The following is a 51,045-nucleotide window of genomic DNA, read 5'->3' as shown; positions in this document are numbered from 1 at the left end:
GCCCTCCCCCTTGGGGTCACGCTCCGGTGTCGGCGTGCTGCTCGCCAGCTTTGGGCTGATACTCGCCAGATCGATCGGCGCGTCCCGGTAGATCGTCCCGTTGGTCTCGACCGTCGCGTGATACCCCTCTTCGTCGAGCCGTTCGAGGAGTTCGACGGACTCCTCGTGGATGAGTGGCTCGCCGCCCGTGAGTACGACGTGGCCAGCCTGTTCGTGGGACTGCACCTCCTCGACGATCGAATCAACGTCGCGCCAGGCCCCGGTCGGCTCCCACGACGTATGGTAGGAATCACAGAACCAACACCGCAGGTTACACCCAGAGGTCCGCACAAACACCGAGGGGACGCCTGCGAGCGTTCCCTCGCCCTGCAACGAGTAGAACACCTCGTTGATCGGAAGCCCCTCACCAGCCGCGTCAGCGTCTGTTGTGGGCTTCTCGACGTCGCTTGCGACCGGCATCAGTAACTCGCACAGAGTTCGCCGGTTTCACTCACCGACACGGAGACGTCCGAGACGGTGTCCGGGAACGCCTCGAGCATCCGTTGTTCGAGCAAGACGCTCATCACTTCTGCCGTTGGTGGGTGATCGAGGACGACAAGGGCGTCGCCGTCGCCGGCCTGCTCGAACGCGTCAACGAGCGGGTCGCCTTCCTCAACGAGGAACCGGTGGTCCCAGGTGTCGATGACGTCCGTGACGTCGCCTTTGTCGACGACCCACCCCTCCTCGGTGAGTTCGCCGGTCACTTCGACGGTGATCTCGTAGTTGTGGCCGTGTGGCCGCGAGCACTTCCCGTCGTGGTGGAGGATTCTGTGGCCCGAGCTAATTCGGATGGGGTTGTCGGCTCCGATTTGGAGTGTGCGTTGGCCTGCCTCACCGAGGCCATCTGCTTCGGATTCGTCTCTCGATAAACTTCGGGACATACTCGAAGAATATTCGGGGAATATATAAAGATTGAGTTTCGTTACTTCATCGATGGAAAAGCAGCCCGACTCACACTCATTCAACGTTCGCTTGCGCACTCGTTGCGCATCGGTATCTCCAAAGTTCGACCCACAACATCGTGTCACAGGTAACTGTACGGCCGTACACGGTGGTGACAGCTGATGAAGACCGAAGACACTCGTGCGATCTTCACCGCCGTGTTCGCCGGCTCGATCGTTCTCGCAAACGTCCTCGCCGCGAAACTGACGTGGATCGAGCTCCCCGGGCTCGGCGGGGTTGCTGTTCCCGCCGGGTTCGTCGCCTTCGGCGTGGCGTACCTCGCTTCAGACCTGCTCGTCGAGTACCACGGGAAAGAATACGCTGCGACCGTGGTCAACGGAACCGTCGTCACCCTCGTCATCGCGTATGCGCTCGTCTTCCTCGCCATTTGGATGCCATCCGCGCCGTTCTACGGTGGGCAAGCCGCGTTCGTCTCGACGCTTGGCGGCTCGGCATCGATCATCCTCGCCTCCGTCGTCGCGCTCGCGTTCGCCCAGCATCTCGACGTCCGACTTTTCGCTAACCTGAAGAATCGTACGGCTGGTCGGCATCGCTGGCTCCGGAACTGCGGCTCTACTGCAATTAGTCAGGGCGTGGACACGGTCGTGTTCATCACGCTCGGGTTCGCTATCTTTCCGGCACTCGGCCTCGGTGGGGACCCGACCTGGGGTTGGGCGCTTGTGTCGATTGTCGCTGGGCAGTACATCGTGAAGGTGCTTGTGGCGCTGATTGATACGCTCCCGTTCTACGCTGTTACGGAGTTCGTGGAACGGCCGGCTTAGCTCTGTATGTGCTGAATGGGGGCCAACCTTCGTTGCTGAATAAGGCGAAGATATGGAATTCAGTGCTTGGGAGACGTGTTCGACGTAGGAGGTAGTGAAAGATGGGTGAGTGAGCCCGGAACTACGGCAAATTAAATAGCATGTTGTATTATCGGGATAAATTCACATCTACTTTCGTAGACTGAGCACCGTCTTTGGATATTCTAGTCGGGAAAAGATATAAGTCACAGCTGAGCTTATCGCAGCTCGTTACATGTTATACAGACGACGAACACTATCAACGCCACACGGAAAATTAGAGACACCTGTTCTCTTCCCAGTCCGTAATATCGGGAAGCGATCAAGCGATAACACCCCAGAGTACGCGAATGAGATCCCTGACCTCTCGACTGCGATGGTTAACGCTCGGTCGATACGTCAGCGGGAACCACAATGGGATAGAATACAGGACGGTCAGACCCTGCGAAGTGAGATGGGGGTACCCAAATCAACCATTATTTTCGCCGATAGTGGTGGATTTGATTTCCGCTCTGAGGAACTAGACACCACCCCAAAGAAATCGCTCGAAACACAGCAGGCAATCGAAGCAGATATCCTTGGAACAGTCGACGTTCCACTCTCGCGCGAGAATAGAGAACGAGAGAACGACCGACGGGCAGAAGAGAACATTCAGCGGGCCCTTGCCGCGAGCAATTCGCATGACGGTGACGGCTTACTTTTTGCTAGTGTACACGGGTACGACCCTGAGACAATACGGAACGGTATTCGTTATCTTGAGGAGAACGGTGAATTCGACGGATACGCCCTCGGTAGTCTCGTTCCTATCAGGACCGACTATGAGAAGGTCACAAAACTGATATTAGCTGCACGGCGAGCAACTGACAAGCATCTCCATGCGTACGGATTGGGCGGCCTCGTGTACCAACCACTACTGCTCTACTGCGGAGTGGACAGTTTCGACTCAAGTGCGTTTATTCGAAGTGCTGGTAACCGGAACTACCTGATCCCCGGGTTCGGAGGAGAGGAACTACGACATATCGAGGATCTCGAATACCTTCCTTGTGCTTGTCCGGTCTGTAAAGATCGCACGCTTGACGACATCCGCGAGGACCGTGATGCTCTCGTGAAGCACAACTTATGGGCGCTCACACTCGAACTTCGTCGCTTCCGTTACATGGTAGAGGCTGGCGAGGACGTTGAATCATACCTCGATCTTCGCTTCCGTGGCAACGAAGTAACGGCCCGAGCCTACAAACTAGCGAAGCAGCAAGTTAGGAGGCTCGCATGAGCGACGAACGTCCCACCGTTCGACCAGTTAACCTCGGTCGGCTGGTTGAGATAACTCACTTGTGTCGGAATGGCGCGCAATCGACGGATGATGTCGTTGACGCACTCGGCGTGAGCAAACGGCGTGCACGAGAGACTATCCTCGAAGCCACGCGTATCAGTCTCACTGAAACAATATCTGACGAGGAAACCTACGCGACAACGACCATCGGTGAGCGCTTTATCGATGCCGTTGAAGCGAGTGATTGGGAGAGAGTCAACTCAGTTCTAAAGACACACAGTCCCCACTATGGAGAATTTCTGGGCCTATTTGAAGGTAGCAACACCATCGAACCGGATGCGGTACTGAAACTACTCGAAGACCAATCCGAGTTTACTCCGTACGAGTATAACGAGACATCGTTAGACGTCATCGGGGCCTGGGCGCAACGCCTCGGCGCGATCCAGAGAAATGCGTTCGACGGTACATTCTATACAGTCAAAGAAAGCGATGTGCCACCCAACTTCCCGTACGTGCTTCTGTCCGTTGCTGACAGCCTAGAGGAGAGTGCTGGCGTGAATCTGAAGAAACGGTATCTCTCGATCCCTGAACTTCGTGAGCATACCTGTGAGCGGCTCAGTTGTGACCGTGCTGCGTTCGATGAAGCCCTGCGGACGCTCGCACAACAGAATATCGGTCGGATAGAGCTCTCCGGAGCACCGATCGACACCGGTGCGAAGGAGGCACGGTATGGACTCAAAACGATCGAACTAGCCGATGTTGACGGCGAACTCGTCACTACCGATCAGTCTTCAGAGCAGGTGATGCGTGGTGTCGAACAGGCCGGTAAACAATACTACTACCTCGCGGTGTACGACCGCGACCTCCAATTCAACAATAATGACGACTGATAATTTTGAGATTACAGACGAACAGCGCGACTACTCATCCCTTGGTCTCGACGAGAACCCGTTCCCCTATAGCCCAGTCCCAGCAGACAACCCGGATGTTTACTGTGGACAGGATCACGTGGCGAATGCAGTAAGCGATACTGTGTCTACGGTTCTTAGCACCGGCAAATCGAAACACCTCGTGATCACTGGTAAATACGGGAATGGGAAATCTCACACCCTCAAATACGCACGCTCGCTCGTCCGTGACCGCGAAGACGTACTTGTGGGATACGTCGCTCAACCCGGCGAAGGATTCCTCGATGTCTATCACGAGTTCATGTATGATCTCGGCTTCGACCGCGTACAGGAACTTGCGTATGAATTTCTCGCTCATGTCGCCCGAGAGCACACCGGGGCGAATCCGATGGGAGCCCCCTCAATGAAATCGCTGCTCGACGATGGAGAAATTCTGCTCTCAGAACTCGTTCCGAAAGCTGTCCAACGACTGAGCGATGTGACGAAGTTCGCAGATTTCGCTCGGGCAATCGTACATATGGTGTACGAAGACACCAACCTCTACGCATGGCAGTGGCTCACCGCAGAGGGCATTCGGTACGAGCAGCGGAAGGAGATGGAGATTCACAGCGCACTTGACGACGACACGATGGGTGTCCGTGCATTTACTGCGCTCAAGAACATGCTCCTAGAACTCGGATACACCGGCGTGTTCGTCTTCGTGGATGAGTTTGAGAGCGTAGCGCGACTCTCTCCGAAGAACGAGCAGGCAACACTCAACAGTCTAAGACATTTGATGGATCAGAACAGTTCCGGACTCAGCATGATGTTCGGGTGTGCTCCGGAGGTCTGGCAGGACATCATGAGCGAGTATCACGCGTTCTCCGAACGAATCGGTCGAGAAGTCTCTCTCCGACCAATGACAGAGGACCACTTGGAGGAACTCGTTGATTCTTATCTCGACCTAGCCTCCGATAAGTCGGTTTCAGTGTCCGATGTCTTCGAGGAAGACAGCCTCCAACTCATTTTACAGAGTTCACAGGGAAACGTTCGACAGGCACTTTCCATCTGTAGCTACACGGTCGATGACGCAGCCAAACGAGGACGGGCAAACATAGACACAGAAATCATTCAGGAAATCGTCTCCTAGGATCCGCTGCTCTACTGGGGTTTACTTGATCCCAATCATTATTTCTGGTCGAGATCTCAGTTTATCAGATGATTGAACCGCTCGTGCTGGCAGCGGCGAAGGATTACCTCGTTACCGACAGTATCGAGCACGGGTACGCAATCGTTGATGCGCAGTTTCTCGTGAACCAGTGGGGAGAAACAAATGTCGCAGATGAAACTATTGAGAGGCTCTCACCGATCAACGCACTAAACCTCTCATCAGGGCGTCCAGATGCACTTGTGGCCGCACCGAATCCGAGTGCGTTTGAAACAAGTACAGAACAGGTTCTTGCTCCGCTACTGTCTGTCATCGAAGCGAAAGGCCACTCGGCTGGCTCCGTGAACGTCGCAGAGGCGATAACCCAGGCACACGCACATCTCGATGAGGTAAACCTTGGATTCGCAGCTGTTCCGAAGCGCAGCATAAAATCGATCCACCGTCGATTGGCCGGAGAACTCGACGTTGGAGTACTCCTAGTTGATGAAACCGGTGATGTTGAAGTCGCTGAAAAACCCCGAGCAGTTGGCGCATCGACGACTCCCTCTACCGAGACGGTTCGGTTCCATGCTCGAATCGGGGGGGATGTACCGTCCAAATTGAAGAAGAATCACCCGAAGAACGCGCTCGGGTACATACTTGCAGTAACTGCCGATGGAAACACCGAAACGCTGTGTGAAGAGTATGTTATCGAGACCGTGTCGCATGCGAGATTAGATGCAGAGGCATTGGGTTTGGTCGCAACTGGGAGTGGAAACCCGAGACTGACTCCCAAAGGAACTGAGTCAGTTCGGACTCTTTCATATTGTTATGATGGTGTAGTGGCTGCTTTGAACAAGATCCGCGAGTATCGCCGTTCCCGAGAGCGATTGATCGACGTTGAACCAGCGATGGCGATTGTAGCACGAGACGCGATTCTTCAATATCCCCCCACACAAGAGTTGCTACACGTTTTAGATGATATCACTGAAGAGGGATCCGGGAGATTTCGTGTCGATCAAGTCGCAAAACGTCTTGCGAAGCGTCGCCCGGAGTTCGCTATCGACTTGTTTCTCAGCACGGATCCGAAGATACGGCGAACTGCTCTACGAGATCAAGAAATACGGTTAGAAGTATTTGATCAAGAGGAACACTATCATACGAATACACTATACCAGTACAAGGCTGTGCTATTCCACACTGGTCTTCTCACGTCAAGAGGGTTAGATACTCTCGCAAAATTGGATTTCTCTGAGGAGAAGGAATCTCAGATGTGGATCCCTGAAGTTAGTCTCTAAATCGAACGAACAAAACGTATCATCCAAAATGGAGATGTTGAATGTCGTCCCCCGAAGTGGAGTTCTTGAATCGGTCAATCCCCTGCTCTCATCGGTTAGGTTTTCAAGCAAGAAATCATCTGAAGAATAGTATTTCAACAGAATCAAATAAATACACTCAGGTATGAAATTGAATTCTATATGTTAATAACTCCAACAAAAATTTAAAGCCGATCAAAAGTAGCTGCCTATCCCAGATTGAGAACCCGCTGAATGGTCAGTTTGACAGTACTCAGCCGCTTCTTCAGGGGTGACCGCGTCTTTTGATCCACAGAGAGCTGCTGAAAAATTCTTGAGGTAAGTCCCTTTCAGACCTACTACTGTTGAGCCAAACTCTTTGCCTTCCTCGGTCCGCGCAGGTACAGAAATAGCCTGTTCGTATTTCTCTTCCATTTCTTCCTGGTTAAACAGGACGACAGCTGTTTCTACCGGCGTAGAACTGAGAAGCCCGTTAAGATCGATCGTGTCGTAATACTTCGCTCCGAGAGCGAGGAAGACGATATCAAAGTCTCCGGTGTCGATCAGTTCTCTCAACCGCTGAGTAAGCTGAAATCGTTCCTCCCGTTCAGCAATCTCCGCTTGGGACATCGAATTAAACGTAGCTTCGTACGGAGGCAGACGCTGGTCTTCATTGACGAGTCCGAAGCCCGCGCTGACGAAGAACCGCTCCACGTTGTGACCTTTCGTCGTGAGCGCGTGGACTGCCTCCGTGATTCGACGTTGCTGCTTTCCGTCGTACAGGTCCTTCGCTCGAATCCCTTCGATGCCTAAACTCTGTAGGAGGGTCTCTATATCCTCGTTCTTTGTTCCTTCCTGATCTACGACAGGATAATCTGCTGGGTGAGATTTCGTCCCAGAGCACTGATCGATAATCAGGATCCGCATTCAGAACTCCTCCAATTGGATCTGTACGTCTCTGTTCGGGGTAAAGTCGGATTCGTATCCCAACCTCTTCAGGATCTGGTCCCAAATCCCTTGCGGCTTGTCCACAAACTCGACAGAATCAATATCAAACCGTGTCTCCCCTTCGGGGTCGTAATAAAGGACTGTGTCATAACGACCGGACTTTCGTTCAAGTTCTTCCGAGATTCCGATAGGATCGAGAGAGATGCTTGTGGGGCCAGGTTCCCACCACTCATGAACACCATTTGCGTCAAGAACACCAATTTCCGCGACTGGGACATCATGGATTACCTCCCAAAGATCTTCATACATATCTGAGAGATATTCTTCTACAGTATTTCGACCAAATAGAGAGCTATCGGCAGGCACGACAACCAGCATCTTCGGCAAATCGTGTTTGAACTGCTGATAGAACCGGTACGTGTTATGGAACCCACGGCGGCGATTTCGGTTGTTCCCCCGGAATATCGCAACTTCAATACCCAAATTCTCGCAGATCGGACAATCACATCGGTCCCATGGACGGGAACGAAGCGTCTTCCGGTATCCCTCAAGAAGATCCTCGTCCTCGATCAGTTCTGATGAAGCGTAATTCTCTAACACTGTCCAAATCTGTTTGAACGTCGCAACTTCGCCGGAACTCTCTTCGAGTGCTTCAACACGATCTACAGTCCGTGGGAACCCCTCAGCGACCTCACGAGCGGTGTCGATGATCCTAAGATAGTCATCAAAATCAGTGGGGTCGTCAGCATCATCCGCACGTAGTAGTTTCACGAGTTTCTTCCGAACATCATCACCAAAACTCGCCTGTAGTTCGTATCCGTGTTCGAAGTCGTCACGGAACTCAGTAGTAATCTCTCGGAGGAGTCTCGCATCATATCTCTCATCGTGTCGGTGTACCTCTAGGTAGTCAACAAGGGCATCAAGTACGAGGTTCGCTTCCGTGTACCAACTACGGATGTGGCTCGAAATGGAGGCTTCGTCGTCGAAAGCTCGTAACGCATGTAGCACCTCTTGACCCAGCATCGATTTTTTGACGGCAATCTCGAGGTCATCACCGGGCGCTGCGTACCGAACACGGATGGCATCGAACCGCTCGTCAGAATTCAAGTGATAGTTGTTTCCACCTGTCCACGCCGCCCGGAGCATGCTCGCGCTGTCTATCGAGGACATCTGTGCTCGACCGATCGTCTCAAAGCCATCCGTCTTTGCGAACCCAAATACGTGTGTATCGATTCTCGTCTCGTGTTCTGACTCAAACTGCGCTATTCGATGTCCTACGTCTGTGACGATCTTCTCGACCTGCTCGAGTTGACTCCCAGCAACGCCACCGACCCCGACGTACTGGTACCCCATCTGCAAGACATCGTCGAGTGCCTCTCCGTAGGTGGTCGGATCCCAGCCCTGAAACGCAGCCATAAGACGGAACGACCAATCTCCCTCGTCGTATAGTTCGCGTATCTCTACTGCGTTCTCAAGAGTAATTTCGTAGCGAATCTGCTTGTCATCTTCACGGTAGACCGCACGTGGATCTTCATCCATGCGACCAAGGATATCGTGTACCGTACCCTCAAAATCATCGTGAGTAAACGGTTCGACAGTGGACACATCGTAGACCGATTCCTCGTATCGTTTGACAAGGTCGGGCCACTCCACGGGCCACTCCTCAACCATGACGTCCACTTGCTCAGTGAGTTCGTTGGGCAGATCGCTCTCGGTAAAATCAGGATGTAGTGCTCGTTCGTCGAGATAGAGACGGCCTTTCTCTTTACCCGAACCCAACACGAGGTGGTCAATAGTGACTCCGACAGTCACGTCAAGGCTCTCATAGAACTGTAGCATTCCCTCGTTCCCGTACCGGGGGAATGGGAGCGATTTGTAACCCCATGCACCACAGTCACTGATGGTTGGAAGCCAGTCCGGAATATTTAGTTGTGGGTCATCGTAGACACCATGCTCAGTGACCCGGTCATACTTCCGCCGACTGTCTTCTACCTGCTCACGGGAAATTAGCACACCGTCAATTGGTGTTGTCTCATAGTCAAAAATATCCCAGATGAAGTGACGCTCCCGCTCCTGCTTGTTTAGATTAGAGAGTTCGTCGTGGACGAAGTCGTAGCGGGCGTCGACTGCGTCCTCCCATTCGGGGACATAGAACTTCACAGAGTTAGTTCACCAGGATAGGATTGCTTCTTAATGTATTTAGAAGCATCCAATTGATACGGTCTGCTTGTGAGTCCGCTCAAAAATAGGGCTTGGAATATTTGGCTCTGGTGAATCGCTGTAAGACGACGGGATAGGCCGTCAAATCAAAAGAAGTGAAGCGGGAAATCGGCGATGCCTATGTCGAAGATCTCCCGCTTCACGAGCAAGGCGGTCACGTTAGCTAAAAATGCTGTTGGTGGCCGAGGCGAAGCCGCCGCCCCCGAAGGGGGTGGGGGCTTCGCCGACTACGCCGTTGTTTCGCTCCACTGTCTCCGGATTTACCTAGAGAAATCCTACCGCGAGGCACTTGATATCCTGAGCGAGATGCCACAAATATTGGCCGAGATCGGCCTCGAAGAGGGCGATCTTCCTGATCACTCGACGTTGGTAAAGGCGTTTGATAGGTTCGAGATGGAAGTCTGGCGAGTGCTTCTGCGCCTCTCGGCGCAGCTGCACGACACCGCCGATCACGCCGCGATGGACGCGACGTTTTTCGACCGTGAAACCGCCAGCAAGCACTACTGCCGTCGGACGAACTATCGCGTTCAAACGCTGAAAACGACCGCGCTCGTCGATACAAAAACGCAAGCTGTGCTCGACGTTCACTGTACGACCGAGAAACGTCACGACACGCAGATCGGCTGGCAACTCGCCCTCCGCAACGCGGGCGAGATTGCCAGCCTCGCCGCCGACAAAGGCTACGATTGGCAGCAATTACGCGAGAAATTGCGCGAAGAAGACGTGAGACCGCTGATCAAGCACCGTGAGTTCCGACCCATCGATTGCGCGCATAACGCGCGCATCGATGGGTCTCTATACGGCCAAAGAGCACTGTCTGAGACCGTCTTCTCGACGATCAAGCGCACGCTCGGCCACGCGGTGCGTGCCCGAGCGTGGTACCGCGAATTTCGTGAGATCGTTCTGATGTGTGCGGTTTACAACATCAAGCGAGCCGAGAACCAGTGAAATCAAACGCCTTCTGGCGATTCACCAAAGCCGAATATTTATATTGGATATCGAAATATCTGAGACACATATTTCTAAATTGATCTAGACTACCACGGTCGATAGACATTTGGAAAAAACGAATACTGTGTCTCTCCGGTGTAAGCTTCCTCGGGGATTCGGTCCGGTGCTGCTATCTTCCAAATCATGTCAAAGTAACTTATACTAGTCTCCAAAACGTTGGGATTTCGTGTTTGTAATCCGGCCTCCGGATTATAGTAAAGACTGTTTTCCATTAGATTTGCACTCCCAACAAGCAAATTCCCGTTCTGTGGAGATCCTGCGATGAACAACTTGGCGTGAACACCGGTTTTCTTCAAATGTGATTGGTTATTTTTTTGCAACTCACGCAATTCTGTGTGGTCGTGATATTCTTTATAACGCGTGTAGCTCCGGAGTTCAAGATTACCCTCGGTATCACCGAGCCGGGACAAGAGGTTCCGTTTCAGTTGAGACCACTCATGTCCTTCGGGTAACCGGAACAACAGTCTGACCTCAATATCATTATCGAATAACCGCGATAGTTGTGAGACATAGTCCTGAATCGCAAAGTTTGTCCACGGACACATAATCCGAACTACGGGTTTGACATCACCATCAGCCTCTAGCGGGTGGTTGATAACTTCCGGAATCATCTCCGCGAACGATTCTGAATCGTGAGGGCGTTCTTGACGCCACCGCCGAATCGTTTTTATTTCCTGTTCAAGTTCTCTGCTGTCGCCGACATAGTTTTCGATACTGTAGGCATCCGCGTGAAACTCCGGATCGAAAATTGTGTAGATGAACCGAGTTGGGCTGATAGTGAACGACTGCATGAACGACATCGCAGTCGTGAGGATACGATTCTCTTGCTGTTTTTGAATCCCTGACACACCTGACTGCAGAATGTGGAGTGATACCAGGCGGTCTTGAAGATCCCCCAGTCGGGTCTGAACCCAATTAGTATACTCGTCGACGGAAGGTGGTTCGTCCACCGGAACAGGATATACCTTCTCGAAAAACAAGACACCATCATCATAGGTCGTCTCGATACCTGCGTCCTGTAGATCAGTATACACGCCTAATTCGTGCTGGTCAGTCTGTTCTGCCACCCATCCGGCTGCGAGTGGAACATCCCGCTGACTAGCAAGTGCACAAACCCCGGCGATAGACGGTGGAAATGGCCAGGTTATGGAATCTGTAGTGGTTTCAGATGATCTTTTCAGGGCAAGTGTTTTTTGTAGTTGCGCTTGCTTTCGCTCGGTTTGAGAGATCAAATCATCTACCACCGTTTCCAACTCTGTTCCAAATAGGGCCTCGACTAAGTCCTCTAATGCATTATTCCGAACGTACACCGATAGTGCGCCATTCATCCCGGTCGGCCGTGGGGTTGGCGGCTGAATATCAAACGTTTCGAGAATAGAAGGTACAATCGAATTGTGCTGTTCTATTTCAAGATGAGACAGTAATCGATCGAGGGTTGCATATGCTGCCTCCGACCGAGATTTAGAGAACCCTTCTGCAATTGGTGCGAAAACTTCACGATTCAATCGATAGCCATCTTTAACCGGTCTAATGATTCGCAGGGATTGAGCAAGTTCTCGTTCCGTAGCGGAGTCAATATAGCCGTGAACATCGCGTCTTGACATTGTCACAACATCCTCAGCATCTGTCGTCTCTATAGCCTCCTGCCCTTGAACGAGCAGATTGGTGATGCCACTTGGAGTGTCGAAGTAGGCTGCGCCGGCGACGAAAGCGGGTACAGAATCCGGAGGAACAGTACTTGCTGCGTGAGCTACTGCCGGTGGAAACCACGCGGCACACAACTGTTCGATACCTTGTTGGAATGAATTCCATCCTGGCTCATAGTTCGTCCGGAGCACCTCTAGATCGTAGTATCGTCGGAGTGCTTGGCTTTCTACGGCCCCAGTTCTTTGGTGAGAAATACTTCCTAATATTAGTGATTCTGGGGAGACACCCCAAACCCCGCTTTCAGATGATTTGATTAGCGGTTTCAAGAATGAATATTCCATAATATTTTTGCGAAATACTTAATCTAAGACGATTTTACCAGGATCCTGAGTCAGCACTTCAGCGAGCAGATCACGGAACCCCTCTTTCGAGAACGTACGATCCTTGTTGTTCTCACTACAGCCGTACTGATAGAGGCACTCAGGACAACCACTACCGCAATCACAACCATCGATGTTTGTGTACATGACCTCTAGGGCCTCGACAAGTTCTGTATAGACTCCATCATCGGTACCAAACAGCAAGTCCGTTACGCCGTTACCGCCGACAGTGCTTTCGAAGACGAATGCTTTCTCGTCACCCTCTTCGAACGATTCCTGAAGACTCCGGATATCGACCCCACCCGTTCGTTGGAGAGCAAGGCGCAATCCGTGGGCTAATGTATGTAACATCGTATCATTGTAGGAGCCACTCCGTATGCGAATACCCATAGTTTCAAACTTTCTGCCGACAGCAACCTCTGTCTGCTTAGCCGGGTCGTGGTTAGGATTACTGAGACACCGGCGGCTTCCGTCCTCACGCGGTACGACGATACTGCCACAATCCTGCTCCATACACAGATTTAGCCGTTGTGGTGTCGGGTCCTGTTCCCCGCTATCGTAGCTAGCTGTGTAACTGTCAACCGTCTCTATGATTCCGATCTCACCGTAATCTACTGTAAAGAGGGAATCGCCGTCAGCGGTCGTAATCTGTAGCGATCGCTGCGTATCAAATTTTGATATCTCAGCAGACATCTGGGCAAACGTGCTTCGGGGGTTGGTACTGTAGTCCGAGAGGGAATACACGTCCGTGATGTCCATGTCGTTCTCTGTAACGCTGTCCTGAGTAATTTCGACCTCATTTATTGTTAGTGGTTCAACTTTCGAGAGGTCTGCAGGGCCTGCCCCGCAGTCAGGACAGGCCTGTTGCCCACTCCAACTAGTGATGAAGTTACATCGATCACATCGTAGCTGTTCAGCGCCAACTTCCTCTTTTAGCTCACGAGTCCCTTCAGTGTCTTTTACGATTCGTGTGACAACGTAGCCCTGTTTGTTCCGGAGAACGTATGCGTATGGGTGTAGTTCACGCAACGCCATTGCGGAGTCCCGGTTCCAAGCATCTTTTGAGTCCATTGTCAACTGTCCGTGTTCGCTTAAGGACCGCCGTTTGACGTTCACGCTTTGACTGAACGACCGAATATTCGGGACATACGCAGCTACACCCGAGCGCTTGTGGATGTCAGAGAATTTCGAGCCTTCATACTCATTGATGAGCTCTCGGACGGTATCACGTTGAATTTTGAGCCGATCGATATCTGCTTGCAGTTCCTCGTCCGACTCATCGGATTGGTCATCTTCATCAAATCCACTCGAGAACCCTCCGAGCCCACTTGACGCGTCTTCCTTCTGACGAATTTCTTCTTTAAATTCGTTGAGTTCTGACTCAAGTCGCTGTCGGTAGTTGAATGCAGCCAAGACCAACCGTTCGCTAAACTTCTCGAGTGTTTCGTTAATGAGCTCCTTGTATTCTGTCGCCGCGTGTGTGACATCCACTTCTCCACACTCGGTACATTTACCCGTCACACCTACCGAAAAGATGTGATTACAGTTCCGACAGTAGTTGTAATCAAGTAATGACGTGAGCCACGGCCGTATAGCTTCGTCAGCTTCAACGATACGCTTTAGTATGGTGAATATCCGCCCGTGATCGATCTGATCGATAGGCCGATTATACAAATACGTAAACGTCTTGTAATCCGTCGGGGGCGCTGTTCGTGGCTCATCCTTTCGGTAACGATTCCACTCATCAGGGTCTGGTTTCGTGAACTCTTTTCCCTCCACTTTGTCTACCTGTTGCCACGGTATGTGGTACCGGGCAGCGATATAGTCCATGATTGCCCAAGTTAGTGAGACACTCAGAACGTACTCGTTATGCTGGTCAAGTGGAATGGGCTTTTCTCCTGAACTAATGAGCTGGCTTGGTTTCTTATGGTAGTAGAAGTCAATTGGATTCCGCTTGCTAACTGTTGTGACCAGTGATTTGCCAGCATCACGCCCTGCACGTCCGATCCGCTGAAGATATGCGTTAGTGTTTGGTGGCGTCCCAACAAGCAACAACGTGTTTAGGTCACCAATATCAATCCCGATCTCCATCGCCGGTCCCGTAGAGAGGAAGTTCGGAACTGAATCATGTTTGAACTCGTGTTCGATCCGACGTCGTTCGTCAGCTGGGACATCACCTTTGTAGACCTGGCTGGTGAGTAGTCGTGGGTTCGTTGTCGAAGCCCGGTATGCGGTCCGATTAAAAAACGGCGACTCCATAGTTGCTCGATCGTGATAGCTCGAATGGTAGTCGACGAGCCCACTCTCGGAGTTATTCCTGACCTGTATCTCAGCAGTGCTCACAAACGAGTCTCTATGGTAATCATAGTGGATACTATGGTCAGACCCAACAAAGTGCACATTCACCTCATCGAGAGAAAGTTCGACTCGATCAAATTGGCTATCCTCGGTAACTACTCCGCGTTCTTTCAGTCGGTTGAGTACACCGACCGGATTTTCGATCGTCTCATCTTTGCGGAGTGCTTTCAGCAGGTTCTGTCGCGGCTGGCGATTGTCTTCTAAAAGATGGCGACAAAGGGCTCGCTGTGCTGGTGTTTCGGGAACTATGTTGAACGAGATATCAATCATACCCTCGTTCACTAGGCGACCATACTTCCGCCCGATATTCCCGTTTACAAGCAAGTAGTTTCCGGGGATGAGTTCACCGAGTAGCGATCCTCTCCATCTCCCGTAGCCGATTACGTCATTGATGATATCGTCGCTGGCGTCCATCTCATCCCAATAGCTTCGGGCTTCATCTATCGTCCCTTCAAGGAGTTCCTCTAGCGAGACTGTTCCATGGTCTTCTACATGACCAAGGATTTGCTGCTGAATGAAGAGTTCCCGCTCCGGTTCTTCGAAGTCGTTAGCCATCCGCTCCATATCGCGGTAAGAATCTGCAAACGACATCATCTTTGACTGGTACTGAGAGTCGTTCGTATCAGCCAGTTCTCGGAGCATGAACTGACTCATGGTTACCCCTGCGTTGTTGGGAGACCGCATGAGTGAGTCATAATTTCGGCTCCGGCCGTGATAGCAGGGTAGTGCGTGTGAGGCCTTCCCCGTTGAATTAAGCCGAACATTCCCGTTCGAATCGCGGTAGGCAGACTTGAGCCCGAAGGATTTGTTTATCCGAACGACATCTGAATCAGAGTGCTCTTCGATATTACACCCGGTTCCTGCTAGATAATAGAGATCTGTCGAGCGATCCTCGTTACAAGCCTCACAGAAATCTGCCTCTTGAGTATCAATATAGGCAGGGAGTACGAAGGTGTTGCGTCCGCATTCACAGCCGTCTTGTAGATCACGAGGTCTGAGGCGCTTTGCGTGGTTCTCGTTCGTACAAACCCAGGATAGCGAATATTTGGGGATCAGGGGAGCGTCACAGCCACTACAGTTGAGGCCATCCTGATTCTCGTTGTGATGGTCACATTTTGGGTCACTACACTCTCGAGCGAGGTCGTCGCCCAAAGTTAGAGAGCCACCGCAATGTGAGCAACCGCTATCGGCCTTTGGTAGTTGAATATCACATGTCGGGTTCTTACATACGGTACCCTCTGATGTTCGGGTCAGTACGCCACCACACTTACAATTATTCAGGCCCTCTGTCGGGTGTTCTGTCTGCCCACAATCTTCACAAGTGTACTCCGGAGTCCAATAGATTCGAGTGAGATCTCCGTGATTGGGGTGGTTACACTCCGGTTTTGATGCGTAGAGATACTCACCCTCTGTCTCTTGAGTTACTGGCCGTACTGTGGCGCAGTCTGGGCAGTACCACGCCTCATAGACCTGCTCGCCGCAGTTCTGACAGAGTCGTATTTTTGTGACGAAAGACGTCTGTTTCTCATGCCCCTGACAGTCACATGCTTGCGGCTTCGAGTAGATTCGGTGGCAGTGAATACACTTGTAGTAGCCGTCGACAGGCCAGTTGAACAGATGAATCCGGACTTCATAATCCGCAAGTTCGAATAATGTCAGGACATTGCTGGCAGCCACTTCTGCTGCGTCTGAAGAGATATCATAGGTTCTCTCAATATACTCCGTAAAGTCTTCAGGAGTAGGAGCGGCAGGGATATCGTACGCTTCATTGTCTGAATCTTGAAGCACACGATGCAGATGCCCTAGGCAATACAACGATCCTTCTGTAATTTCTGCTTCGAGAGCCGTCTCAATGTCCGTATCAGAGTCCAATCCGAGTCGGGATCGAATCTGGTTGGTTTCCCCACTACGGTCATGTGTGGCATTTCCCGCAAATTCCGCAGCGGTGTAGGGCTGTTTCGTCAGCGGTTCGGGTAATCGACCCGGATCCGTGAGGACTTCGTCTGGTGTGACCTCCTCAATGAGTGTGTATGACTTATCACGTTCGTTAGTTGGAATCGAGAGTAGACGTTGGAAGAGTTCCTCTCTCTCGTCGATCGTCGCACTAGACGCGACCATCCGCAACGGATCGTCGATACCTCGCTCCTCACGGAGTCGACGGAGACGTTTGACGAGCATCGACACGTGAGCGCCGAACAACCCCTCGTACGTATGGACCTCGTCGAAGACTAAGAACTTCGGCTGGTCCACAAACATTCGATGGGCCTGCTCGTCATTGACATTGAAAAGCCGATAATTAATCGTATCTGGGTTTGTCAAAATGATGTCCGGCGGAGATTTATGCATCTTGTCCCTAGTCAGGTGTACAAAGTCTAGGGTGTGCCCGCCATACTCTTCGATAAGTTTGAGCCGATACTCGTTTTTCTCGCTCTCAACGTAGACGTTCGGTGGGACTTCTTCGAGTGTTTCCTTATCGAGGGCCGTTTTTTCAGCTATTGTACTCGGAAGTTCGAAGTGTTCGAAGGCGTCGATAAGGTACGTGAAAGTGTCCTTATTGCTTCCTGGTACATAATTACTGTAAGGAGTATCACCATCATAGACTCCTATAGTAATTTCTTGGTCTGCAGGCAAATCGGCTTTCTCGTTGACTAGCCAGAGATACTCGATGAAGCGCTTGAGTTGGTCCTGTGCCAGCGCCTTCGTTGGGTAGGTTAGGACAGCCTTGATTCCGTTGGCTGGGACGCCATCTAGCTTGTTTCGTTTGGCCCGTAGTGCGTACTGTAGAATCGGAATGAACCAAGACTCAGTTTTTCCTCGGCCTGTCCCAGCTGCGATGAGGGCGTGCTTATCGTCGGAAAGCCACTCGATAGCCTCTTCTTGATGACGCTGTAGATATTTGAAGTTCTCTTCCGTGAACGCGTCGATAATCGGCTTATCTAGCCCGTTGGGTGCAAATGCGCCTCTTACATTGCGAGCGAACTCCGTCCACGGGGTATCACTCCAAGCAGCGGCTGGTACTCCCTCTAAATACGGGCCCTTCGATCGGATGAGCTGTTGTTCTTTCGATCGCTCCTCATCGGCCACGAACTGATCAAGGAGCCCCTGATAGCCCCGCTGATTCCCCCCAATGAGGTATTTTGCGTAGCTATCCTGCGCATGCTCACCGAGTTTGATTGGGTCGAAAGTACTCATGGGTTGGTTGTGAATTGGATCGAAAGCCGTCTGCTGAATTCTTTGAATGTCTTAAGATCGTCCAACACAGCTTCGTCTATTTCTGCGAGGGTCACCGTCTCATCTTCCAATAGTGACCAGATGACATCCTTTGCGTCATCGGTCAGGTCATCGCCAAGATCAATACTCAGCTTATGAAACTTGTCATGATTCGACTCCCACTTCTCAGGTGTAATATCATCTCGTGGTTTGCCGTCAGCTAGTTTGTTCAGAAAATACTGGTAATTTCGGCACGTTTCGTAGGCTTCGTTATCCCCGATATCCGGTATCTGAAGGAGCGTCAAAGTTCGATCAACCGAATCTAACTCTTCGTCAACATCGTCCTGAACAGTTTCTCGAACCGTGGTGGTAAATTCACGAAATCTCTCACGGTAGTTCTCGAACTTCGTGATAACGTCTCGAACGGCAGTAGCATCGTCGAAACTATCCCACTCCTTGCTTGTTAGTGACTGTAACTCACGTTCGACATCAGATTCCAAGTTCAGGATATTGTCTTCCGGGATCTTAAGTCCCATCTTGCTTGCATACTCTGACCAAATGTCGAGTTTTTGGTGCTGTTCGCGTGTCTCCAAAATTTTGTTTTTAAGATCACGAAATGCATCGTTTTTATTTGATGCGCGCTCGCGTTTCTTCTCAATATTCTTTAGCTCTTTGTTCAGGTCTTTCGCTCGTTTACTTTTACCAACCAGCGTCTCTATCCGACTTTGGACTGGCTCGGGATCTTTGACGTGCTTCTGCCCCATTAGAGATCCCCACCAAGTTCGCTTGCTAGTTTCTGACTTTCCGTCCGTACACCCTCATACGGCGTCTCGTCCGGGTCAAAGGTCTCCTCTTCTAATTCTTTAATCGTATTCTGCAGATCCTGTTCGACTGTGTCTAACTCCTCAACGAAGTCACTCAGTCTTGAGTGGATCTCTGACCACTGGCTGTATTTCATTCTCCCAACATCCCGTTGGATCTCTAGAAAGTCCCAGACACTTTCACAGTCTCTGGCACGATTGACCACGGAAGAGAGATCTTCAAGATAGGCATCTAACTTTTCGTCGTCCAACGCGGCAATCTCATCTAACAGGTCTGGTTTTGTCCTCCCAAGGGGCTTATACGCGTCTTCGAGCCCAGATAAATCGAGAGAACTATTCATACCCTGTAGGGAGTCATGAAGTTTCGTAAGGTCGGATCTCGCAGCAAAGAGGTCATCGGAATATACTTCATCGTACTCATTGATATCTCGTGCCAGGCCTCGAATATTATAAGAATTCGATTTTAAGAAAGCATCAAAGTCTGTGCTTTCCTTCCGCGTTTCACCGATTTTGAACCCAGTGATTTTTCCTTCTATATTCCTGATTTTAACCATCAGCTGTTCCAGATCAACTGAGGCTATCGCATCTTCAAGACGATCGTGTTCCACCATGTTTCGGCGAAGGTGGAACCGTGCATGGAACAGACCATTATATAATTCTAGATTATCTTTGAGTGATTTGACGTTCCCACCGAAGTCTGTTAGTGTGTATACTTGTGAGATAGCCTCCTCTGATACGGGCTTTGCGAGCGTTTCTGCGTTAAATTCGGTTCCGTTCCCCGAGAAGACGTTGAGGAGGTATTTCCCAAAGAGAGCGACTTCGTCTAATGTCGCACCATATGTCTCTTTGATGTCCATTTCAAGATCTTTTCGTAGGTCAGTGACGGCATTATCGGCCCATTCTCGCAACTGTTCGAGGTTGATGTTGTCTTCGCGTTCGAGGCTTCTGAGGTCGGTCCCCTCCCAAACTCCGATACGAAGCAGATCTAAGAGAATGGACTGGTTCATATCTCTCGTGAGTTCGATCTGGGTGTAACTGGGCTGATCCGCATTACGAACGTGTATCGGAACCCGATCAGATCCTTTTGTCCAACGGAGATATGCCGCGTCGCTCGAACGGCATCCAGGAATGCGTAGGCTATTGGGCTTATCAAAGAAGTAAGTAATAATCCGTTGAGCTCCATCTTCAATATTTGATGTCTGATTGAAATCTGACTCACCTCGAACCCATGCTAATAACTCGTTTCGTTGCTCGGTGAAGGTACCGCTCAACGAAGGCCCATCTTCATGTTCATACCCGCATTCTGGGCAGGTCCACTTCTCTCCGGTTACGTTGATCCCAGCGCTACACTCGGGACAGATTTCCTCAAATCCACCAATAGTGGGTGCCCGACCATCACTATCAATATCGAACGAATGGGGTATTTCTGCGTTAACTGTGTACTGTTCACCCTCGTCGGTTCCGTACCATTTCAAAACCTGTTCGTCTGGGCCGTCATAATTAGGATCTAGCCTATTGTCGATGTTTCCGAGTCGCTGTTTGAGTTTCTCAGCATGTTCAAATGGTGGGTTTTGATTGTCTAGCAACTCGCTAATTACGAAATTGAGATATATCCTTGGTGTCTGCTTGGTGACGTTCTTCGATTGTAGATTGTGATAGATCCGGTCAAGGAATTCCCGGTTAAACGGATACAGCCAGTTGCCGAATGCTTTTTCAATGTCGTCTTCAGATTGTCCTCGCGGTAGAGACGGCTGATATTCAATATCTGAATCCTCCTTAATTGCTTTGAGATAATTTCTTGCGAGATCGATATGGACGTTCTCCTGTTGTAAAAAGAGTGTCCGAGAGCCAGAACCGTCTTCAGCGTCCTCAGTAAGTTCCAACCGGGCCTGTATTCGGTCATCGATCGTATCCTGCGAGGCGACATCCGCTCGACGCTGGTCAATCACGTTTTGATGGACGCCAGTGGTTACTCCAATGACCACATCAAAATGGGCAGTTCCTAGATCAGAAAAGAATGATAGCACTTGATGGTCGTAAACTGTGAAACCAGTTAGGTCCTCAATGATCAGTACCGGTCGGCGATTTTGAGATTTAAAAGCCTCGTCGATATCCCTAAGGATATCTCGGATGTCACCTGCGGAGAGCATGTCTGAAACAGCTTCAGTAGCCCCCGTCTTGATTTCGCGGTAGAGATACTCTGATGGTTCAACCTGATGATGTTCATGTTCTCTTGTTACATCTGGGAATTTTTCTAGCAGGGAACCGAGTTCATCCTGCTCAATCGGTTCGAAACTAACACTTGCGTCAGGATCGTCGAACGCATCGACATATGTCTCTAAGTTGGATCGAACTTTCGACTCAAACGCGTCGTCCTTCAGGAAATTAACGGTCGCTTCCTGACTTCCTTTGAACCGATTAATAATCTTTCCTGTTACCTCTCGATAAATACCCTCCATCGGGAGATCTCGTAAATATTTTGCGTCCTCGAAGTCCCATCCCTCAAGATCTTCGGTGAGAAGTTCGACGACCTCCCGTGGTTCACGGATGTGTCGTGGAATGAGTATCGGTTTGTGCGCGAACTCATCATCATCGGCTGTCGCAGTTTCATCTTGTATCTGATAATCTAGCCACTGGCAGAGTTCGGATTTTCCGCTCCCGCTTTCTCCGACGACAAAGAATAGTCTGTTTGTGTCCTTTTTTGTTGACTTTGTGACTGTCTCTAGAACAATATCTTCTGATACGAGACTCTCGCCTTCATTAGACCAAGTATCGAAGGCCTTGTTCTCCTCAACTCGGATTCGATTGATCGGGACGTGAGTTTTTTCAAACTCGTCTCGATTCTTTTGTTGAGCCTCCTGTGTGATATATTTGTCAACAACCTCTGCATCCCAGTTTTTCGGATATATAGTACTCATCAATTATCACTCACTCGGAGTGTCAGCTCATTATATTTCTGCCCGTTAATTTCGACAACTCCTCCAAAGTCACTTGCCTGATCGAGTTCAATAGAATTGTTCAACTCTGCCTGTTTCAGAGCCTGTTCGAAGTATTGGGCCATTGTATTTCTGTTCGTTGTGGAATATACCGGTAGATACGTCTCATCGATTTCCTTCATCATTGACTCTATCTTGATTGGCGTGTTTGGAGGGAAGCTATCTTTTAGCAGATTCAAAAGCAACGACTGGGAAATCGACAGTAGGTGGGTGTAATTCTCGTCAGAATCACTATTGACGGGTGAAACTACTCCCAACATGGACATAGTTCGTGCCCAGTAATTGATCTTGTTCTTGTTCCAGCTGATCGAACTCCATTTTGTGCTCAGTAGGTCCTCTAACTGATTTTTAGTATCGAAGTATCGTTCATCTTCTTCAGTGAGGGTATCAAGGACACCGAGATATACGGCGTCTTCTCCGGTTTTCGCACGTAGGCCTTTTAAAAGTGCTACTCGGGGAGAAACAGCTTCCAAGTGTTTGTCTTTAATAATATACCCATCTTGTTTCTGTACAAGCTGGTTTGACTCCTCGAGGAAGTCGATCGCATCTTCTAGCGGTTTCCGAGAATCACTCTGGTTAGGGTCATTAGCATCTCCCGGGTAATAGCGTTGGAGAAGTACTGATCTCTCGATGGGCCCACATCGAGCAATGTGCTTCCATAGGGCCAAGGTGTCGTCGCCGGTTACGTTACGTCCTAGTAGTGACATCTGTGAAATTTGCCCGACTATATCGGGTTGCTACTTCCTCTCAAAGAATCAGGGCCTATTTAATAAACTTGTTCGTTAAGTTGAAGGAATGCGAAATAAATACGCTCCTAGACACAGCGATACCATTAATTGGCTCTTGATAATTTTTCAAAATCGCCGCAAATATTGTATTTATGGCCATATTAGCGTGGGATTTTGGAGATATGTGTCGGATTAGTTAGCTTATGAGGTTCTATCCCAGAAATTAGCTCTTTTTAATGGTGTCATTCAGTATTTGCTTGACGGTAATCCCTTACCTGTTCTGCTTCGAAATCGAACTTTTGGAGTTCATTCAGAATGTGGTCACGGATTACGGAAATGTCTGCTTCGACCCAAGGCCGAATTGTTGCCTGAATATGTTCCATGTCGTCTCGAGTAACTTGTGACGCGAGAAATTCAAAGAAATCCCAGGTTCGAACACTAGGATGCACTTCGGAAAACTCGAACAGGTCTGCGATTCGTGTTGGCTCTCGATCCATACTAGTGGCGTATTCAACTGCTGCTTCATGAATCCAGATGTTCAGAGTTTCATCAAGGGAGAGGTAATGAGTGGGTAGTTCGTGCTGAATGTAGTAGATTGCTGCTCCCTCATATCCGAATTCTGCGACGTTTTCGATTGTTTCGGTTAACGGCTTTTTTCGATCAGCATCGTCAAGTCGAAAATCGGACCGATCCACTACGAGAAACAACTTGTCTAACTGGTCCTCATTATACGCGCGAATGAGTTTCTGGGTTGTGCTTGATTTTCCTTTGTTTTCAACCTCTTGATTGGTGTACTGACAAAGGTGTTGCTCAGAAATCTCCGACCAAGTGCTATCCGAACCGTAGAGGTGGTAGGTGAATTCAAGTCCGGGAGTTATAGAGTACTCAAAACAGTTATCTTCACCATTTAGAACTTCGTCAAAGGTAACCGACGATCCATATCCGAGCCAAGAATTTGGAAAAGTATAGTCTGTGACTCCCCACTTCGATAGAAGTGGAAGGCTTCGAAGCCAACCCATGTTTCCCCGATCACTTCCACCGGTTGCGGAATCAGTCATAACAATAATCGAATCAGTACTGATTCCTGCGATTGTGTCGGCCTCCATTATACACACAATTTCGGCGTTATAATTTACACGTTTCCCTAATTAGTTGTCAGATGTGTAATTATTGTGAGAGGCTTCAACAATACAATTCTGCAATATGCCGCTTAGAATGCTGATTGGCGATATCTACTTATCCTGGCTATTAACCCAGAGGAGAGCGTTTCCTACCTTTTGAGATGTAACCAAACCTTTCTCTTCCATTACTTGGAGGCGTTTATATGCAGTATCATGCGCACAACCCACCCGATCAGCAATTTCTCCCGTTCCGGCCATCCCCTCTTGTTCATTAATAGCATCAAGGAAATCCTGCGTAGGGTATTGGCCAGTATATTGACCAGTATCTTCATCACGGCCGGGCATTACTTGACGATTCTATTCGCTTCTGATTAGTCCTGACGGTATTTTCACCACCATTATGAGAACTCCGAAAGGTATTTACCACTATGAGTTCTCATAATGGATGTGGAGCCCAGCCCCGACGGGGCGTGACGATCAAACGAATGCCTGGGTGGTAGTGACACCCGGGCTGGGTTTCCCACGGACGTGAGAATCCCATGGTACAATCAAATCTGAGGTATAAAGAGGTTATCGGTGAACAGTTAATTGAATCTATAAACAAACTACAAAAAATTGCGCTCGGGGAAGGGCCGGCAGAATGTCAGATATGCGATCGGAACCTCCGGGAAGGCGACGACCTAACGGCCTATGCCTTCCGGGCGGCTGGCAACCCCATTTTTGAAATCGGATACGTGATGTGCGGGGACGACGAGCACGTGCACCCGACAGAGTTCATGCGCGGCGTCCACGAACTCGTCGTAACAGGCCGCATCGGCCTGTGTTCCGATGTGGCGACCCAGTCATCGTGGCTCGTACTCATCGCCCCAGAACCGATCGTGGCGAGCCGACCCACATCGAGCGACGCCCACGCGATCGGTGAAGAGACGACACGCGAGACTGACCCGCTCCACACACACCAGGCCACCGAGGCGGATCCGACATCACCGTTCGGAGGCATCCACGCGCGCGGGTCCACACAACTCGAAGGGGCCACCGAGCACACGGCTGATTACTCCCAGAGAGACGGAACACACCAAGCCGAACACAACGAGCGGAACCACCAACAGGCGACCAACCAGAGAGGGGCCGAGTAATGCCCCCGGCATTCGACACCGAACACCTCGATCACGAGATGTCGCTCCCGGACGACATCGAGAACCTCACACTCCCGGATCTGTACGTGGGACTCGAAATCCCGCTACTCGCGCCGGGCGATGGGATCGTGACGGATCGACACCACGCCTCGGCGGACCGGTACGAAGCGGACGACCCGCAGAACCAAATTGGCGGGATGGTGTCACCGTTCCCATTATCGGGCTGGCTCCGCCACGGCTGTGAACGCGTGATACAGGTGGCGGGCGGCACGGCGTGCCATCCGGGCGAAGCGAACGCGGACTACATGCTCGAGGACGTGTACGAGCGCGACCTCGACGCGGGCTATCACGAGAAGGGGTCGTGCGTCGACGCCGACGCCGGCTGCGTCCTCTACGACTTGTTCGGTGGGTTCAACGACCGGGCGGGGCGACTCGTCCGCCGACCCCTCCGGTTCTCGCCGATTCGCCGGCAAGTCGACGTCCTCCAAGGCGAAGCGGAAGCACACTACCGGCAACTGAACACCCAGGTGCGCTCACGGAACGCCGAGGACGACGGGCAACCGCTGCGGATGGCGTCCCGAGACGTCGTCGGAAATCTCGTTGGGACGTGGAAACTCTCGCTGCGAGAGCTGAAGCCGGAGTACGTTGGGCTGCTCGTCGAGGCGGTCGATTACCTCGATGCACATAGCGACGAGTTCGAACTCCAACTTGGCGGCGCGCGGAACTTCGGGGCGGGCATGGCCGAGGCGCGCGTCATCAACCCGCTGTACACGGATGCCGAGATCAAGCGAGTGTACAATCGCGCCCAGGACGCCACCTCGGGAATGGCGTGGAAGGATGACCTGTGGCGAGAGTGGGTGCGCCAGCAGTTCGTGAAGCCGCTGCAAGAGCGGGTTAACGGCGATGCGGGGGCGACATAATGCCTCCGGCGGCAACGGATGAGGCCGCGAACGTAGACATGGCGATCGCGTACCGCCACGATGTCCACAAATTGCGCGGTCGCCAGCACGGGTCAGGTCGTGACGAACTGTTCGACGTGCCGGTGAACGACTCAGTCCCGATGCAGGCGGATCGAGATGCGGCGCTGCTGAGCCGGCCTGAGGGGGAACCCGAACAGACGGTTGCGAATCACGCGTCGCCGGCGCGGCTGTCGCTGCTCACGGGCTCAGTACTCGAAACGGGGGCGGTTCCCGTACAAGAGACCGCGATTGAGCCGTTGATCGATGGCTCCCCAGACGAGCTCCACGCAGCGTGGCTGACGAGCGAGACTGCGGCACTGGTGAACGAGTCGGTGTATCTCCCGTACTCGTCGCTCAAGTACCACGTGTTGCTGGTGGCGGCGATGCTCGACGCATATCGGGCGGGCCACGCATTTGACGACCTGTATCTGGTTGCTGAGCCAGGGCCGGACGCGCCCCCACGAAATGCGGAGCGAGTAACGAGACGAGAAGCAGCACTCGACGCAGACTGCGTAATCCCACACCAAACGGTACTGTGGACAGAGGTAGTGACGATGCGGCTGACGGCGTCACCAGACGGACCCGCAGCGTGGCTTGGCCCAGAACCGGCTGAATCGTTTGCTGATACATGGAGTCGGGTGTCAGGGTCGCCCTTTGGACGGGAGGCACAGTGGTGGCGACACGTCGACGCACAACTTCGTCGCATCCGGTCGTGGTCGACAGCGCTAGAGTACATCGAAGACGCTGTCGCGGAGGATTCGCGCGGGACGACGGGGGTGAGCGAGTGACCCGCCGACACGATCGTGACTGGCGAACCGCTGACCCCACCCATGCGATATGGTCGGGCAGTGAGCCCGTGGGGCGGACTGACTGTCCGCCGGCGTCGCTAGTGGGTGGGCGTCGACGTCTGCTGGCCCGCCCAGGAGCGCACGCGACACTGCCGGCTCGACGAACGTCGCCGACAGCTGGGGGCGCACACCACCCCACTCTCGAGCAAATCCAAGCGAACCTGCGGCCCAGCGTCCCAGCGGAATGGTCGGGCCGTGAATCCGCGGGACGGGCTGCGAGCCAGCGTGCCGGACCGGTGCGTGCGTGCCGATGGCGGGCGGGTCGATCCACCGCAGCTACCGATCGTGTGGGACGTGAACATGGCACAATCTCTACTCGAAGCGACGGGGGTGTGGCGTGACGACGATCCAACAGCTGGTGTTCGAGCTGACGACCCCGTATGCGGGGCGGCCGTACCACGTGTCGGGCAACGCGCTGTTTCAGGCGATCGCGGCGGACGTCGACGACCGGACGCGACGCGAACTACAGGTGAGCCATGCGATGTTCGCGCCGTCAGAGTACGGCTCCTACCCGAGCGAACACTCACAAGACGGGTATGCTGGCAAACTCGGCGGGTCGCTCCCCCCGGTCGAGTCGTACGAGGACCTGTTCCTGTTTCGTGATGCGGCCCAGCGATGGCTGCTGCCCTCTCGGCCGCGCGATGCGCAGAATACGATGGATCGCCAATCCCACGGCGGGCGGCTCACAGTCGCACCGGAATCGTTCTTCGGCGTCCCCGAACACCAGCGGAATTCGAAACGCCGAGTGGAATGGTACGTCCACGCGTATCTCCACAGCGAGCGCGAGGGCGTGCTCCCGCTTGATGAGAGCGTGCTCAATAGGATTCAGCTGGGCGGTGCTCGGAACTACGGGCTCGGGGAAGTGTCGCTTGCGGACTCACAAGTCGTCGATCTCGACGCACTGTCGTTCGACGGGTTGCGGGGCCACGACGCGTACACCATCGAGCTGGTGACACCATACGTCTTACAGAGTGAGAAACCGGGCGCAGACAGCCAGTCGATGCCCTGGTGGTGGGATACGTCGGTTACGGGCATGGGAAGCGATGCGCCGGCGCGAGACCGGCGGTTACGACGCCGCGAAGAGCGGCTCGTTGGGGAGACCGCGTATGAACTGGCGACGGTCGATCACGGCCAACTCGTCGGCTACGCCGGAGACGACCCGGTACAGACGGCGAAGAATGGCGTACTCCGCCTTGGAACACATGCACGATTCGGATTCGGTGAACTACGAGTACGGCCAGCCAGCCACGATCGTGTGCCAGAGCGAGGTGAGGTGGCGTAATGCTCGACCAGGTGGCCTTTGATATCGAGACGACCGGCTTCGACGTCGACGATGAGGTAACCGTCGTCGGGTTTGCGATGCCGATGGGGGTTCGGGTGTTCGTCCAAACGGACGGACGGGCAGCCGGCGACGTCGAGGCCAACGTGAAAGCGCGGCTGTCGGAGACACTCGTGAACGTCTCGACACACCTCGATGAGGCCGCGCTGCTGGCGGCTGTGGCGGCGTTTGTTGGCGAGCGGATACAGGACGCGGAGACACTCCTCATCGCGTTCAACGGCGAGGTGTGGAGCGGTGGCTTCGATCTGCCGTTCCTGCGGAGTCGGTACGCGGCGCACGGGATGGCGTGGCCGTTCGATGTGGCGTACGCGGACGTGTTGCCGGTCATTTCGGATCGGTTCAACACGACGGTTGACGGCGAGGAACAGCGCGGGTTGGCGGCTGTGTACGAGCTGCTCGGCGACGGGACCTACAGCGGAATCGATCCGTTTGACGACAGTGCGGCGGCGGTGACCGCCTTCGAGGAGGGGCGATTCGACGAACTCGTCTGCCATAACCTGGCGGATATCCTGCGGACACAGGCGCTCGGCCGGGTTGCTGAGCGGTACTGCGGGAAGGCGGAGTTCAACGTGAAATCGCTCTCACCGACACGAGACGCGTGAGTCTGGCTCGGTGAGCGGTTGCGGCGCGTTCCCCAGCAGCGGGGCTGCTGATTGAAGCGATACACCACGGGAATGAGCGATGCTGGCGGTCACAGTGCGGTCGAAATCGACTACGGAACGATATATATGACAGACGAAGCAGACGATGCGACGGCTGACGGAACAGACAACGAACCAACAGCGGACGAGGAGCCGGCCGATGCCGAGACGCCATCGGACCAGTTAGAGACGGCGTCGATGAACTCGGACGCGGAGCGGAACGAGACGGTTGATCAGGCGACGCAGAAGAAGGTGTTAGAACGCGACCGGTATCGCTGCCGGATGTGTAATGTGAAAGCGCCGGCCGCTGGCGGCCTGGCAGATCTCGAGGTCCACCACGCAGATCGGGATCCGGATGGTGTCGGCGAACACGACCCAGCGAATCTCCTCACGGTGTGCCGGAGTTGCCACTCGTGGCATCACATGAGATCGACGCCCAGCGATATACCCATCCGGCTGACGGAAGCCGATGACAAGGAATTGAAGTCCCACGAGTACGAGATTTTGCGGATCCTCTATGACAACGGCCCACTCCGCACAAAGGAGATTGCGGAGGAATTAACAGTTGAGATGACCCGCACGGCTGTTCGAGAGCGGTTGTGGCATTTGGGCGGGCTCGATAATGAAGTGGCTGAGCGGGCAGAGCCGCTCGTGACGAAAGATATCGCTACCCAAGAGTGGGGACTCCTCGATGATATCGTGACGAGCGCCCGTGGCCACATCCCTGATGACCCGAAATTGCTCGTCCAACGAACAGAAGACGAGCTCATGCGACGAGCGCTCGATCGCGGCTGTGACCGCCAGACGGTGATGGAGGTGTTCGACATCTCGCGGCGCGGCACATTCTACAAGGAGACGCGCTCGAAGATGTACGACTTCCCGCTCGACGCGTTCAGCAGGGGCGGGCGGCCGCGGGTTTCGAAGGAAGCGTCAGATGAGGGGGACTCGTCGACGGCGGCGAGAGGACCGGACGAAGCAGAGGCGATACAGAATGCGGCTGCCCGGGCGAGCGAGGTGTCTGCCGATGAGGATGACGAGTCTGCCGCCGAGATCGTGTCGGATGCGAGTGAGTCAGTGGGTGAGGGGGGTCAGGAAGAGATAGGTGGAGGGGCTGCTGCGGATAGCGTTCAAATGCTGTTAGAGGAGGCGCTTGACGCACTGCGGGACAACGACGACATCGAGGAGTAGCCCGCTTTCAGGCGGATTTTTTGTGGTGTAGTCGTGGTGACGCGGGGGATCTTGTGTGGTGTGTTTTGGGTGACGAGACCGATGATTACGAAATTTGACTGATGAACGACCTGATCTGGTACCTGTGCGAGATATAGGGTGCGAACGTGGTACGAACTGAGCGCAATCTATGGGAGAGAGTGATCGCTCAGTACAGACCAAGCAGACATCGCTCAGTATAGGTCACTCACTGGCTGGTCAATACGAGAGAACAGTTATGAGAGTCTACGGTAATGTGATTGAAAGTGGATTCATATCCTAAATTTATCCTCACTGCTGCGACGGGATTACTGATTGGAATACCGCTGTGTCTAGCTATATTTGCTCCCGAAATACTCTCCGCCGAACTGTTCACTAGCCTTGGATTCTGGGTTCCGATAGTGATTCTCCTCCTCGTGATGGTATTTGGATTCTGGCTAGGTCAGAAGTCGAATCTCACGTAATCCGCTCCCGGTGGTAATCACTCAGGATGAATTCTTCAGCGATCGGCTGTTTCACCACACTATATGTCTGAAGAATAGGAGTTCAACAGAGCCACGGATGTGAATTAGCGACTATGCTGAGATATCAACCTTGAGGTCCCTTACCGGTCCTGAATGAAGCATTGATGTGGCTTGGACCTCATCACGAAGTCCTAACATTTCGATCTTCTCGTAAAAGTCGCGTACCGCATCGCCTTCTCCTTTGTCCGGGCCACCAATACCGATACATAATCCTGAACCGTAGATGACGACTGTTGCTCCATCTTCGTACTCATATAGAAGCCCAGAGAATTTCTTGGGTTCGTATTGGGCCCTGTCCAAGCCGAGGCCGATTGCAAGAGCATTGAGATTGTACGTTCCCTCTAGCATCACGGCCGCTACGTGTTCGTTCGGTGAAAGCCTACAGAGGATTTCGGGGAGTTCTAATCTCGTATCCCACACTTCCGGGTAGTCACGAATATCGTCTCCTCGCTCCGCGTCAATGCCATCGATTAGATACCACTCTCCGAACGGGACCTCCGGGGATTCTCCGCCTAACGCATCAGCGGTAGAAGTGAGGAAATCGACTGCCGGCTGTGGGTGCTTCATATCGAAGCCCACCGCTGGTTTCGCAATAAGACTGATGACTCTGTTGAAATCCTCAATAGGTTACGTGTTGCTCCGGTTGTGGTCAATACAGGGGATCCACATACCGGAGTTGTGACGGCCGATTTCTGTCGGGTGTTACCGTGTGCTGGGAAATATTAGGAAGAACGCGATTCCTAATCCGATGCCCGTTCCGATTGAGCGATGAATCTCAATTGGGCCGGCAAATAGTAATTCTTGAACGAAGAGCGAGCTTAAGACTCCAACAACAAACCCGAAGAGCCCCATCTGCCGAGAAGACCAACGAGAGCTAGTTATATTGAATGTTAATCAACACTCAGTGATACATATTTGCTGTTCGGAGTCCCAGTTTGAACTCTATTGACGAGTTCGCAGCTCTAATCGACCGGCTGTTTCAGTCGATAATATATCTGAGGAAGAGCATTTCAACAGAGCCGATCATTCAATATTTTCTGGGATAACAAGATGTTCGATTTCCTCATAAGATTCGAATAGTGGCGAGTGGGCTTCCGCGTGTTCTGGGGGTGCCTCTTCGGAGAATGACTCGGGTGAAGGAGCTTGACGCATTGCTGCTAATTGGTCCCGCAATTCACCTTTCGTAGCACTGAGCAGATCTCGGTCGGGCCATGAATGTACTGGTGGTCCGTCTACTTCCTTTGATTTCTGTTGTACCCAGTTCAGGTGCTTCAACGCGTACTCTACCCATTCACCCGGATCTTGTAACCGATAGAATTCGTTAGCAGCACCAGAAAGGCCAGCTTCTTGTAATGCCTGTACCATCATCTCGAAATTCTGTCCACGGGGATTGATTGGCTCGTGGAACACGACACTCGGTTGTAGGGCTATCGCCCGCGTGAGCAGCCGGTGAAGGCCATGTTCGTCCATCGTCGGGTACGTTGGCGACATAGATATGAATACGGAGACTCCCTCTAATTGTAGCATATCGAGTGTCTGCCATCGGGTGAGTGGAGGTGGAGCACCAGGCTCCAACGCGTTCACCATCTCGCGGTCAAATGATGGGATCGGAACACGCATCGAGCAGCTCTCACGCTTCTACCCCGCCGAGGATTATCACCAGAAGTACAAGCTCCGGTCCGTCTCCTCGCTCATGGACGCGTTTGAGGCGGCGGGATACGGTGACGACGAGTTGCGGGAATCGCCGATCGCTGCCAAGCTGAACGGGTATGCCGCCGGACACGATGTCGGCATTGACGAGGAACTTCCGACACCCGATCGCGGGACAGCCTAGACTGTCAGGTCGTCCCCGATGAGACCCGCAAGTTCACTGAACTACCGGCGGAGCGCGGACGAGCGAACGTTGATACCTGGCTCAGAGAGCTACCTCGTACTCGGAAGCCAGTGTCTCGAACCCTTCCCACCGCGGTGTGTTATCCGATGTGATCTCTCCTTCTGAGCGAAGAAATTCTATGAGTTCCGTCACGATGTCCTCGATACCATAATAGCTCGCGGAATCTTGGAAATCGTCGTCCGGCAACTCCTCTTGTACGACGAGCAAGAATTCCAACAGGGCCAAAGATCAAAGTAGCACTAAACCAATCTCAGTACTCATGAGCGATTCTCACGACAGAACGGTCGTCACTGTCACGAGCCAGGGGGAGATGACGATCCGCCAAGAGTTTCGTGAGAAGCTCAACATCGACACGCCGGGACGAGTCCGATTTCTTGAAACTGAGGAGGGAGAGGTTGTGATTCAATCGGTCAAGCGCCCGTCCGATGTTCGCGGTGGACTTGCGTCTGAGGGCGAAAAAGAAGAGAGATCAGCCACGATGGAACTCCGTGACGAGCGAGATCGAGACAAACAGAAGACCGATAAGGAGGATGGGCTGTCAGAGCAAGATGGATGACGGCCATCTTCGATGTCGAGCGTTACTGGTCCCTAAACTCCACTGTGTAGCCGTTATTGCGGAGTGCTTCAACGAGCTCATCTCCACGCTCGATTGTGAACTCATGGAACGAGTTAGTGGGGCTATCTGCCGAATACAGCTCTGAGTCGATATTCTCCGGAATTTCGTTCTGATGGGTATCTTCTTGGACAACAACGGGCTGGCTGGGTACGTGGGTAGAACTGCTTTCTTCTGACATTCGAACATCTCTCGTTACAACCATTCGGCTATTTGAATTCCGATTCTAGCTTCTGTTGAGGAGGCTATGCGACGCGATCGCAGACGCCGAAATGGGACTGCTGCAGTCGGAGTCTACCAGAGCCTTCGACTGCGAGACAGGAAGAGAACCGAAGCAGTACCCATCACCCGACACTTTTCGTTGGGACTTGTGTTATGTGACGTATGGATATCGATCGAGCTCGTGGTGTTCTCTGTGGGATCGCCTGTGGGGACGCGCTTGGCCGGCCGGTTGAGTTTATGCCCGCCTCCGAGATTCGTGCTGAGCACGGGCGACTCGACGAGATGATCGGACACGGAACGTGGAACCAGCCCGCTGGGACGATCACGGACGACACCGAGCAAGCGCTGTGTATCGCACAGAGCCTCGCCGAGCAACATGAGTTCGATCCCGCGGACATTGCCGAGCGGTTCGTCGCGTGGTATGACAGTGGGCCGTTCGACATCGGGCGGATGACGATGAAGTCGGTGAGCCGGCTGAAACACGGTGACGAGTGGGATGAAGCAGGCCAGCACGTCTGGGAGAACAGTCCGGAGGGTCAGAACGCGGGCAACGGGAGTGTGATGCGATGCGCACCGCTTGCCATTCCGTACGCGACGAACTGGGATCGACTTTTCGAGGTGAGCCGCCAGTCCTCGCAGATCACCCACGCCGATCCGCGGTGTACGTACGGCTGCGCGGTGCTGAACCTCACGGTGGCTGGTCTCCTCGAGGACGCGGACACGCCGTTACAGGACGCGCTTGACAGCGTCGGCTCAGACGCGCCTGGTGAGCTTGTGTCGGCGCTTCAACCCCTCGCTCGTGGCGACTCACCAGACACGTTGGAGACGTCGGGATACGCCGTCCACTCGCTACAGACGGCACTCCACGATGGGCTGTTCGCTGAGAATGCCGAGGAGGCAATCGTGACTGCGGTCAATCGCGGCGGAGATACCGACACGATCGGGGCGATTGCGGGTGCGGTCGCAGGTGCGCGGTTCGGGGCGTCACAGCTTCCGGAGCGGTGGATGAGTGCCATCGATGAGGTGGGCGAAGTCGAATCCCTGGCAAGTCAGCTCCCGAGTTTGTCGTGAACCTCCTGGCTCCCTCACGGCTGACGGGTCAGCGAAGTACGGCTCAATCACCGTGGCGATAATCGTACGTTAGAATATGATATTTCAAAATATCATAATTCGCTCTTGATACTGGCGTGCCCACAACTGATCGATCGGGGCCGAGTCGTCAATTAGTCGCAGTGAAGAAGGTCGCTACAGATCGAGTACCACTCCAAAAGAGATTGTGAGGCAGTGTTCGAACCGGTGGAAACAACCCACGAAGCAGGAATCGGGTTTGGACTCACACTCAGCATCGAGCCCGTTGCTGCGCTTGGTGGAAGACTCAGTTGCCAAGTCACCCTCACATCGAATCGACGAAAGTGAGCAATCCGAGCGCGACCACCAACCCCAGTGCCGCGACGAAGAGGTCGATTCCCCACCGAAGGAGCCAGTCGCGTGCTCGGCCTCCTTCGGGGCGAATCCCGAACCGGACCGAGAGGTGGCGAACGATGACGACCCAGGTGACGAGCACGAACCCGAATAGAAACGGCCACACGTCGATACCGAGTCGAACCTGTACGATGTAGACTGGGAGCACGCCGATCAGTATCGGCATCGCCGCGATCCGAGCTACAGCACGGAACGGCCGACGCTGCAGTGTCGGAGGGTCGCCGGCAACCAGGTTGGGGACCGACACGCCACACGATCGGAAGCTGGCGGCAATCTCGCGGAGTTGTCCACGCGGGATGAGGAGCCCCTCTGGCTTCGTGAGAGTGAGCGACCGGTAGCGGACCCGAGCGGCAACGATCGGCCCGAGCGGAATCAACTGTAGAGACTCTACCCCGGTGAGGTCGATTGTCTGTTCGTCAGCGCCGGTCGCCGCCGCGAACTGCTCGGTCTCGGGGTCGTCGTACTCGGGCTCGATCACCAGGGTGCGAGTCTCGGGAGTAAGCCGGTAGCGGTTCGTCTTGAGCCCCGCACTCGAAAACCACACCATCAACCACAGGCACGCACAGACGATGACGTACCCGACGGCTGCCCGCGAACCGAAGACGGCCGTCGACCCGAAGACTGCGAGCGGGAGGGCGACGAAAAGGCCGACCCAGACCGCAGGATACATCGTGACGATGAATGCGGCCGCCCGGTGCGGCAGCCGACGAATGCCGTGAAGGGTCGTCTCCCACCGTTGGCCGGGGGCTGCTCGTGTGGTGTCCGTGGAGGGCATATCGAATCTCTCACGAGACGTCGACTAAATACCCCGGTGAGCCTGGCAAGCAGTTTTATCAGTTCGTTGCGTCTGTCGGCTCGTGAGCAGCGACGTCGAAACGAGTGACTGGGCACGTCTTGATTCGTGGTTTGACGCGTACCTCGGCTCTGAGAGCGGTGTGGCGGCGTATCGGTCTGATCGGGACAGAGTGCTACGGGGCTCGGAACAGGAGTGGGAAGCGATTGATTCAGTATCTCAGCTCGGTTCAAGCTCGGAATCCACGATGGTCTGTCGCCCTGCGCTCCGAGTCACGAACCAAGGCCAGTTGGCCGGGTGGTGGACCGAGCTCGATTCGTGGTGGGAGCTCTTCAGTGAAGCTGGTCACGAGAAGGCGATCGAGATCGCCGATTTACTTGAGCAATCCAACGACGCGTGGGCAGCGTCCGCGGCTCCCTTCGAGACGGAGCCGCTCGCTACGGACATCACGGGGACGCAAGCGCTTCGGGGACCGGTACGACCGAGCGGTGAACTCGACTGGTCGCAGTGGCTCGCGCAGTTGCTTGAGCCGTCTGCGGCGCTCGCCGGAGAATTGTTCGGCGTACCGAGTGAGGACCCACCGAACGAAGTACTCCGGGAGGCTCGACTTCCGAAACACGACGGCGGGCGACGCCGGGCGGATATTCTGGTTCGACATCCCGACTACGGGGTCTCGATCGAAGTAAAACTCGGCGACGACAACTATCGGAAAACGCCGGAGACGGCTCGACTCGTCGAACGGCACTACGACGACGTGCGTTGGGACCACGTCCTCCTGTTACCGAAGCGACAGCGTGACCGTCTCGATACGGTCGTGTCGCCAAGTATCGATGAGCGACCGGACGGGACGCGTGAGATCGTGTGGGACGAGTCGGGACCGGTTACGGTCCTGTACTGGCAGGACATCGCTGCGGCGGTTCGGGCGGTACTACGGCGAGGCGACGTCGTCGACGATCACTGGGCGGCCAATGCGTTTCTCTTCTGTGCGGCGGTTGAACAGCAGATCGCTGGCTTCCAACCGCAGCCGACGATCGATCGAATGGTCGACCCTTCAGGCGTCGTCGAGACGGTGCGACCGATCGTGGTCTCGGAGACACTCGACGAACAGTTAACGTATCTCCGGTCGAGACTCGACCCATGACCGAATTTCTGACCGAGGGGTTGCGTTCGGATCGCTATCTCAAGGCGCTCCAACTGATCTCGCAGTTCGAAGACGAGATCGAGGCACGCCTCCGCGTGTTCGATCAGGAGATGGTTGATGAACAGCCCGAGCTCTTCGATCCGGAGACGGACATGAGCGTGAAGACCAATCGAAACTCCGGGTCAGCACTTGCGATTCATCGCATCAATCACGAGATGGAGGGACCGAAGGCACCGGCGAATCACAGGCAGCGACTGAACGTACACCTGTATTGGATGTCTCCGACCGACTACGATCGAACCGACGTCGACGGTGCGCTGCGAGCGTTCGGCTACAAGATCAAAGGTGCTGACGAAGCTGTTGACCAAGCGGTTGTTGACCGGACGCGTGAGGGTGACTGGTCTCTTTCAACGGCGGGTAATCCGTTCGATTCGAACACTGTTTTCTACAAGCACGTCGGATCGGTCGACGAACTTGAGGCGGCGCAGGCGGAGCTCGTTGACCACTTCGCAACGTTTGGTGGACGGTACAGCGGGAACTGAAGTTGGGGCCGTGTACCGTCAATGAGGTCTACGGGCGACGCAACCCCGATCGGGGCAATCAGTCACAAACATATTATATGTGAACTGGTCAATTGCGATAGTAGTCGATGCCCCTCCAATTTGACGGTGGAGATCGAATCCGAAACCCGGACCGTACTGATTACGAGGTCGGGAACCGGTTCAAAAAGGTTCTAGAGACGCTCCCAGATTCGACGGTCCCGGAAGCGCTAGTGATAGTCGGGATTCTGACTCGTGAGCTAACCCCTGTCGATGCCGATCCGTCAGCGCATCGGGAAACAGCGGCGACGATTACAGACCCACCGTCTGCTGAAGTACCCGTTGAGACGGTTCAGCGGACTCTTTGGTTGCTCAACGAGGTTCGGGGATCACTCTCTACGGAGCGCAAACAAGCGGTCGGAACGATACTCTCCACTTCAGGATTGAACACGCCAGGAGGGCCTGAACCCGAGAGGGCCCAAATGAGCGAGACGGACGAGAGTGTCGACTCGAACGCCGATAATTCGAACTCGACTGCGGGGGACGTACACGAAGGTAGAGACGGGCAAAACAGCCCTGAGAGGAACTACGAGTGTGAGTTTTGTGCGGAGCCATTTGCTGGGGAGCGTGAGTTGATGGCTCATCTAACGTCGTGTACTGAGCGGCCCGATGGTGCTCGCTTTGGGTGCGATCACTGTGACAGCACATTCCATTCTCAGCACGCAGTCGACCGCCATGTCGAACGCACTCATGATCCGGAGCCAGAGGAACAGACCGTACATCGCTGTGCTGACTGTGGCGCTGAGTTCGACGCGCCGATGGATCTACTCAGGCACAGAGTGAGTCATACGGGACACTCGAACGATCTCGCTAACACGGACGATTCCTCAACACCAACTGGTGGACAGCAGCTGAACGACGAATTCGTGGCCCGCGACGATGTCGGTGTTGTTGACGACTCTAATCCGGAGGATGGTTATGGATTCATTTCGACAAGTGAGGTGACTAATGATGTGTTCTTTCACGTGAGCGACGTTGCTGGTCGATTCCCTACAGAGGACGACCTACTACAGTATGATATTCGTGAGACTGATCGTGGGTACGAAGCGATCAATATCGAGCACAAAAAACGGACAGAGTCGTCAATCGACCCATTCGCCAGCACACGCACACGCTGGGGAGAGAATTGATCTTAGACTACTCCACGACTAGTGATTGAGGAGATCGTGTGGCCTGGGCTATGAGGTACGTGGGATGCCATGGGGTGCCTCTCTCGGCTATTAAATAATTCAGGACCGATTCTAACGAGTGTGGTTCACTCGTCGGGGTTCGCATCATCCAAGAGCAAGAAGCCCCTTTCAACGCGGATTACGACTTCATCTGTTTCTTCCGGATCAATACCTTGCTGCTCAAGTTCCTCTGCGGTCAGGAATACCGGAACTCCAATCGCACCGTCTTTGTCGGTTCGATTAATCTTCGCTTTTCGCAGTTGCTCAAAGACGCTTTTTGAATCATCTATTTCTTGATCGATATGGCGGGTCATGGAACTCCACTCGTGGCAGAGATAGTGTCTGGTTTCGATCCCTTGCGGACTCTCGGTATCCTAATTTTTAGCACAGTATTTCGGGCTAATTTGTGTTCACTTTTAAAACCTCGTAGCAGACACCTCCCGAAATTGAATCATCTCAACGCTCTGCTGTGGTAAGCGATGTGTGGTTAGTTAAATATCTTTGTCGACAAGAACTATGTTTGTTGCCAGTGGACATTTTCTTGAGAAATAGTTCGATGACAAAACATGTAGCGACCTATCCCACCGACGAACAGTTAGAGCGGTGGAAGCGTGAGGCGGCGGAGATGGATATGTCGTTCTCAGAGTGGATTCAAGCAATGGTCGAAGCAGGGATGAAAAAATTCAGCCCATCAGTTGAGCGAGACGAGGACATCAACGACCTTCGAAAACAGCGGAACAATCTCCGCAAAGAGCTAGAAGCCAGGAGATCACGCGTCCAAGAGTTGGAAACCGCACTCTACCAAGGTGAGCGTGAAGCAATTGCCGAGTACGTCGAGAACAACCCAGGGGCCGAGTACGGCGAAATCATTCAGCATATGATGAACTCAACCCCCGAACGGGTGAGTCGTCAATTGGATGTCCTTGATGGAGAGCGGGTACGGCGAGATGAGGAGATGTTCTATCCAATCGAGAGTGAAAAATAGTGGTCTCAAAGAAGATCGAAGAACGGTTGGGGATATACAAGTCACTATCAGAGGTACCGGAAGAGTACCGTTTCTACTCGTTTTCCCCCGGCATAGATGAGCAAAATATCTGGTCGGAGTGGAACGAAATCCACTCTGATTCTAAGTGGAAGCGTGCGGAGGCACGCCGCGTCAAAGACCGCTGGGGAGACCATCTCGAAGACACGGGGAGACATTACGCATTAGCGACACCAGAAGATGTCGAGTCTTTCATCAAGGGGCTTCTTGACGAGGTCCAAATTGAGCGAGCGTACAAACCCTATTGGCTGTTCCTCAAGCGGTTCTACCACTGGCTCGTGTGGCACACTGAGTATCCACATCGATATAATCCGGTGCTAATGGCCTCAGCCAACTACCCAGCATGTAATGAAATCTGGGAGTTCGTCATGTCATTCGACAGGGAGTCATTCAAATGACAAACGAAAAACGCAAAGAGATCGCAGACGCCTTCGAGAAAGATTTAGATCCGCTCTCGACGCTCGAGGGGACCTTCATCAGAAAGGAACTTGAACCGTTTGAGGCGGCTCTTAGCGACCTCATCGACTACGAAACGACGCCTCAAGGAACGATCAATAACTACACGGTACCAATCAAACAGTGGAAGAGCTTCATGGACAGATATGACCGTCACCCGGCATGCCCGGCTGAACACCACGTTGGTGCGTTCATTACATACCTCCGTCAAGAACGCGAAAATTCAGACAGCACCATTAAACCGAAGATCCGCCATTTGAATAGCGTTTTCAAACACTGGCAGTCCGACCCGGCCTTCCCCCACGACGACGCGTTCAATCCATTTTCGAAGGAACTACAGAGAGGTCACTTGTCACCAGAAGAAGCGAACGAACCGCCACGAATCTCTGTTCCTGAGCTCCGTGAGAAGCTCCAAGACGTGAACCACTGGCGAGATCAGTGTATCATTGTGATGCAACTGAAACTCGGTCTCCGCGCAAGTGAACTGTGTAACATCAAGCTGTCAGAAATCAATCTCCGTCATCAAGAACTGACAGACCACTACGATGAGATGGGGACGCACAGACGAGTCCGCGACCGGCCCAACTCCGTCTACATTCCGCCTGACCGAGATCTGAACAAGTCGAATGTCCCCCGAGTGCTTCCACTCGACGATGAGATGCGGCTGTTCCTCATTGAGTATCTTCTCGTGAGGCCCGACAACGGAAAATCATGGCTGTTTCTCTCTCCGACCCGCCATAATCAGATGAACAACTCAAAAATCAACGAGATTTGGAAAGATTACTTCCACCCCGAATATAAGATGGATCCTGATGATCCATATCGGAGTCTTACCTCACACTTCGGTCGCCACCGGTTCTCAACGCACTTCCGAAACGAACGGGAGTGGCCAGAAGAAAAAATACAGTACATGACTGGCCACAAAGGTGACTACGACAGCGATCAGCATGACTCATTGGCCACATACGTCCACACGTACTATGAAGACATCAAAGACCGATACCTTGACGAGATATACAAGTTCGGGCTTGGTATCTAACTATCCGCAGGTCCGAGGTACCCCCACGCCTGTAGGCGGTCTCCATCGCCGCTGATCCAACGCTCACCGATGTCATCGCGGTAGTACATATTCGGCATCACGATATCATCAATCCGGTCGTACGCTTGCTCACGCGCTGCCTGCATCGTTTCACCTTTCCCGGTCACAACGATGGGCATCCCATTGCCGCCGGCGACACGCCACTGGCCGTCAACCTTCTTTGCGTCTTCAAGATGAATCCCTTCGCGGCTCTCCGTCTCGAAGACCACCGCGGCGTTTCGAGAGTTCTCATCGTATGTCTTGTCGTCGTCGAACGGGAACGGTGGGAGGACAACCCGAATGGCGATCTGGTAACCATTGTGAACCTCTACGTTCGGGTCGTTTCCGTGTGCGAGGTCGTAGAAGAACTCGCCGGTAGACGACTCGATCGACTCTTCTTGTAGCGCAATCGTCGGGTACCCGAACCGCGGTGTGAACTCTAGCGGATAGATCCCGTTCTCGTTGACGATACAGTTGATATCAATACTTCCCACGTACCCTTCGTTAGCGAGCCAGCCTTCGAGTTTGCCAAACGTCTCCTCGAACAATTTGTTCTGCCCCGCCCAGAACATCGACGTTCCCATCTCACCAGTCTGTGGACCGATGTTCCCAGGGAATAATTTCTTATGCTCAAAGTTGAAATTGACTTGGTCAATAAACGTCTCACCGTTGAAGAACCCGCAGATGGCGACTTCGACGCCTTGGACTTTCCGTTGGAGTTGGAAGCCCTTCATTCGGTGACCCCACGCCTTCTTGTAAGCACGGAGTACGTCTATAACGTCACTCCCATCATCCTCATTCCCGACATAGATCAATCGTTTGACGTTCTGAACTTCGCCAAGTGGCTTGATGACGTATGGAGCCGGATTCTCTTTGACATGGTTGATGCCTGCGTCAAAGTCGTTGAAGATGTGGTGCTCAACGGTATTGACGTCGTGCTCTTCGAGTATCTCCATCGCATAGCCACGATCTTCTTCAAGATGATCGGTGTTCGGGGTTCCACCAACGACAGCCTTCCCTTGCTCGCGGAGTTCCTGAGCGAGTTTGCCCGTCCCGATGTCCGGGCCCACCCAGATGTCGTCGAAAATGATGACGTCGGCCCAGTCGACCTCCGCCCGCCAATCATCAGTCTTGGGCACGAAGCCATCACCGATTTCCTGATCTCCTTCCGATTCGATGTAGTATTTCACATCGTGACCCTCGCGGTGGACTCGCCACGCGAGGTCAGTGATCAGTGCGGCGTCGGCGGAAACGAAGAGGAAGTGTTTGGATTCCATTGTTGTGGTTTAAGCAGCGGTGACAGCGGTTTGTCTCTCGGTACACTGCGGTGAGTTATATAATAGATCCCGGAAATAGTGCTCGAAATTGAAGTTGACCTGGTCGATGAACTCGTCGCCGTTGAAGAAGCCGCAGATAGCGATTTCAACGCCCTCTACTTTGCGTTGCAGCTGGAAGCCCTTCATCCGGTGGCCCCACGCCTTCTTGTACGCGTTCAGGACGTCTACGACGTCGCTCCCGTCGCCCTCGTTCCCGACGTACAGCAGCCGCTTGACGTTCTGGACCTCGCCGAGCGGTTTGATGACGTACGGGGCGGGGTTCTCCTCCACGTGTCGGATGCCGTCGTCGAAATCGCGGAAGACGTGGTGTTCGATCGTGTTGACGCCGTGGTCTTCGAGGACCTCCATCGCGTACCCCCGGTCCTCTTCGAGGCGGTCGGTGTTCGGCGTCCCGCCGACGACGGCGTTCCCGTCCTCGCGGAGCTCCGCGGCGAGCGCCCCGGTGCCGACGTCGGAGCCGACCCAGATGTCGTCGAAGACGACGACGTCGGCCCAGTCGACCTCGGCCTCCCAGTCGTCGGTCTTCCGAACGAACCCGTCGCCGATCTCCCGGTCGCTCTCGGCCTCGATGTAGTACTTCACCTCGTGGCCCTCGCGGTGGACCTGCCAGGCGAGGTCGGTGATCAGCGCGGCCTCGGCCGAGACGAACAGGAAGCGAGCGGGGTCCATACGGCGGTCTCACGCGGCGAGGACTTGAGTGTGGGTGTCGGTCCCGCGCTACTGTCCGACGACGTCCGGTTCGAGCGCGCCGACCGCCTCGAGGATCGTCTCGACGTCCCCCTCGTCGACGCCGTTCTCCCGGAGCGCCTCGCCGAGGTAGGTCGCGACGCGACCGAACGCCTCCGCCGTGACTCCCATCCCCTCGTGTGCCTCCCGCATGTCGGCCCCCTCGTACGAGACCGGGCCGCCGGCGACGGCGCTGACGAACTGCACCTGATGGGCGTACAGCGCCTCCCTATCGACGCCCCCGAAGTACGGTTCGAGGAGCGGATCGTCGAAGACGCGGTCGTAGAAGTCGGACACGACGGCCTCGACGGCTTCGCGACCGCCGATGTCGGCATAGATCGATTGGCTCTCGGTCATCAATTCGATCGCATTTCTTGCGGCATAAGACTGGTTCGAAAGAACATGTTCGGTGATATCGTCCGCGATCCGCCGGGCGGGCGACGCGTGCGTGTCGAACACGTTCGGGTGAATCCTGATCCGCGTGGCGGCCGGCGATCCGATATGCGACACGAACGGCTCGACGCGCGACGGACATCGGCCGTTCGAGAGCCCGACGACGGTTCGGCCGACGAGGAGTCGGCCGACGGCAACTTCGAAGATCCGGACCACGTCCGGCGGCAGATACTGGGCCGAGCGGAGCGGATCGAGCGCCGCGAGGTCGCGGAGGCGATCTCGTCGCTCGAGGCGCGCGGCGGCCTCACCGACGAGCAACGCGAGACGGTCCGTCTCCTCGGAGCCGCGATAGCCCGGGAGCTGACGGCGGCGCCCGAGTCGGCCCTAGAGGGAACCGCGCGGGACGAATCGGCGGCCGTTCGGGCCGTCGCGCGGTTGTTCGACATCGAGAGCGAGTAGCCGCGACCCCGCCCCTACGCCTCGACCTTCGGGAACTCGGCGACGAACTCGTCCGCCGCCTCCTGCCGGACCTCGTAGCGCTCCTCGTCGAACGCGGGCACCTCGGCGGCCATCTCGTAGTACAGGGGCTTCGGTTCGTGGTCGTTGACGATGGTGAGCGTCTCGCCGGGTTCCATCCCGTCGAACTCCTCGTGGATCCGGTCGTGTCTGTTCACCGGCGGAATGTCGCGAACGTCTAGTCGTGGCATGCGTCCGAGCGTTCGCGACGCCTCCGCATCCGTGTTGAGACGAACACGTTCGGGCACAGCCACACCCCGCCGAGACCTGTGGATCCGAACGTGACGGGTTCATCGACGCAACCGATCGAACAGGACGCGAACAGCCCCCGCCGCTCGCACGGCCGATGCGGCTCGTTCCGCGGAGGTGAGTGACGTGCCCGCGACGAGCCTCGACGCGGAGCGAACCTACGACGAGGAGCGGTTCTCGACGAGCGGCGTGTTCCGAAGCGACCGCTCGAAGGTCGTCTGCGGCTACTTCGAACCGGGGCAGTTCATCCCCGTTCACGCCCCCGAGAGCGACGTGACGATCGCGGTCCAGTCCGGCAGCGGAACGGTTCGCGAGGGCGACACCGAGCACCCTGTCGCTCCCGGCGACGTCGTCGTCGTCGAGGCGGGGACCGAGCGCGGCGTGAAGGCGGACCACGACGCGCGCCTCGAAGCGGTTCTCGTCACCGCGCCGCCGCCGACCGACGCGGAGCACGACCCGGTCCGGGAGGGGATCCGACGCGGCGTGTTCGATCCGCGAGCGGAATCGGAGTGAGGGCGCCGGAAGGGCGCCGGGGCGGTCGCGTCCGCTCGGTCGTTCGGTTCGCCCGCTCACCGACGGTCTAGGCGCTAAACTTCGTGGAGACGGGGCGGGGGGTCACGCAGGCGTTGGTGGGGTACCGACCCGGGACGACCGGCCACTCGACGTCCACGTCGACGCGTACGATAGAGGGCATATGTAACAAAATCACTGTATTTTTGTGATATAAAAACTATTCTTCATACTTTTAAAATGCGGGTTGTTTTTACCGGGTTTTTCCCTCTGAAGAGGACACCTTTTTATTCGAGGTGACGGAAGCCCCGGACGACACTGAATGATTCAGAAGACAGACCGCGAGTGGTGGCCGAGCCAGTTGAACCTAGAGATACTCGACAAGAACGCCCGCGATGTCGGGCCGTACGACGACGACTTCGACTACGCGGAGGCGTTCCGGTCGCTCGACCTCGACGCGGTGAAGGCGGACCTCGAGGAGCTGATGACGAGCTCGCAGGACTGGTGGCCGGCCGACTACGGCCACTACGGACCGCTGTTCATCCGGATGGCGTGGCACAGCGCCGGGACGTATCGGACGGCCGACGGCCGCGGCGGCGCGGCGGGCGGTCGGCAGCGGTTCGCCCCGCTCAACAGCTGGCCGGACAACGCGAACCTCGACAAGGCGCGTCGGCTGCTCCTCCCGATCAAACAGAAGTACGGCCGCAACCTCTCGTGGGCCGACCTGATGATCCTCGCCGGGAACGTCGCCATCGAGTCGATGGGGTTCAAGACGTTCGGCTTCGCCGGCGGCCGCGAGGACGCCTTCGAGCCCGACGACTCCGTCTACTGGGGCCCGGAGAGCGAGATGGACACGCAGGAGCGCTTCGACGAGCCCGGTGAGCTCGACCCGGGGCTCGGCGCGTCCGTGATGGGGCTCATCTACGTGAACCCGGAGGGGCCGGACGGCAACCCCGACCCCGAGCTGTCGGCGAAGAACATCCGCCAGACGTTCGACCGCATGGCGATGAACGACAAGGAGACGGCGGCGCTCATCGCCGGCGGTCACACGTTCGGGAAGGTCCACGGCGCCGACGACCCCGACGAGCACCTCGGCCCCGAGCCGGAGGCCGCCCCCATCGAGGCGCAGGGCCTCGGCTGGGAGAACGACTACGGCAGCGGGAAGGGCGGCGACACGATCACGAGCGGGATCGAGGGCCCCTGGACCGGCTCGCCGACAGAGTGGGACATGGGGTACCTCGACAACCTGCTGGAACACGAGTGGGCCGCCGAGAAGGGCCCCGGCGGCGCCTGGCAGTGGCTCCCGGTCGACGCGGACGACGTCGAGAGCGCTCCGGACGCGCACGACCCCGACGAGGCGGTCACGCCGATGATGCTCACGACGGACGTCGCGCTGAAGCGCGACCCCGACTACCGCGAGATCATCGAGGAGTTCCAGGAGAACCCGATGGAGTTCGGCATGAACTTCGCGAAGGCCTGGTACAAGCTGACCCACCGCGACATGGGCCCGCCGGAGCGGTTCCTCGGTCCGGAGGTCCCGGACGAGGAGATGATCTGGCAGGACCCGATCCCGGAGGTCGACCACGACCTGATCGGGGACGCGGAGGCGAGTGATCTCAAAGGGGCGATCCTCGACACCGACCTGACGACGCGACAGCTCGTCAAGACCGCGTGGGCCTCGGCGTCCACGTACCGCGACAGCGACAAGCGCGGCGGCGCGAACGGCGCGCGCGTCCGGCTCGACCCCCAGCGCGGCTGGGACGTGAACGAGCCGGAGCGGCTCGACGCGGTGCTGGCGACGCTCGAAGAGATTCAGACGGAGTTCAACGCCTCGCGCACCGACGACGTGCGCGTCTCGCTCGCCGACCTGATCGTGCTCGGCGGCGCCGCGGCGGTCGAGCAGGCGGCCGCGGACGCCGGCCACGACGTGACGGTCCCGTTCGAGCCCGGGCGGACCGACGCCTCGCAGGAGCGGACCGACGTCGACTCGTTCGAGGCGCTCGAGCCGCGCGTCGACGGGTTCCGGAACTACCTCGGCGACGGCGTCGACCACCCGCCCGAGGAACTGCTCGTCGACAAGGCCGACCTCCTGGACCTGACCGCCACCGAGATGACGGCGCTCGTCGGCGGCATGCGCGCGCTCGGCGCCACCTACGAGAACACCGACCGCGGCGTCTTCACCGACAGTCCCGGCACGTTAACGAACGACTTCTTCGTGAACCTGCTCGACATGGGGACCGAGTGGCGGCCCGTCGAGGCGGGCGCGGAGGACGCCGACGTGTACGAGGGGATCGACCGCCAGACCGGTGAGGTCGAGTGGGAGGCCACCCGCCTCGACCTGATCTTCGGCTCGAACTCCCGGCTCCGCGCCATCGCGGACGTCTACGGGAGCGAGGACGCCGAGGAGAAGCTCGTGCGCGACTTCGTCGACGCGTGGACGAAGGTCATGCGGCTCGACCGCTTCTATCTCGAATAGGTCGCGACGCCGCGCTCGTCGCGGATGCCGTTTTCATCCGCGCGATCGGTCGTCCAGTGAGCGAACCGATTCCGTCAGTCGGCGGTTTCGCACTCTACGGTGAGTCCCCCGCCGGCGTCGAGAACCGCCCCGGGACCGACGGACCGGGAGCGGCGGCGGCGGTGCCCCGATCGTCCGAAGAACTTTATCAATTACCGTCGATCACTGTAGAATGGCGCCCCGTGACGGGGAGCCGGGGGGAGATTCGTCCGCCGGCGAGAATTCCGAGCCAGACGCCGAAGTAGCGCTGAGTGACGTTCGATCTCCGTTGGCGTCGCGGCTGATCGCCGCGTTCCGGTCGCTCGACCGTCGCGGCCTGTTCACCGTCGCACTGCTCGTTGGGGGGGTTCCGTTTGCGGCGAGCGCGGTCATCGCATTCCGAGGCGGGTTCGGACTCCGGTTCCTGCGGACCGGGTCGGTCTACGTTTGGACCGTCGGGCTGTTCGTCGGGGGACTTACGTTCGGGTGGTGGGCCAAGCGATACCCGGAACTGTGGGTGACACTCAGACCCGTCTTCGACGTACCTGAGAACGAGTATCGAGCCGTCGTTCGATCTCGGATCGCCGAGATGTACGACCTCGGGCGAGTCCTGCTGTGGTTTCCCGTCGTCCTGCTGTCGGGCGTGATCTACGATTTGGTGTTGGTCGGGGCCCCGTACGTGATCTACGTACGGAGCGCGGATCCCCTGGTTTCCGTCGCCGCTCCGACGGTGCGTCTTCCCTTCGACGTGTACGCCTACTCGCTGAGCGTCATCAACTACGCGTTCGGCATCGTGAGTCTGGTGGGACTCCTGATAGCCGTTCACGTCGCGGTAATCCACGTCCGCTTGGTCAGCGACGTAATGCGTCTGCGAATACGAGACGTTCGAACGGCCGCGGTCGAACTCACGCCGCTCGCGCGGTTCGACGTCGTCATCTCGTTGGGGTGGTTCGCCTCTCTGACCTTCGGGATGGTGATCTTGATCGCCACCGAGTACGATCCTTGGACGGATCCGCTGTTTCTATCGACGTTCCTCCTCGTGTTCCTGTTCGGCGTCGTCCTGTTCGCGGTCCCGCAGCTTTCGATCCACACCGCCCTTCAGTCGGAGAAGCGGACGCTCTTGGGCGAGATCGACGCGAAGTACGAGCGCATGTACGAAGACCTCTCCAGTACGGGCGATTCGGAACACTCGTCCGAGGAGGTCTCGACACGGTTGGACGTCCTCGAGGCCCGTCGGCGGAACGCGACGGAGATCCGAACGTGGGCGTACGACCTACCGGGCGTGGCGTCGCTCCTGGTCTCGTCGGTGATTCCGCTGATCCTCCAGTTCGGCCAGATGATCGCGTGACCGGGGTGTGTCACGGGAGGCGATACGCCCGCTTGCTCGCGTCGCTACCGCAACGCCGCATGAACCGGCGTGAGTCTCGGTCGTCAACACCCGGGCGCGTGTCAATGGCCGTTTCGGGTGACCTGATAGCGCGGGAGACCGCCTCTGAGGCTCCGGCCGCGAGAACGCGCGCGGGCCGGGAAGCGTTCGGCTCGCCTCACCACACCGGCACGAGCAGTACCGCGACCGTCGCCGAGATGAAGACGAGCTTCAGGGCGGTGTTGACAGCGATCACCTTCGTGCCGAACTCGGCGCCCCAGATCCCGTACTGGAAGGGGATCGAGCGCCGGAAGGTGGAGACGGCGAACGAGAGGATACCGCCGATGAGCAGGCTCGCGACGGCGGTCCGAGTGGTGAACACGCCGGCCTCGGTCCCAGCGAGGGTCACGGCCCCGGCCGTCGTGTCGAGCGTGTAGACGGCGATCACGGGGACCGCGGCGCCGGGCAGGCCGAGGACCCCGGTGATCGGCTCGGCGACGCTCGTCAGGGCCTCGACGTCGTAGTTGGTGACGAGCGCGATCACGAGCGTGTACACGACCGCGAGGCGCGGGACGATCCGGCGGAGGGTCGACCACGACTTCTCGCCGGCCTCCCGGACGCGTTCGCGGCTCGTGCGCTCGTCGTCGTCGGGCCCGCTCGCGTCGACGTCGGCGAGCGCGGCGCGGTCCACGTTGCGCTCCGAGAGCAGGGCGCCGCCGGCGAGCACGCCCGTGACCGTGATCGCGAGGGCGATTCCGGCACGGGCGGAGACGTAGACGACTCCCGTCTCCGCGCCCAGGATCGGGATCAACACCGGGATGTAAAACGTGAACACGTGCTGGACGAAGCCGAAGAACGTGTTGATGGTGACGGCGACGAGCGTCGCTCGGTCGTCGAGTAGGCCCGACTCGCGGTACTCGGCGAGCGTAGCGTAGCCCGCGGTCGTCGACGCCGCGGTCGTGAGGATCGCGGTGCCGACCTCGTCGGGGAGGTTCGCGGGCCGGGTGAGCCACCCGGCCAGCCCGGCGACGTACCGGATCAGCCCGAACGCGACGGCGACGTTGGCGGCGAAGACGCCGATCGCGATGAACGCCGCGATCCGCGCGAGCCGCGGGGCGACCTCGGCGAGCAGGGCGACGACCTCGGCGGCGACCGATTGCACGACCGGCGGTACGCGACCGCCAACCTAATGCGCGTCGAAACGGGCGGACGGGCGAGCGGTTTCGGAACGGCCAGCGATCCGGGCCGGCGGCCCCCTCGGACCGCCGAGCGATCCCGATTCGACGGCCGTCCCGGACCGCCGAGCGCTCGCGGGGCTTATGAGACCAGCGCGCGAACCCCTCGCCGATGGCACCCGCGGAGGACGACATCTCGATCGAGGAGAAGCGCGTGTACGCCGGGACGGCGGACCGCACCGACGCGTACGTCGCCACCGGGAACGGGGTCGTCCGGGTGGCGCTGTCGGCGGACAAGGTCGGCGCGTTCGACATGGTCGCCCGCGATCCGGCCCGCGACGTCGCCGTGCTCCCCCGCGACGGCGACCCGGACCTCGTCGGGATCGCGACGGCGGACGGCCTGCGAGTCGCCCGCGTCGACGACGACCCCGAGTTCGGCCGGAGCGCGGGCGACGCGGCCCCGGCGGTCGCGGTCGGCGCCCACGACGGCGCGTTCCTCGTCGCCCTAGAGGACGGCGGGATCGATCGGGTCGCGGTCGGTGGCGGGGACGCCGGCCCGACCGCGGGGGTCACCCGGCTCGGGTCCGTGTCGGAGCCGCGCGCGGTCGACGGCCCCCTCGTCGCGGCCGCGGACGGGGTGCACCGGGTCACCGGGAGCGAGGGCGCGGGTGAAGACCTCGCCCTCACCGCGGTCGGCCTCGACGACGCCCGCGACGTCGCCGGCGCGGGGATGCCTCTCGCAGCGACCGGGTCGGGGCTCTACTGGCTCGGTAACGGCTGGATGACGGCGCTGGAAGGGACCGCCGAGGCGGTCGCGGCCGACGGCGACGGCCACGCGCTGGCGGTCGTCGACGGCGAGCTTCTGGTCCACGCCGGCGACGCGTCGGGGGCCGGGGCCGTCGCGTGGGACGCCGAGACGTGGCGACTCGCCGACCTCCCCGTGGACGAAGAGGCCGTCGCGCTCGGCTACGGGCCCGGGATCTCCGTAACCGTCACCGCGGCCGGCACGCTCTGCGTCGACGCGGGGGACGGCTGGCGACACCAGGTGGTCGGCGTGCGGGACGTCGCGGGCGTCGCGCTCGCGGTCGTGGAATAGCGTGTCGATCGATTATAAACGGTTGCTGCCGCGGTGAGTATCTAATAAGATCCGACCGTTCGTTTATAAATAACTGCTGGTGGCGGATCGATGGTGTCTGCCTGCAAAGCCCCAGCAGTGAGGCGGTCACACGCTCGCTGCGCGCTTCAGTCGCTCGTTTCACTCGCTCCTTCCAGTGCTTACATCGCCTGTGACCGCCTCACGGCTGCCCCTTTGAGTCC

The 51,045-nt window shown here is 55.8% G+C and carries 46 protein-coding genes and 2 pseudogenes; 26 read left to right on the top strand and 22 right to left on the bottom strand.

Annotation, left to right across the window (positions count from 1 at the left end):
• Both DJ73_RS15940 and DJ73_RS15935 read right to left on the bottom strand, forming a co-directional pair.
• A partial coding sequence (locus DJ73_RS15940; RefSeq protein ID WP_141212981.1) for a 7-carboxy-7-deazaguanine synthase QueE occupies positions 1-459 on the bottom strand: 459 nt, incomplete at its 3' end.
• On the bottom strand, positions 459-920 hold the full coding sequence (locus tag DJ73_RS15935) for a 6-pyruvoyl tetrahydropterin synthase family protein (protein WP_094558459.1): 462 nt from the start codon (positions 918-920) through the stop codon (positions 459-461). The genes DJ73_RS15935 and DJ73_RS15940, both read right to left, overlap by 1 nt.
• A gap of 183 nt (positions 921-1,103) precedes the next feature.
• On the opposite strand from DJ73_RS15935, the gene DJ73_RS15930 reads away from it, so the two are divergent.
• The 5 genes from DJ73_RS15930 (at position 1,104) to DJ73_RS19925 (ending at position 6,383) form a co-directional block, all read left to right on the top strand.
• Positions 1,104-1,763 (top strand): queuosine precursor transporter, encoded by a 660-nt coding sequence (locus DJ73_RS15930; RefSeq protein WP_094558458.1) that lies wholly within the window; start codon positions 1,104-1,106, stop codon positions 1,761-1,763.
• A gap of 253 nt (positions 1,764-2,016) precedes the next feature.
• Complete coding sequence (locus tag DJ73_RS15925; RefSeq protein ID WP_176451152.1) at positions 2,017-3,051, top strand: tRNA-guanine transglycosylase; 1,035 nt, start codon at positions 2,017-2,019, stop codon at positions 3,049-3,051.
• Positions 3,048-3,941: a hypothetical protein gene (locus DJ73_RS15920; RefSeq protein WP_176451151.1), complete on the top strand. Its 894-nt coding sequence runs from the start codon at positions 3,048-3,050 to the stop codon at positions 3,939-3,941. The genes DJ73_RS15925 and DJ73_RS15920 overlap by 4 nt, the downstream gene beginning before the upstream one ends.
• Complete coding sequence (locus tag DJ73_RS15915; RefSeq protein WP_094558455.1) at positions 3,931-5,088, top strand: BREX system ATP-binding domain-containing protein; 1,158 nt, start codon at positions 3,931-3,933, stop codon at positions 5,086-5,088. The genes DJ73_RS15920 and DJ73_RS15915 overlap by 11 nt, the downstream gene beginning before the upstream one ends.
• 68 nt (positions 5,089-5,156) lie before the next feature.
• Entirely contained in the window at positions 5,157-6,383 is a 1,227-nt protein-coding gene (locus DJ73_RS19925) for a hypothetical protein (RefSeq protein ID WP_141212980.1), read from the top strand.
• Between the two features lie 213 nt (positions 6,384-6,596).
• On the opposite strand, the gene DJ73_RS15910 is transcribed toward DJ73_RS19925, so the two are convergent.
• Positions 6,597-7,307: a DUF6884 domain-containing protein gene (locus DJ73_RS15910; RefSeq protein WP_094558454.1), complete on the bottom strand. Its 711-nt coding sequence runs from the start codon at positions 7,305-7,307 to the stop codon at positions 6,597-6,599.
• Complete coding sequence (locus tag DJ73_RS15905) at positions 7,308-9,488, bottom strand: queuine tRNA-ribosyltransferase tRNA-guanine transglycosylase (protein ID WP_094558453.1); 2,181 nt, start codon at positions 9,486-9,488, stop codon at positions 7,308-7,310.
• Between the two features lie 180 nt (positions 9,489-9,668).
• On the opposite strand from DJ73_RS15905, the gene DJ73_RS15900 reads away from it, so the two are divergent.
• Positions 9,669-10,496 carry an IS5 family transposase gene (locus tag DJ73_RS15900; RefSeq protein ID WP_094558462.1) on the top strand — a complete coding sequence of 276 codons (828 nt, stop codon included), beginning with the start codon at positions 9,669-9,671 and terminating at the stop codon, positions 10,494-10,496.
• Positions 10,497-10,585: 89 nt separating this feature from the next.
• Here the strand turns inward: DJ73_RS15900 and DJ73_RS19920 are convergent, their stop codons facing one another.
• The 7 genes from DJ73_RS19920 to DJ73_RS15880 all read right to left on the bottom strand — a co-directional run bounded on the left by DJ73_RS19920 (position 10,586) and on the right by DJ73_RS15880 (position 24,165).
• Positions 10,586-12,547, bottom strand: a complete 1,962-nt coding sequence (locus tag DJ73_RS19920; protein WP_141212979.1) for a phospholipase D-like domain-containing protein — start codon at positions 12,545-12,547, stop codon at positions 10,586-10,588.
• Between the two features lie 18 nt (positions 12,548-12,565).
• A complete protein-coding gene (locus tag DJ73_RS15895) occupies positions 12,566-18,136 on the bottom strand; it encodes a DEAD/DEAH box helicase (protein ID WP_094558452.1) in 5,571 nt (1,856 codons plus the stop codon).
• The gene (locus DJ73_RS15890; RefSeq protein ID WP_141212978.1) at positions 18,133-18,918 is read right to left on the bottom strand and encodes a hypothetical protein; all 786 of its coding nucleotides are present in this window, start codon (positions 18,916-18,918) and stop codon (positions 18,133-18,135) included. Before DJ73_RS15890 ends, DJ73_RS15895 begins: the two co-directional genes overlap by 4 nt.
• Complete coding sequence (locus DJ73_RS19915) at positions 18,918-21,893, bottom strand: hypothetical protein (protein ID WP_141212977.1); 2,976 nt, start codon at positions 21,891-21,893, stop codon at positions 18,918-18,920. Before DJ73_RS19915 ends, DJ73_RS15890 begins: the two co-directional genes overlap by 1 nt.
• Positions 21,893-22,678 (bottom strand): hypothetical protein, encoded by a 786-nt coding sequence (locus DJ73_RS19910; protein ID WP_141212976.1) that lies wholly within the window; start codon positions 22,676-22,678, stop codon positions 21,893-21,895. The genes DJ73_RS19915 and DJ73_RS19910 overlap by 1 nt, the downstream gene beginning before the upstream one ends.
• A 263-nt stretch (positions 22,679-22,941) precedes the next feature.
• Positions 22,942-23,805 carry a hypothetical protein gene (locus DJ73_RS19905; protein WP_141212975.1) on the bottom strand — a complete coding sequence of 288 codons (864 nt, stop codon included), beginning with the start codon at positions 23,803-23,805 and terminating at the stop codon, positions 22,942-22,944.
• A 126-nt stretch (positions 23,806-23,931) separates the two neighbouring features.
• Positions 23,932-24,165 carry a helix-turn-helix domain-containing protein gene (locus DJ73_RS15880; RefSeq protein WP_094558449.1) on the bottom strand — a complete coding sequence of 78 codons (234 nt, stop codon included), beginning with the start codon at positions 24,163-24,165 and terminating at the stop codon, positions 23,932-23,934.
• 194 nt (positions 24,166-24,359) lie between these two features.
• Here DJ73_RS15880 and DJ73_RS15875 point away from each other — a divergent pair, with 194 nt between their 5' ends.
• The 6 genes from DJ73_RS15875 (at position 24,360) to DJ73_RS15850 (ending at position 29,931) form a co-directional block, all read left to right on the top strand.
• Positions 24,360-24,956 carry a hypothetical protein gene (locus DJ73_RS15875; protein ID WP_094558448.1) on the top strand — a complete coding sequence of 199 codons (597 nt, stop codon included), beginning with the start codon at positions 24,360-24,362 and terminating at the stop codon, positions 24,954-24,956.
• Entirely contained in the window at positions 24,956-25,876 is a 921-nt protein-coding gene (locus tag DJ73_RS15870) for a hypothetical protein (RefSeq protein ID WP_094558447.1), read from the top strand. Before DJ73_RS15875 ends, DJ73_RS15870 begins: the two co-directional genes overlap by 1 nt.
• Positions 25,876-26,703 (top strand): hypothetical protein, encoded by an 828-nt coding sequence (locus DJ73_RS15865; protein ID WP_094558446.1) that lies wholly within the window; start codon positions 25,876-25,878, stop codon positions 26,701-26,703. The genes DJ73_RS15870 and DJ73_RS15865 overlap by 1 nt, the downstream gene beginning before the upstream one ends.
• A gap of 397 nt (positions 26,704-27,100) precedes the next feature.
• Positions 27,101-28,045, top strand: coding sequence for a hypothetical protein (locus DJ73_RS15860; protein ID WP_094558445.1), 945 nt, complete (start codon positions 27,101-27,103; stop codon positions 28,043-28,045).
• Positions 28,045-28,704: a hypothetical protein gene (locus DJ73_RS15855; protein WP_094558444.1), complete on the top strand. Its 660-nt coding sequence runs from the start codon at positions 28,045-28,047 to the stop codon at positions 28,702-28,704. Before DJ73_RS15860 ends, DJ73_RS15855 begins: the two co-directional genes overlap by 1 nt.
• Before the next feature lie 72 nt (positions 28,705-28,776).
• A complete protein-coding gene (locus DJ73_RS15850; protein WP_254921687.1) occupies positions 28,777-29,931 on the top strand; it encodes an HNH endonuclease in 1,155 nt (384 codons plus the stop codon).
• Between the two features lie 593 nt (positions 29,932-30,524).
• Here DJ73_RS15850 and DJ73_RS19900 read toward each other — a convergent pair.
• Complete coding sequence (locus DJ73_RS19900) at positions 30,525-31,040, bottom strand: hypothetical protein (protein ID WP_141212974.1); 516 nt, start codon at positions 31,038-31,040, stop codon at positions 30,525-30,527.
• A gap of 456 nt (positions 31,041-31,496) precedes the next feature.
• Positions 31,497-31,943: a hypothetical protein gene (locus DJ73_RS15845; RefSeq protein ID WP_217900454.1), complete on the bottom strand. Its 447-nt coding sequence runs from the start codon at positions 31,941-31,943 to the stop codon at positions 31,497-31,499.
• Between the two features lie 130 nt (positions 31,944-32,073).
• Between DJ73_RS15845 and DJ73_RS15840 the strand changes: the two are divergent.
• Positions 32,074-32,307 (top strand): annotated as a pseudogene (locus DJ73_RS15840) (peptide methionine sulfoxide reductase); the annotation flags it as partial.
• A gap of 81 nt (positions 32,308-32,388) precedes the next feature.
• On the opposite strand, the gene DJ73_RS15835 reads toward DJ73_RS15840, so the two are convergent.
• Positions 32,389-32,583 carry a hypothetical protein gene (locus tag DJ73_RS15835; protein WP_094558441.1) on the bottom strand — a complete coding sequence of 65 codons (195 nt, stop codon included), beginning with the start codon at positions 32,581-32,583 and terminating at the stop codon, positions 32,389-32,391.
• A 43-nt stretch (positions 32,584-32,626) separates the two neighbouring features.
• Here DJ73_RS15835 and DJ73_RS15830 point away from each other — a divergent pair, with 43 nt between their 5' ends.
• The gene (locus DJ73_RS15830; RefSeq protein WP_094558440.1) at positions 32,627-32,923 is read left to right on the top strand and encodes an AbrB/MazE/SpoVT family DNA-binding domain-containing protein; all 297 of its coding nucleotides are present in this window, start codon (positions 32,627-32,629) and stop codon (positions 32,921-32,923) included.
• 22 nt (positions 32,924-32,945) lie between these two features.
• On the opposite strand, the gene DJ73_RS15825 is transcribed toward DJ73_RS15830, so the two are convergent.
• A complete protein-coding gene (locus DJ73_RS15825) occupies positions 32,946-33,161 on the bottom strand; it encodes a hypothetical protein (RefSeq protein WP_094558439.1) in 216 nt (71 codons plus the stop codon).
• 203 nt (positions 33,162-33,364) lie between these two features.
• On the opposite strand from DJ73_RS15825, the gene DJ73_RS15820 reads away from it, so the two are divergent.
• Positions 33,365-34,273 (top strand): ADP-ribosylglycohydrolase family protein, encoded by a 909-nt coding sequence (locus tag DJ73_RS15820; protein ID WP_094558438.1) that lies wholly within the window; start codon positions 33,365-33,367, stop codon positions 34,271-34,273.
• A gap of 322 nt (positions 34,274-34,595) precedes the next feature.
• Here DJ73_RS15820 and DJ73_RS15815 read toward each other — a convergent pair whose 3' ends face one another.
• Positions 34,596-35,459 carry a hypothetical protein gene (locus DJ73_RS15815; RefSeq protein ID WP_094558437.1) on the bottom strand — a complete coding sequence of 288 codons (864 nt, stop codon included), beginning with the start codon at positions 35,457-35,459 and terminating at the stop codon, positions 34,596-34,598.
• 82 nt (positions 35,460-35,541) lie between these two features.
• Here DJ73_RS15815 and DJ73_RS21080 point away from each other — a divergent pair, with 82 nt between their 5' ends.
• The 3 genes from DJ73_RS21080 to DJ73_RS20475 all read left to right on the top strand — a co-directional run bounded on the left by DJ73_RS21080 (position 35,542) and on the right by DJ73_RS20475 (position 38,347).
• Positions 35,542-36,618: a hypothetical protein gene (locus tag DJ73_RS21080; RefSeq protein ID WP_254921685.1), complete on the top strand. Its 1,077-nt coding sequence runs from the start codon at positions 35,542-35,544 to the stop codon at positions 36,616-36,618.
• The gene (locus DJ73_RS15805) at positions 36,615-37,160 is read left to right on the top strand and encodes a hypothetical protein (protein ID WP_094558436.1); all 546 of its coding nucleotides are present in this window, start codon (positions 36,615-36,617) and stop codon (positions 37,158-37,160) included. The genes DJ73_RS21080 and DJ73_RS15805 overlap by 4 nt, the downstream gene beginning before the upstream one ends.
• A gap of 107 nt (positions 37,161-37,267) precedes the next feature.
• Positions 37,268-38,347, top strand: a complete 1,080-nt coding sequence (locus DJ73_RS20475; protein WP_176451150.1) for a cold shock domain-containing protein — start codon at positions 37,268-37,270, stop codon at positions 38,345-38,347.
• A 125-nt stretch (positions 38,348-38,472) separates the two neighbouring features.
• Here the strand turns inward: DJ73_RS20475 and DJ73_RS15790 are convergent, their stop codons facing one another.
• Entirely contained in the window at positions 38,473-38,700 is a 228-nt protein-coding gene (locus DJ73_RS15790; RefSeq protein ID WP_094558434.1) for a hypothetical protein, read from the bottom strand.
• 215 nt (positions 38,701-38,915) lie between these two features.
• On the opposite strand from DJ73_RS15790, the gene DJ73_RS15785 reads away from it, so the two are divergent.
• From DJ73_RS15785 to DJ73_RS15775, 3 genes are read left to right on the top strand one after another with little or no spacing between them, the layout of a single operon-like run.
• Positions 38,916-39,371 carry a hypothetical protein gene (locus tag DJ73_RS15785; protein ID WP_254921684.1) on the top strand — a complete coding sequence of 152 codons (456 nt, stop codon included), beginning with the start codon at positions 38,916-38,918 and terminating at the stop codon, positions 39,369-39,371.
• The gene (locus DJ73_RS15780) at positions 39,371-39,826 is read left to right on the top strand and encodes a hypothetical protein (protein ID WP_094558433.1); all 456 of its coding nucleotides are present in this window, start codon (positions 39,371-39,373) and stop codon (positions 39,824-39,826) included. Before DJ73_RS15785 ends, DJ73_RS15780 begins: the two co-directional genes overlap by 1 nt.
• Entirely contained in the window at positions 39,823-40,923 is a 1,101-nt protein-coding gene (locus DJ73_RS15775) for a tyrosine-type recombinase/integrase (RefSeq protein WP_094558432.1), read from the top strand. Before DJ73_RS15780 ends, DJ73_RS15775 begins: the two co-directional genes overlap by 4 nt.
• On the opposite strand, the gene DJ73_RS15770 is transcribed toward DJ73_RS15775, so the two are convergent.
• From DJ73_RS15770 to DJ73_RS15760, 3 genes and pseudogenes are all read right to left on the bottom strand, one after another.
• Positions 40,920-42,239 carry a phosphoribosylglycinamide synthetase C domain-containing protein gene (locus tag DJ73_RS15770; RefSeq protein WP_094558431.1) on the bottom strand — a complete coding sequence of 440 codons (1,320 nt, stop codon included), beginning with the start codon at positions 42,237-42,239 and terminating at the stop codon, positions 40,920-40,922. The genes DJ73_RS15775 and DJ73_RS15770 overlap by 4 nt on opposite strands.
• Positions 42,240-42,317: 78 nt before the next feature.
• Positions 42,318-42,968 (bottom strand): annotated as a pseudogene (locus DJ73_RS15765) (phosphoribosylamine--glycine ligase); the annotation flags it as partial.
• A 48-nt stretch (positions 42,969-43,016) separates the two neighbouring features.
• On the bottom strand, positions 43,017-43,382 hold the full coding sequence (locus tag DJ73_RS15760; protein ID WP_094558429.1) for a group 1 truncated hemoglobin: 366 nt from the start codon (positions 43,380-43,382) through the stop codon (positions 43,017-43,019).
• A gap of 144 nt (positions 43,383-43,526) precedes the next feature.
• Here DJ73_RS15760 and DJ73_RS20470 point away from each other — a divergent pair, with 144 nt between their 5' ends.
• On the top strand, positions 43,527-43,877 hold the full coding sequence (locus DJ73_RS20470; protein WP_176451149.1) for a glutamyl-tRNA reductase: 351 nt from the start codon (positions 43,527-43,529) through the stop codon (positions 43,875-43,877).
• 14 nt (positions 43,878-43,891) lie between these two features.
• On the opposite strand, the gene DJ73_RS15750 is transcribed toward DJ73_RS20470, so the two are convergent.
• Positions 43,892-44,125: a DUF2249 domain-containing protein gene (locus DJ73_RS15750; protein ID WP_094522543.1), complete on the bottom strand. Its 234-nt coding sequence runs from the start codon at positions 44,123-44,125 to the stop codon at positions 43,892-43,894.
• Between the two features lie 184 nt (positions 44,126-44,309).
• On the opposite strand from DJ73_RS15750, the gene DJ73_RS15745 reads away from it, so the two are divergent.
• The 3 genes from DJ73_RS15745 to DJ73_RS15735 all read left to right on the top strand — a co-directional run bounded on the left by DJ73_RS15745 (position 44,310) and on the right by DJ73_RS15735 (position 48,535).
• Positions 44,310-44,696 carry a cupin domain-containing protein gene (locus tag DJ73_RS15745; protein WP_094558428.1) on the top strand — a complete coding sequence of 129 codons (387 nt, stop codon included), beginning with the start codon at positions 44,310-44,312 and terminating at the stop codon, positions 44,694-44,696.
• A gap of 319 nt (positions 44,697-45,015) precedes the next feature.
• Positions 45,016-47,169, top strand: a complete 2,154-nt coding sequence (gene katG, locus DJ73_RS15740; protein WP_094558427.1) for a catalase/peroxidase HPI — start codon at positions 45,016-45,018, stop codon at positions 47,167-47,169.
• A 211-nt stretch (positions 47,170-47,380) separates the two neighbouring features.
• Positions 47,381-48,535, top strand: coding sequence for a hypothetical protein (locus DJ73_RS15735; RefSeq protein WP_094522537.1), 1,155 nt, complete (start codon positions 47,381-47,383; stop codon positions 48,533-48,535).
• Between the two features lie 196 nt (positions 48,536-48,731).
• Here the strand turns inward: DJ73_RS15735 and DJ73_RS15730 are convergent, their stop codons facing one another.
• Positions 48,732-49,715, bottom strand: coding sequence for a nucleoside recognition protein (locus DJ73_RS15730; RefSeq protein WP_094558426.1), 984 nt, complete (start codon positions 49,713-49,715; stop codon positions 48,732-48,734).
• 185 nt (positions 49,716-49,900) lie between these two features.
• Between DJ73_RS15730 and DJ73_RS15725 the strand changes: the two genes are divergently transcribed.
• Positions 49,901-50,824, top strand: a complete 924-nt coding sequence (locus DJ73_RS15725) for a hypothetical protein (protein WP_094522533.1) — start codon at positions 49,901-49,903, stop codon at positions 50,822-50,824.
• The last annotated feature ends 221 nt before the right edge of the window (positions 50,825-51,045 follow it).

The organism is Halorubrum sp. Ea1 (assembly GCF_002252965.1).
GTDB lineage: Archaea > Halobacteriota > Halobacteria > Halobacteriales > Haloferacaceae > Halorubrum.
This window is presented reverse-complemented; position numbering and strand designations above follow the sequence as displayed.

Excerpts from the sequence above, each read along its gene's own strand:
- DJ73_RS15935 (WP_094558459.1), bottom strand. The coding sequence starts at position 920 with ATGTCCCGAAGTTTATCGAGAGACGAATCCGAAGCAGATGGCCTCGGT.
- DJ73_RS15930 (WP_094558458.1), top strand. The coding sequence starts at position 1,104 with ATGAAGACCGAAGACACTCGTGCGATCTTCACCGCCGTGTTCGCCGGC.
- DJ73_RS15925 (WP_176451152.1), top strand. The coding sequence starts at position 2,017 with ATGTTATACAGACGACGAACACTATCAACGCCACACGGAAAATTAGAG.
- DJ73_RS15920 (WP_176451151.1), top strand. The coding sequence starts at position 3,048 with ATGAGCGACGAACGTCCCACCGTTCGACCAGTTAACCTCGGTCGGCTG.
- DJ73_RS15915 (WP_094558455.1), top strand. The coding sequence starts at position 3,931 with ATGACGACTGATAATTTTGAGATTACAGACGAACAGCGCGACTACTCA.
- DJ73_RS19925 (WP_141212980.1), top strand. The coding sequence starts at position 5,157 with ATGATTGAACCGCTCGTGCTGGCAGCGGCGAAGGATTACCTCGTTACC.
- DJ73_RS15910 (WP_094558454.1), bottom strand. The coding sequence starts at position 7,307 with ATGCGGATCCTGATTATCGATCAGTGCTCTGGGACGAAATCTCACCCA.
- DJ73_RS15900 (WP_094558462.1), top strand. The coding sequence starts at position 9,669 with ATGTCGAAGATCTCCCGCTTCACGAGCAAGGCGGTCACGTTAGCTAAA.
- DJ73_RS19920 (WP_141212979.1), bottom strand. The coding sequence starts at position 12,547 with ATGGAATATTCATTCTTGAAACCGCTAATCAAATCATCTGAAAGCGGG.
- DJ73_RS15895 (WP_094558452.1), bottom strand. The coding sequence starts at position 18,136 with ATGAGTACTTTCGACCCAATCAAACTCGGTGAGCATGCGCAGGATAGC.
- DJ73_RS15890 (WP_141212978.1), bottom strand. The coding sequence starts at position 18,918 with ATGGGGCAGAAGCACGTCAAAGATCCCGAGCCAGTCCAAAGTCGGATA.
- DJ73_RS19915 (WP_141212977.1), bottom strand. The coding sequence starts at position 21,893 with ATGAGTACTATATATCCGAAAAACTGGGATGCAGAGGTTGTTGACAAA.
- DJ73_RS19910 (WP_141212976.1), bottom strand. The coding sequence starts at position 22,678 with ATGTCACTACTAGGACGTAACGTAACCGGCGACGACACCTTGGCCCTA.
- DJ73_RS19905 (WP_141212975.1), bottom strand. The coding sequence starts at position 23,805 with ATGGAGGCCGACACAATCGCAGGAATCAGTACTGATTCGATTATTGTT.
- DJ73_RS15880 (WP_094558449.1), bottom strand. The coding sequence starts at position 24,165 with ATGCCCGGCCGTGATGAAGATACTGGTCAATATACTGGCCAATACCCT.
- DJ73_RS15875 (WP_094558448.1), top strand. The coding sequence starts at position 24,360 with ATGGTACAATCAAATCTGAGGTATAAAGAGGTTATCGGTGAACAGTTA.
- DJ73_RS15870 (WP_094558447.1), top strand. The coding sequence starts at position 24,956 with ATGCCCCCGGCATTCGACACCGAACACCTCGATCACGAGATGTCGCTC.
- DJ73_RS15865 (WP_094558446.1), top strand. The coding sequence starts at position 25,876 with ATGCCTCCGGCGGCAACGGATGAGGCCGCGAACGTAGACATGGCGATC.
- DJ73_RS15855 (WP_094558444.1), top strand. The coding sequence starts at position 28,045 with ATGCTCGACCAGGTGGCCTTTGATATCGAGACGACCGGCTTCGACGTC.
- DJ73_RS15850 (WP_254921687.1), top strand. The coding sequence starts at position 28,777 with ATGAGCGATGCTGGCGGTCACAGTGCGGTCGAAATCGACTACGGAACG.
- DJ73_RS19900 (WP_141212974.1), bottom strand. The coding sequence starts at position 31,040 with ATGAAGCACCCACAGCCGGCAGTCGATTTCCTCACTTCTACCGCTGAT.
- DJ73_RS15845 (WP_217900454.1), bottom strand. The coding sequence starts at position 31,943 with ATGGACGAACATGGCCTTCACCGGCTGCTCACGCGGGCGATAGCCCTA.
- DJ73_RS15830 (WP_094558440.1), top strand. The coding sequence starts at position 32,627 with ATGAGCGATTCTCACGACAGAACGGTCGTCACTGTCACGAGCCAGGGG.
- DJ73_RS15825 (WP_094558439.1), bottom strand. The coding sequence starts at position 33,161 with ATGTCAGAAGAAAGCAGTTCTACCCACGTACCCAGCCAGCCCGTTGTT.
- DJ73_RS15820 (WP_094558438.1), top strand. The coding sequence starts at position 33,365 with ATGGATATCGATCGAGCTCGTGGTGTTCTCTGTGGGATCGCCTGTGGG.
- DJ73_RS15815 (WP_094558437.1), bottom strand. The coding sequence starts at position 35,459 with ATGCCCTCCACGGACACCACACGAGCAGCCCCCGGCCAACGGTGGGAG.
- DJ73_RS15805 (WP_094558436.1), top strand. The coding sequence starts at position 36,615 with ATGACCGAATTTCTGACCGAGGGGTTGCGTTCGGATCGCTATCTCAAG.
- DJ73_RS20475 (WP_176451150.1), top strand. The coding sequence starts at position 37,268 with ATGCCCCTCCAATTTGACGGTGGAGATCGAATCCGAAACCCGGACCGT.
- DJ73_RS15790 (WP_094558434.1), bottom strand. The coding sequence starts at position 38,700 with ATGACCCGCCATATCGATCAAGAAATAGATGATTCAAAAAGCGTCTTT.
- DJ73_RS15775 (WP_094558432.1), top strand. The coding sequence starts at position 39,823 with ATGACAAACGAAAAACGCAAAGAGATCGCAGACGCCTTCGAGAAAGAT.
- DJ73_RS15770 (WP_094558431.1), bottom strand. The coding sequence starts at position 42,239 with ATGGAATCCAAACACTTCCTCTTCGTTTCCGCCGACGCCGCACTGATC.
- DJ73_RS15760 (WP_094558429.1), bottom strand. The coding sequence starts at position 43,382 with ATGACCGAGAGCCAATCGATCTATGCCGACATCGGCGGTCGCGAAGCC.
- DJ73_RS20470 (WP_176451149.1), top strand. The coding sequence starts at position 43,527 with ATGCGACACGAACGGCTCGACGCGCGACGGACATCGGCCGTTCGAGAG.
- DJ73_RS15750 (WP_094522543.1), bottom strand. The coding sequence starts at position 44,125 with ATGCCACGACTAGACGTTCGCGACATTCCGCCGGTGAACAGACACGAC.
- katG (WP_094558427.1), top strand. The coding sequence starts at position 45,016 with ATGATTCAGAAGACAGACCGCGAGTGGTGGCCGAGCCAGTTGAACCTA.
- DJ73_RS15735 (WP_094522537.1), top strand. The coding sequence starts at position 47,381 with ATGGCGCCCCGTGACGGGGAGCCGGGGGGAGATTCGTCCGCCGGCGAG.
- DJ73_RS15725 (WP_094522533.1), top strand. The coding sequence starts at position 49,901 with ATGGCACCCGCGGAGGACGACATCTCGATCGAGGAGAAGCGCGTGTAC.